Origin of the sequence: uncultured Agrobacterium sp. (assembly GCA_913777615.1) — a bacterium.
Classification (GTDB): domain Bacteria; phylum Pseudomonadota; class Alphaproteobacteria; order Rhizobiales; family Rhizobiaceae; genus Agrobacterium.
This window is the reverse complement of the sequence record CAJYTK010000017.1, coordinates 1-56,662: the sequence shown is the minus strand read 5'-3', so window position 1 is coordinate 56,662 and position 56,662 is coordinate 1. Positions and strand designations below refer to the sequence as shown.

General features: G+C 57.3%; 57 protein-coding genes and 1 pseudogene (1 of these 58 cut by a window edge). 32 read left to right on the top strand and 26 right to left on the bottom strand.

Features of this window, described 5'->3' with window-relative positions; genetic code table 11:
- The 3 genes from smc to QZ862_RS14810 all read right to left on the bottom strand — a co-directional run.
- A protein-coding gene (gene smc, locus QZ862_RS14820; RefSeq protein ID WP_296100745.1) for a chromosome segregation protein SMC crosses the window boundary here: on the bottom strand, positions 1–1,134 show its start. 2,331 nt of this gene lie to the left of the window's left edge; only the first 1,134 of its 3,465 coding nucleotides appear in the window; it begins with the start codon at positions 1,132–1,134; the stop codon falls past the left edge of the window.
- Between the two features lie 84 nt (positions 1,135–1,218).
- Positions 1,219–1,893 (bottom strand): DsbA family protein, encoded by a 675-nt coding sequence (locus QZ862_RS14815; RefSeq protein WP_296021208.1) that lies wholly within the window; start codon positions 1,891–1,893, stop codon positions 1,219–1,221.
- Between the two features lie 137 nt (positions 1,894–2,030).
- Complete coding sequence (locus QZ862_RS14810) at positions 2,031–2,540, bottom strand: DUF721 domain-containing protein (protein WP_296100743.1); 510 nt, start codon at positions 2,538–2,540, stop codon at positions 2,031–2,033.
- Positions 2,541–2,650: 110 nt separating this feature from the next.
- Between QZ862_RS14810 and mutY the strand changes: the two genes are divergently transcribed.
- Both mutY and QZ862_RS14800 read left to right on the top strand, forming a co-directional pair.
- Positions 2,651–3,757 carry an A/G-specific adenine glycosylase gene (mutY, locus tag QZ862_RS14805; protein ID WP_296100742.1) on the top strand — a complete coding sequence of 369 codons (1,107 nt, stop codon included), beginning with the start codon at positions 2,651–2,653 and terminating at the stop codon, positions 3,755–3,757.
- A gap of 17 nt (positions 3,758–3,774) precedes the next feature.
- On the top strand, positions 3,775–4,386 hold the full coding sequence (locus tag QZ862_RS14800; RefSeq protein ID WP_296100741.1) for an HAD family phosphatase: 612 nt from the start codon (positions 3,775–3,777) through the stop codon (positions 4,384–4,386).
- A gap of 385 nt (positions 4,387–4,771) precedes the next feature.
- On the opposite strand, the gene QZ862_RS14795 is transcribed toward QZ862_RS14800, so the two are convergent.
- Positions 4,772–5,917 carry a site-specific DNA-methyltransferase gene (locus tag QZ862_RS14795; RefSeq protein WP_296021217.1) on the bottom strand — a complete coding sequence of 382 codons (1,146 nt, stop codon included), beginning with the start codon at positions 5,915–5,917 and terminating at the stop codon, positions 4,772–4,774.
- A gap of 197 nt (positions 5,918–6,114) precedes the next feature.
- On the opposite strand from QZ862_RS14795, the gene QZ862_RS14790 reads away from it, so the two are divergent.
- The gene (locus QZ862_RS14790; RefSeq protein WP_296036225.1) at positions 6,115–7,197 is read left to right on the top strand and encodes a hypothetical protein; all 1,083 of its coding nucleotides are present in this window, start codon (positions 6,115–6,117) and stop codon (positions 7,195–7,197) included.
- A gap of 21 nt (positions 7,198–7,218) precedes the next feature.
- Here the strand turns inward: QZ862_RS14790 and QZ862_RS14785 are convergent, their stop codons facing one another.
- Positions 7,219–7,899, bottom strand: coding sequence for a GntR family transcriptional regulator (locus QZ862_RS14785; RefSeq protein WP_296036222.1), 681 nt, complete (start codon positions 7,897–7,899; stop codon positions 7,219–7,221).
- A gap of 146 nt (positions 7,900–8,045) precedes the next feature.
- On the opposite strand from QZ862_RS14785, the gene QZ862_RS14780 reads away from it, so the two are divergent.
- Positions 8,046–8,729 (top strand): HAD family hydrolase, encoded by a 684-nt coding sequence (locus QZ862_RS14780; RefSeq protein ID WP_296021223.1) that lies wholly within the window; start codon positions 8,046–8,048, stop codon positions 8,727–8,729.
- Positions 8,730–8,797: 68 nt separating this feature from the next.
- Here QZ862_RS14780 and QZ862_RS14775 read toward each other — a convergent pair whose 3' ends face one another.
- Complete coding sequence (locus QZ862_RS14775; RefSeq protein WP_296100739.1) at positions 8,798–9,379, bottom strand: PilZ domain-containing protein; 582 nt, start codon at positions 9,377–9,379, stop codon at positions 8,798–8,800.
- Between the two features lie 205 nt (positions 9,380–9,584).
- Between QZ862_RS14775 and thrC the strand changes: the two genes are divergently transcribed.
- From thrC to QZ862_RS14755, 4 genes are read left to right on the top strand one after another with little or no spacing between them, the layout of a single operon-like run.
- Complete coding sequence (gene thrC, locus QZ862_RS14770) at positions 9,585–10,982, top strand: threonine synthase (RefSeq protein ID WP_296074557.1); 1,398 nt, start codon at positions 9,585–9,587, stop codon at positions 10,980–10,982.
- Positions 10,983–11,003: 21 nt separating this feature from the next.
- A complete protein-coding gene (locus QZ862_RS14765; RefSeq protein ID WP_296074553.1) occupies positions 11,004–12,302 on the top strand; it encodes a pitrilysin family protein in 1,299 nt (432 codons plus the stop codon).
- 39 nt (positions 12,303–12,341) lie between these two features.
- Entirely contained in the window at positions 12,342–12,932 is a 591-nt protein-coding gene (locus QZ862_RS14760; protein WP_296074551.1) for a GNAT family protein, read from the top strand.
- A 32-nt stretch (positions 12,933–12,964) separates the two neighbouring features.
- Positions 12,965–15,850: an EAL domain-containing protein gene (locus QZ862_RS14755; protein ID WP_296101011.1), complete on the top strand. Its 2,886-nt coding sequence runs from the start codon at positions 12,965–12,967 to the stop codon at positions 15,848–15,850.
- On the opposite strand, the gene QZ862_RS14750 is transcribed toward QZ862_RS14755, so the two are convergent.
- The 3 genes from QZ862_RS14750 to QZ862_RS14740 form a co-directional block, all read right to left on the bottom strand.
- A complete protein-coding gene (locus QZ862_RS14750; protein WP_296100738.1) occupies positions 15,812–16,981 on the bottom strand; it encodes a putative zinc-binding metallopeptidase in 1,170 nt (389 codons plus the stop codon). The two genes, QZ862_RS14755 and QZ862_RS14750, sit on opposite strands and share 39 nt — an antisense overlap.
- A 145-nt stretch (positions 16,982–17,126) precedes the next feature.
- Positions 17,127–17,318, bottom strand: coding sequence for a CsbD family protein (locus QZ862_RS14745; protein ID WP_296021234.1), 192 nt, complete (start codon positions 17,316–17,318; stop codon positions 17,127–17,129).
- 104 nt (positions 17,319–17,422) lie between these two features.
- The gene (locus QZ862_RS14740) at positions 17,423–18,028 is read right to left on the bottom strand and encodes a YqgE/AlgH family protein (protein ID WP_296021236.1); all 606 of its coding nucleotides are present in this window, start codon (positions 18,026–18,028) and stop codon (positions 17,423–17,425) included.
- 153 nt (positions 18,029–18,181) lie between these two features.
- On the opposite strand from QZ862_RS14740, the gene QZ862_RS14735 reads away from it, so the two are divergent.
- The 5 genes from QZ862_RS14735 to QZ862_RS14715 all read left to right on the top strand — a co-directional run bounded on the left by QZ862_RS14735 (position 18,182) and on the right by QZ862_RS14715 (position 22,401).
- The gene (locus QZ862_RS14735; protein WP_296083264.1) at positions 18,182–19,027 is read left to right on the top strand and encodes a protein-disulfide reductase DsbD domain-containing protein; all 846 of its coding nucleotides are present in this window, start codon (positions 18,182–18,184) and stop codon (positions 19,025–19,027) included.
- A gap of 84 nt (positions 19,028–19,111) precedes the next feature.
- A complete protein-coding gene (locus tag QZ862_RS14730; RefSeq protein ID WP_296036205.1) occupies positions 19,112–19,597 on the top strand; it encodes a peroxiredoxin in 486 nt (161 codons plus the stop codon).
- A 278-nt stretch (positions 19,598–19,875) separates the two neighbouring features.
- Entirely contained in the window at positions 19,876–20,619 is a 744-nt protein-coding gene (locus tag QZ862_RS14725) for an ABC transporter ATP-binding protein (RefSeq protein WP_296100736.1), read from the top strand.
- Positions 20,616–21,488 carry a metal ABC transporter permease gene (locus QZ862_RS14720; protein WP_296083258.1) on the top strand — a complete coding sequence of 291 codons (873 nt, stop codon included), beginning with the start codon at positions 20,616–20,618 and terminating at the stop codon, positions 21,486–21,488. Before QZ862_RS14725 ends, QZ862_RS14720 begins: the two co-directional genes overlap by 4 nt.
- Positions 21,489–21,504: 16 nt before the next feature.
- Positions 21,505–22,401 carry a metal ABC transporter substrate-binding protein gene (locus tag QZ862_RS14715; protein WP_296100734.1) on the top strand — a complete coding sequence of 299 codons (897 nt, stop codon included), beginning with the start codon at positions 21,505–21,507 and terminating at the stop codon, positions 22,399–22,401.
- A gap of 80 nt (positions 22,402–22,481) precedes the next feature.
- On the opposite strand, the gene QZ862_RS14710 is transcribed toward QZ862_RS14715, so the two are convergent.
- The 12 genes from QZ862_RS14710 to coxB all read right to left on the bottom strand — a co-directional run bounded on the left by QZ862_RS14710 (position 22,482) and on the right by coxB (position 32,107).
- Positions 22,482–22,793, bottom strand: coding sequence for a Dabb family protein (locus QZ862_RS14710; protein ID WP_296100733.1), 312 nt, complete (start codon positions 22,791–22,793; stop codon positions 22,482–22,484).
- A 52-nt stretch (positions 22,794–22,845) separates the two neighbouring features.
- Positions 22,846–23,289: a ribonuclease HI gene (gene rnhA, locus QZ862_RS14705; protein WP_296021253.1), complete on the bottom strand. Its 444-nt coding sequence runs from the start codon at positions 23,287–23,289 to the stop codon at positions 22,846–22,848.
- Positions 23,289–24,254 carry a homoserine kinase gene (locus QZ862_RS14700; RefSeq protein WP_296100731.1) on the bottom strand — a complete coding sequence of 322 codons (966 nt, stop codon included), beginning with the start codon at positions 24,252–24,254 and terminating at the stop codon, positions 23,289–23,291. Before QZ862_RS14700 ends, rnhA begins: the two co-directional genes overlap by 1 nt.
- 30 nt (positions 24,255–24,284) lie before the next feature.
- Positions 24,285–25,331, bottom strand: a complete 1,047-nt coding sequence (ispH, locus tag QZ862_RS14695; RefSeq protein WP_296100729.1) for a 4-hydroxy-3-methylbut-2-enyl diphosphate reductase — start codon at positions 25,329–25,331, stop codon at positions 24,285–24,287.
- A gap of 74 nt (positions 25,332–25,405) precedes the next feature.
- Entirely contained in the window at positions 25,406–26,158 is a 753-nt protein-coding gene (locus tag QZ862_RS14690; RefSeq protein WP_296100728.1) for an SURF1 family protein, read from the bottom strand.
- Positions 26,151–26,534, bottom strand: a complete 384-nt coding sequence (locus QZ862_RS14685) for a DUF983 domain-containing protein (RefSeq protein WP_296100727.1) — start codon at positions 26,532–26,534, stop codon at positions 26,151–26,153. Before QZ862_RS14685 ends, QZ862_RS14690 begins: the two co-directional genes overlap by 8 nt.
- Before the next feature lie 129 nt (positions 26,535–26,663).
- Entirely contained in the window at positions 26,664–27,548 is an 885-nt protein-coding gene (locus QZ862_RS14680) for a cytochrome c oxidase subunit 3 (RefSeq protein WP_296021264.1), read from the bottom strand.
- Positions 27,549–27,657: 109 nt separating this feature from the next.
- Positions 27,658–28,266 carry a cytochrome c oxidase assembly protein gene (locus QZ862_RS14675; RefSeq protein ID WP_296100726.1) on the bottom strand — a complete coding sequence of 203 codons (609 nt, stop codon included), beginning with the start codon at positions 28,264–28,266 and terminating at the stop codon, positions 27,658–27,660.
- Positions 28,267–28,291: 25 nt separating this feature from the next.
- Complete coding sequence (locus QZ862_RS14670) at positions 28,292–28,426, bottom strand: hypothetical protein (RefSeq protein ID WP_296101041.1); 135 nt, start codon at positions 28,424–28,426, stop codon at positions 28,292–28,294.
- On the bottom strand, positions 28,423–29,376 hold the full coding sequence (locus tag QZ862_RS14665) for a heme o synthase (protein ID WP_296100725.1): 954 nt from the start codon (positions 29,374–29,376) through the stop codon (positions 28,423–28,425). Before QZ862_RS14665 ends, QZ862_RS14670 begins: the two co-directional genes overlap by 4 nt.
- Positions 29,377–29,492: 116 nt before the next feature.
- On the bottom strand, positions 29,493–31,196 hold the full coding sequence (gene ctaD / locus QZ862_RS14660) for a cytochrome c oxidase subunit I (protein WP_296100724.1): 1,704 nt from the start codon (positions 31,194–31,196) through the stop codon (positions 29,493–29,495).
- Between the two features lie 17 nt (positions 31,197–31,213).
- A complete protein-coding gene (gene coxB, locus QZ862_RS14655) occupies positions 31,214–32,107 on the bottom strand; it encodes a cytochrome c oxidase subunit II (RefSeq protein WP_296100722.1) in 894 nt (297 codons plus the stop codon).
- 331 nt (positions 32,108–32,438) lie between these two features.
- Here coxB and QZ862_RS14650 point away from each other — a divergent pair, with 331 nt between their 5' ends.
- The 5 genes from QZ862_RS14650 (at position 32,439) to QZ862_RS14630 (ending at position 36,197) form a co-directional block, all read left to right on the top strand.
- On the top strand, positions 32,439–32,957 hold the full coding sequence (locus QZ862_RS14650) for an invasion associated locus B family protein (protein WP_296021274.1): 519 nt from the start codon (positions 32,439–32,441) through the stop codon (positions 32,955–32,957).
- Positions 32,958–33,091: 134 nt separating this feature from the next.
- Positions 33,092–34,507, top strand: a complete 1,416-nt coding sequence (gene tldD, locus QZ862_RS14645) for a metalloprotease TldD (protein WP_296021276.1) — start codon at positions 33,092–33,094, stop codon at positions 34,505–34,507.
- 9 nt (positions 34,508–34,516) lie between these two features.
- Complete coding sequence (locus tag QZ862_RS14640) at positions 34,517–35,050, top strand: GrpB family protein (protein ID WP_296021278.1); 534 nt, start codon at positions 34,517–34,519, stop codon at positions 35,048–35,050.
- A gap of 25 nt (positions 35,051–35,075) precedes the next feature.
- The gene (locus QZ862_RS14635) at positions 35,076–35,513 is read left to right on the top strand and encodes a VOC family protein (RefSeq protein WP_296100720.1); all 438 of its coding nucleotides are present in this window, start codon (positions 35,076–35,078) and stop codon (positions 35,511–35,513) included.
- Positions 35,514–35,522: 9 nt separating this feature from the next.
- The gene (locus tag QZ862_RS14630; RefSeq protein WP_296100718.1) at positions 35,523–36,197 is read left to right on the top strand and encodes an HAD family phosphatase; all 675 of its coding nucleotides are present in this window, start codon (positions 35,523–35,525) and stop codon (positions 36,195–36,197) included.
- A 239-nt stretch (positions 36,198–36,436) separates the two neighbouring features.
- Here the strand turns inward: QZ862_RS14630 and pdxH are convergent, their stop codons facing one another.
- On the bottom strand, positions 36,437–37,057 hold the full coding sequence (gene pdxH, locus QZ862_RS14625; RefSeq protein WP_296100716.1) for a pyridoxamine 5'-phosphate oxidase: 621 nt from the start codon (positions 37,055–37,057) through the stop codon (positions 36,437–36,439).
- A 57-nt stretch (positions 37,058–37,114) separates the two neighbouring features.
- On the opposite strand from pdxH, the gene QZ862_RS14620 reads away from it, so the two are divergent.
- The 4 genes from QZ862_RS14620 to QZ862_RS14605 all read left to right on the top strand — a co-directional run bounded on the left by QZ862_RS14620 (position 37,115) and on the right by QZ862_RS14605 (position 40,544).
- Positions 37,115–37,564 (top strand): RT0821/Lpp0805 family surface protein, encoded by a 450-nt coding sequence (locus tag QZ862_RS14620; protein WP_296041283.1) that lies wholly within the window; start codon positions 37,115–37,117, stop codon positions 37,562–37,564.
- A gap of 209 nt (positions 37,565–37,773) precedes the next feature.
- Positions 37,774–38,892 carry a DnaJ C-terminal domain-containing protein gene (locus tag QZ862_RS14615; protein ID WP_296100713.1) on the top strand — a complete coding sequence of 373 codons (1,119 nt, stop codon included), beginning with the start codon at positions 37,774–37,776 and terminating at the stop codon, positions 38,890–38,892.
- Positions 38,893–39,023: 131 nt separating this feature from the next.
- On the top strand, positions 39,024–39,842 hold the full coding sequence (fabI, locus tag QZ862_RS14610) for an enoyl-ACP reductase FabI (protein WP_296021295.1): 819 nt from the start codon (positions 39,024–39,026) through the stop codon (positions 39,840–39,842).
- Between the two features lie 93 nt (positions 39,843–39,935).
- Complete coding sequence (locus QZ862_RS14605; protein WP_296100712.1) at positions 39,936–40,544, top strand: histidine phosphatase family protein; 609 nt, start codon at positions 39,936–39,938, stop codon at positions 40,542–40,544.
- Between the two features lie 176 nt (positions 40,545–40,720).
- On the opposite strand, the gene QZ862_RS14600 is transcribed toward QZ862_RS14605, so the two are convergent.
- Positions 40,721–40,981, bottom strand: a complete 261-nt coding sequence (locus tag QZ862_RS14600; protein ID WP_296021354.1) for a DUF1344 domain-containing protein — start codon at positions 40,979–40,981, stop codon at positions 40,721–40,723.
- 320 nt (positions 40,982–41,301) lie between these two features.
- On the opposite strand from QZ862_RS14600, the gene QZ862_RS14595 reads away from it, so the two are divergent.
- The 3 genes from QZ862_RS14595 to ribB all read left to right on the top strand — a co-directional run bounded on the left by QZ862_RS14595 (position 41,302) and on the right by ribB (position 46,002).
- The gene (locus QZ862_RS14595) at positions 41,302–43,659 is read left to right on the top strand and encodes an EAL domain-containing protein (protein ID WP_296100710.1); all 2,358 of its coding nucleotides are present in this window, start codon (positions 41,302–41,304) and stop codon (positions 43,657–43,659) included.
- A 129-nt stretch (positions 43,660–43,788) separates the two neighbouring features.
- Positions 43,789–44,886, top strand: coding sequence for a chorismate synthase (aroC, locus tag QZ862_RS14590; RefSeq protein WP_296077024.1), 1,098 nt, complete (start codon positions 43,789–43,791; stop codon positions 44,884–44,886).
- 15 nt (positions 44,887–44,901) lie between these two features.
- Positions 44,902–46,002, top strand: a complete 1,101-nt coding sequence (gene ribB / locus QZ862_RS14585) for a 3,4-dihydroxy-2-butanone-4-phosphate synthase (protein WP_296041291.1) — start codon at positions 44,902–44,904, stop codon at positions 46,000–46,002.
- 36 nt (positions 46,003–46,038) lie between these two features.
- On the opposite strand, the gene QZ862_RS14580 is transcribed toward ribB, so the two are convergent.
- A complete protein-coding gene (locus tag QZ862_RS14580; protein WP_296100709.1) occupies positions 46,039–47,241 on the bottom strand; it encodes a winged helix-turn-helix domain-containing protein in 1,203 nt (400 codons plus the stop codon).
- Between the two features lie 112 nt (positions 47,242–47,353).
- On the opposite strand from QZ862_RS14580, the gene QZ862_RS14575 reads away from it, so the two are divergent.
- The 7 genes from QZ862_RS14575 to dxs all read left to right on the top strand — a co-directional run bounded on the left by QZ862_RS14575 (position 47,354) and on the right by dxs (position 53,642).
- Positions 47,354–48,034 (top strand): energy-coupling factor ABC transporter ATP-binding protein, encoded by a 681-nt coding sequence (locus tag QZ862_RS14575; RefSeq protein WP_296100707.1) that lies wholly within the window; start codon positions 47,354–47,356, stop codon positions 48,032–48,034.
- Entirely contained in the window at positions 48,031–48,663 is a 633-nt protein-coding gene (locus tag QZ862_RS14570) for an energy-coupling factor transporter transmembrane protein EcfT (protein WP_296100706.1), read from the top strand. Before QZ862_RS14575 ends, QZ862_RS14570 begins: the two co-directional genes overlap by 4 nt.
- Positions 48,660–49,223: a biotin transporter BioY gene (locus tag QZ862_RS14565; protein WP_296041302.1), complete on the top strand. Its 564-nt coding sequence runs from the start codon at positions 48,660–48,662 to the stop codon at positions 49,221–49,223. Before QZ862_RS14570 ends, QZ862_RS14565 begins: the two co-directional genes overlap by 4 nt.
- A 35-nt stretch (positions 49,224–49,258) precedes the next feature.
- Complete coding sequence (locus QZ862_RS14560) at positions 49,259–50,194, top strand: histone deacetylase family protein (protein WP_296100705.1); 936 nt, start codon at positions 49,259–49,261, stop codon at positions 50,192–50,194.
- Between the two features lie 2 nt (positions 50,195–50,196).
- Complete coding sequence (locus QZ862_RS14555) at positions 50,197–50,451, top strand: exodeoxyribonuclease VII small subunit (RefSeq protein ID WP_037171757.1); 255 nt, start codon at positions 50,197–50,199, stop codon at positions 50,449–50,451.
- A gap of 159 nt (positions 50,452–50,610) precedes the next feature.
- Positions 50,611–51,534 carry a pirin family protein gene (locus tag QZ862_RS14550; protein ID WP_296100704.1) on the top strand — a complete coding sequence of 308 codons (924 nt, stop codon included), beginning with the start codon at positions 50,611–50,613 and terminating at the stop codon, positions 51,532–51,534.
- Positions 51,535–51,722: 188 nt separating this feature from the next.
- A complete protein-coding gene (gene dxs, locus QZ862_RS14545; RefSeq protein WP_296041311.1) occupies positions 51,723–53,642 on the top strand; it encodes a 1-deoxy-D-xylulose-5-phosphate synthase in 1,920 nt (639 codons plus the stop codon).
- Positions 53,643–53,680: 38 nt separating this feature from the next.
- Here the strand turns inward: dxs and QZ862_RS14540 are convergent, their stop codons facing one another.
- Both QZ862_RS14540 and QZ862_RS14535 read right to left on the bottom strand, forming a co-directional pair.
- Positions 53,681–55,720, bottom strand: coding sequence for a glycosyl transferase (locus tag QZ862_RS14540; protein ID WP_296100703.1), 2,040 nt, complete (start codon positions 55,718–55,720; stop codon positions 53,681–53,683).
- 418 nt (positions 55,721–56,138) lie between these two features.
- Positions 56,139–56,662, bottom strand: a pseudogene (locus tag QZ862_RS14535) (ice nucleation-like protein); the annotation flags it as partial.

Here is a 56,662-nt window from a genome sequence, read left to right as displayed (position 1 = left end):
TGAAAGCTTGGCAGCGGCCTCCTCGAAAGCCTCGCGTGTTTCTTCGGCGTAGCGCCCAGAATCGGCAAGAATGTCGAGAAGCTCCGCTTCCTCCGTATCGAGGCGGGCGAGAATGTCGGCATTGTCCGAAACAAGCCGCTCTTCACGCTGAATATCCTCGCCAAGCTGCGACAGGCGGCGTGCCAGTTCATCGCGGCGGCGAAGCAAGCGGTTTGCTTCATCGTCCAGCTGCGTGCGGGCGATTTGCAGTCGCTGCAGCGCGGCGGCAACCTTCGCCTCGTTCTCTCGCAGTTCGGGCAGCTTAAAGCTGGCCACGCCCTGCTCTTTTGCGGCTTCCATTTGCCGCTGCGCCTTCTCAGCCACCAGATTGGTGGCAAGGTTCAGGGCGGTGTCCGCTTCGCGCTCGGCCTCAGCGGCATCCACCCAGCGGATGTGCAGCAGTGTGGCTTCACGCGCACGGATATCGGCAGATAGCATCTTGAAGCGGTTGGCCTGGCGGGCCTGGCGTTTCAGACTTTCGATCTGGCTTTCCAGCTGTGCGGTCACATCCTCCAACCGCTCCAGATTGGTTTCGGCAGCGCGCAGGCGCAACTCCGCCTCGTGGCGGCGTGAATGCAGGCCGGAAATACCCGCCGCCTCCTCCAGCAACTGACGGCGTGCCTGTGGCTTGGCGTTGATCAACTCGCCAATTCGGCCCTGCCCCACCATGGAGGGCGACCGCGCGCCGGTAGAGGCGTCGGCAAAGAGAAGCTGCACATCCTTGGCACGGGCTTCCTTGCCATTGATGCGATAGACAGACCCGTTCTCGCGCTCGATACGGCGCGTGACCTGAATCTCATCGGCATCATTGAAGGCGGCAGGAGCTGTACGGTCGGAATTGTCGAGATAAAGGCCGACTTCTGCGGTATTGCGCGCAGGACGGTTGCCGGATCCGGAAAAGATCACGTCATCCATGCCGGAGGCTCGCATGTTCTTGTAGGAGTTTTCGCCCATCACCCAGCGAAGCGCTTCGACAAGATTGGACTTGCCGCAGCCATTCGGACCGACAACACCCGTCAGGCCAGGCTCGATGATGAATTCAGAGGGCTCGACAAAGGACTTGAAACCCAGGAGGCGCAGCTTGTTGAACTTCATGCCGCGGCCTCGCCCCATCGCGCCCGAGACACGAAAACGGGCGCACGGACATATCCGGCGCCCGTCAAAATGCGGTAGCGTCGATTACAGAAGGCTGTCGATAAGGGCCGACATGGATTCAACCGACATGTCTCCAGAATACTTCTTGCCGTTGATGATGAAGGTCGGCGTGGAATTGACGCCGAATTCCGTTGCGCCGCGCTGCATCGTCGCGTTCACATCATTCAGAAGTTGCTGGTTCGTCAAGCAGGCCTCGAAGCTCTCCTGTGAAAAACCGGCCATTTTCGACATTTGCAACAGAGCTCCGCGCGCATCCTGGGCAGCGGCCCAATTCTGCTGCTGCTTGAACAGCATGGAGATGAAGGGGAAATACTGCTGTTCCGGCGCACAACGAGCCAGCATGAAGGCGGCGGCGGCGCGTGGATCGAAGGGGAATTCGCGAATGACGAAATAGACCTTGCCGGGATCGATGTACTTCTTCTTGATCTCTTCAAATGTCGTGTTGTGGAAGTGTGCGCAGTGCGGGCAGGTCATCGACATGTATTCGACGATCTTCACAGGAGCGTTCTTGTCCCCCAACGCACGATCCGGCAGGGCACCGGGCTTCAGGACCTCAGCCATGTCGACGTTACCGGAAGATTCCGGCAGATCCTGTGCAAAGGCATTGCCAGCAACAACCGGCAGTGCAGCTGCGACAGAGGCCATGGCGACAGTGCCGAGAAGACCGCGGCGGGTGAGGTTCAGTTCTGGGACATGCATGGAAGCACCTGTTTGTGAAAGACGCAAATGTCTATGATTGCGATATAGCCACACATCGTTTCCAACAAGCGGCGAGTGGTGTTGTTCTTGTCAAAGAATTGTGACCAGTCAAGGACTGTTCGAAAACATAGCCTGGTTCAGAGTGTCCTGCCCTTGGGTCGCTTTTGCATGACCGCGGTGCCGAGGCGCTCCACCGCCTTGCGCAGCGCCTCGCTTTCTATGCCCTGCATCATATCGTCCAGCTTCTTTGCTGCCTCACCCCGCAAAGGCTGCGGCTTGCGGCGGCGCGTCGATGCCGCCGAAACCGGCTTTTGCACGATCCGGATTTGACGTACGGCAGGAAAGCCGAAGAAACCGTTGATGCGGGCAATCAACTCGCCCTGCGCGTGGGTCAGGAAAAGAGCGCGCGCGCCTTCGCACGCAATGGTCAAAACGCCCGGCTGATAACCGCCGCGATCCGGCCCCTCGTCGCGGCGGGGCCAGGTGATCTTCTCAGGGCGGGTGCAATCGGCAAAATCAATGCCAGCGATCTCATCCCATGAACCAAGCAGCGCGGTGCTTATTCCTGCACGCTTTGCCAGAACGGGATCGATGATACCATTTGCCACTTCGGCAATCTGAAGGACACCTTTACGGGGTGGTCGCATAGTCACAACTCTATACTCGTGGCTTGATCGGGCGAAGCGTATGGACCAAGTATAGGACGTTTCCGTCTCAATTGGAAACGCCCTCAGCCAAATTGGAACAGACCTTACATATGCTGCATAAAATTGAAGGGTCGGCTTATGCCCAGCTGCTGCTGGCATGGTATGACCGCCACCACCGCGACCTGCCGTGGAGAACCTCGCCTTCCATGGGGGCCAAGGGGTTGCGGGCCGATCCCTACCATGTGTGGCTTTCCGAAGTGATGTTGCAGCAGACGACCGTGCAAGCCGTGAAGCCTTACTTCACAAAGTTTCTTGCCGCATGGCCGACCGTTGACGATCTTGCAGCAGCGCCGACAGAGGACGTCATGGCCGCCTGGGCAGGGCTTGGCTACTATGCGCGTGCGCGAAACCTGAAGAAATGCGCCGAAGCGGTCGCCTTTCAGCATGGCGGCAGGTTTCCCGATACCGAGGACGGTTTGAAGGCTCTTCCTGGGATTGGCGATTATACCTCGGCGGCTGTGGCTGCCATTGCCTTTAACCGGAAGGCTGCGGTGATGGATGGCAATGTGGAGCGGGTGATCTCACGCCTGTTCCTGATCGATTCGCCGTTGCCCGCCTCAAAACCACTGATGAAAGCAAGAGTTGCAGAGATTACACCTGGCGACCGCCCCGGCGATTTTGCCCAGGCGATGATGGATCTCGGCGCCACTATCTGTACGCCGAAGCGCCCCGCCTGCGCGCTCTGTCCGTTTAATGGCCGATGTCTTGCCCTGGCGCAGGATGAGCCGGAGCGCTTTCCGGTCAAGGCCAAGAAGAAGGACAAACCCGTCCGCGTTGGAGCGGCCTTCGTTGCCGTCAATGACAGGGGTGAGCTCCTTCTGCGACGGCGCGTCGAAAGTGGTCTTCTCGGTGGCATGACGGAAGTGCCGACCACAGCCTGGACCGCCCGCCTGGATGGCGGCACCGATACGTCGCATGCGCCTTTTGACGCCGACTGGGAAGCGGCAGGCACGATCGTGCATGTCTTCACGCATTTCGAGCTCAGGCTGTCGATCTATCGGGCCAAAGTCGAAAGTGACCTTCGGCACGATGACGGATGGTGGGAGCCGGTCACAAATCTTGATGCCCAGGCACTGCCGACGGTGATGAAAAAGGCAATCTCACAGGCTATTCCATTGGCATTTGCGGCATCAAGCCGCAAATCTCGGGCGATTTGAAGCAACAGGACAATTTCATGAAAAAGATCAATCATATCGTTTTCGATATCGGCAAGGTTCTCATTCATTACGATCCGCACATTCCCTATAGCCGCCTGATCCCCGACGATGCGGAACGCGCCTGGTTCTTCGAAAACGTCTGCACCCATGACTGGAATACAGAACAGGACCGCGGTCGCACGTGGGAAGACGCCGAGGCGTTGCTATTGGACAGCCATCCCGATCGAGAAGAGCAGATTCGCGCTTTTCGCAAGCACTGGCACGAGATGGTGTCCCACTCCTATGACGATTCCGTCGCCATTCTCAAAGGTCTGATCGACAGCGGCCATGACGTGACGATGCTGACGAATTTCGCGTCCGACACGTTTCGCGAAGCGCAGAAGATGTATCCATTCCTGACACTATCGCGCGGCGTGACCGTGTCAGGCGATGTCGGTTTGATCAAGCCGGATGTAGCAATCTACACTCTCCATGCGGAGACGTTCGGGCTCGATCCAGAAACCAGCATCTTTATCGACGATACGATTGCCAATGTGGAAGGCGCGAAGGAGGCCGGCTGGCAGGCCGTGCATTTTACGAGTGCTGAAAAGCTGAAGGCGGATCTTGCCGACTACGGCATCAAGGCTTGAGAATCCCTGGCGCAGGCGGGAATGGCGGTCCCCGTCCTGCGCCAGTCCAGCCGCAAGCGGCCAGATCGAAGAATCGTCAATGTGGGGGAGCATTCCGTTTTCTTGGCTTTCCACATCAGTCACCAGCGGCGCTTCTAAAAGCCCGTGGATGGATGCGGCGGCGGTTAGCTGTCGTTCCCTTGGCGTGACTGATTAAAGAGGCTTACTTGCTCGAAGCTGTCCATGCGATTGAAATATTTCATGAAAATTCGGTATTTCTAACATGATAAAACCAGGGCCCGGCGTCTGGTAAACGCCGAGCCCTGGTTGCTCTTCATCCGGGACTGAAGGTACTAAAACCGGATGAAGTATCTGGCTAAAGCAGCACGAGGCGGTGGATCGCAGACTACTCGGCTTTGGCCAATTCCATACGGATAACGCTTCTGAGATCATCGATGGGCTTGAGGACGTCGCCCTCGTGATAATGCCAGAAGGTCCAGCCGTTGCATGCATCGAGACCCTGAACCTTGGCGCCAAGACGATGGATCGAACCTGCATCGCCGCCAGACGAGACGGTACCGTCGGCACGAATGATTGCGGTGTAGCGACGTTTGGCATCCGTAAGCACCTGACCCGGGCGCACCAGACCGCTTTCAAGCAGAACGTTGAAGGCCACGCGTGGCTCTGCCTTCTTGCCGGTCATGACCGTCAGTTCAGCCTTGCCGAGCGGTTCGACCGCGGCAATGCGGGCAGAGGCTGCGTCGATGTAATCCTGCTCGCGCTCGATGCCGACGAAATGACGGCCAAGGCGTTTTGCCACCGCACCCGTGGTGCCGGAGCCGAAAAAAGGATCGAGCACGACGTCGCCAGGCTTGGTCGAGGCCATGATGACGCGGGCGAGTAGCGCTTCCGGCTTCTGAGTCGGATGGATCTTCTTGCCGTCATCGCCCTTCAGCCGCTCCGAGCCGCTGCAGATCGGGAACAGCCAATCGGAGCGCATCTGCACGTCGTCGTTGGACGCTTTCAGCGCTTCGTAATTGAAGGTGTAGCTTTTGGCTTTCGCATCGCGGCTGGCCCAGATCATCGTTTCATGGGCGTTCTGGAAACGGCGACCCTTGAAATTAGGCATGGGGTTGGTCTTGCGCCAGACGATGTCATTCAGGATCCAGAAGTTCATGTCCTGAAGGATGGAGCCGACACGGAAAATGTTGTGATAGGAACCAATGACCCAGATGGTGCCATTGGGCTTCAGCACGCGGCGGCAGGCCAGAAGCCAGGCGCGGGTGAAGGCATCATAGGCATCGAAAGAGGCGAACTGGTCCCACTCGTCATCAACCGCATCCACGAGCGACTGATCGGGGCGATGCAGCGCGCCGCCAAGCTGGAGGTTGTAGGGCGGATCGGCGAAAATCGCATCGACTGACTGGCTCGGCAGCGCTTCGAGCGCGGCGACGCAGTCACCCTTGATGATGCTGTCCTTCCAGGCATCGCTTTCGCCTGCAAGATCAAAACCGGCGCGCCGAAAATCGGCCAGTGGAAACACTGATGCCATGGGTACTCGCTCCATACGCTTACTCAACTGAACTGGCCTTATGGTTACCGAAGATGGTTATCAAAGGCTGAACAAACCCCTGAAAAATCCCAAAAAGATGGGAATGGAACCGGATATTATTTTTAACGTTTTGATTTAGGAATTTTCCACGCTGGCGGTATTATGGTGCCAGTGACGGGTGCAGGGGTAAGTTGAAAATGCGCATAGCCTTGATGATCGCCGCGACGCTCTATGCCAGCGCCGCCTTTTCCCAGCAGGCTGCGCCGCAGGCGCCGAAGCCGCAAGTGAATGTACGCACGAATGCCGTGATGTTCAGCGGCGGCCCGTCGCTTGGCGATAGCGACAAGGTTCGCTGGGATTTCTACAAGGCAGACAGCATGGGTGGCCGCAGTGACGAGAATGTCGGCGGTGCGTACGATGCGACCTTCGAGGAAAAGATTCCGCCCGGACGCTACGTTGCCGTTGCCTCTCTCGGCAGTATCAGTCGTGAAATCGCATTCGAAGTGAAGGACGGCGGCGTGACGGACCTTGCGGTCGATTTCGAGGCCGCGCAGCTGACGATCGTTCCCAAGCGCAGCCCGGAAAGCAAGGAGGCAGAGCCTCTTGCGCGCGTGACAGTCACGCAGGACGATTTCAACGATAGTGTCTACGGATCAAAGGAAATTTTCGTTCCCGCTGGCGAGTTGAAGCTTCAGGGCCGTATCGGTCCAGCTGAGGCAGAAGAAACGATTACCGTCAAAGCGGGCGATACGCTGACACACGACGTTATCATTCCAAGCGGCGTGGTCGTGGCCAATGCTGTCTACAAGGAAGGCGGCCGCAAGGTGGAGACGGACGGCATCCGCTTCGAGGCACTTGCCGAAACCGACACGCTGGACGGTACTCGTAAGACAATTACCGGAACTTATGGCCCTGGCAAGATCATGCAGATGCCGGCCGGAAACTTCATCATGAGGGCGCGCCTCGGCAAGGTCAGCGTTGAAAAGCCGTTCACTGTGACAGCCGGCCAGCGCACGGATCTTACTGTCGATCTCGATGCTGGCGTCCTTGCCGTTTCAGCCCCGAAAGCGGAGCGAATCGACATCGTCGAAACCACCAAGGACTTACAGGGGACGCAGAAGGAAATTTCCGGGCGCTACGGAACGACGCATCAGGAAACGCTTCACCCCGGGACATATTCGGTAAAAGTGACCTACGACAAGAAGACCAATCGCGAGCCGAAGGAAGTCAATGCTACGGTGACAGCGTCCGAACGCACCGAGATCAACGTCGCAGACTGACTTCCACTGCAAAGACGGTCACTATCCCACGATTGAAAAGGCATCGCGCGTCGAGCCGGTCGGCGTTCGAACCGCCGTGCGGCCGATCCATTGCACGTGACCATGCAATATCCGAATCGCTTCTTCACCACGTCCATCGCGAAGCGCATCGATTATGGCGCGGTGATCGGTATCTGTGCGTCGCTCCCATCCAGCTCGCCAGGCGGAAAACAGGAAGCGGGCGCTTGCAGCATGAAGCCCGTCTATGGCTTCCATCAACCTTGGCATGTTGCACGGTGCGATAATCAGCCTGTGGAAGCGACGGTTCGCCGCTTCCCAATGGCGAACATCCTGCGCGTCGTCGCCTTCATGGGTCGCAGCCTCGGCTTCGGTAAGAATGGCATCCGTCAGGTTCGGTATCGCATTGCGAAGTGCCAGAACCTCGAGTGCGGCGCGCATTTCCGCCACCTCGCGCACATCGGCCAGACCGAAATCAGCAACGCGAACGCCCCGGCGCGGAATGCTGACTGCAAGCCCCTGGGCCTCCAGACGGCGAAATGCCTCCCGCACCGGCACATGAGAGGCGCCAAATTCTTCAGCGATGTGGTCCTGTCTCAGTCTTTCGCCGGGCGCGAGCTCGCCGCGCACGATACGCTCGGCAAGCGTGCGGCTGATCTTGGCGGCAATCGTATCGTCTGGCTTGGGCTTTGGAATCTTGACCATGACCTGACATAGGGCGAGGTCAGGGGATTGTCGAGCGACAGTGTAGCCGCAAAGCTCCATTGCATTCCAGCTGGTTGAGCTTCTCCAGTACTTGGTCTAAAAGCCAGCCACTCCATCAATTCCTCTACCGACATCAAGGAGCGCATATGAGCGGCTTCGACCTTATCATTTTCGACTGCGACGGCGTTCTGGTCGATTCAGAGATCATCGCGGCACAAGTCGAATCCCGCCTGTTGACAGAGGCCGGCTATCCGATTTCTGTCGAGGAGATGGGCGAACGCTTTTCCGGCATGACATGGAAAAACATCCTGCTGGAGGTCGAGCGGGAGGCGAGCATTCCGCTCTCTGCCACGCTGCTTGATAAGTCGGAAAAGCTGTTGGATGCGCGCCTGGCACGCGACGTCAAAGTCATTGACGGCGTGAAATTTGCCCTGTCGCGCCTGACGACACAGCGCTGCATCTGCTCGAATTCTTCCAGCGCCCGGCTCGACATGATGCTGACGAAGGTCGGCTTGAAGCCCTATTTCGAGGGCCATGTCTATTCCGCCAAGGATCTTGGAGCGGATCGCGTCAAGCCGAAGCCCGACATTTTCCTCCACGGCGCCAAGCAGTTCGGCGTCTCGCCTGACAAGGTCGTTGTGATCGAAGATTCGGTTCATGGCATCACCGGCGCGCGCGCGGCTGGCATGCGCGTCATCGGCTTCACCGGAGCATCGCACAGCTATCCGAGCCATGCGGACAAGCTGACCGACGCTGGTGCCGAGACAGTGATCTCCCGCATGCAGGATCTGCCCGCGACGATCGCCGCCCTTTCCGAATGGGCGATCTGAGCCCATGAAAAAAGCCGGGCCGCTTGACGCGATCCGGCTTTCGAAAACGTCGACAAAGACCTCTGGTCTCAGCCCCTGCGACCGCTCTTCTTGCCGCCTGCCTTAGCGCCGCCTGCATCGAAGGAGATGAAGACATTGGTCTGCTTGGACGCACCGCCCGGAGCATTCGGAATAGCAACATTTGGGTTGTTGAAGATAAACTGCGTACCTGCGTCACCGGCAGGAACGTCCACGCCGAGGCTGGTGACCTGCGAGAAGATTTCACCGTCGCCATCTTTCACAGTGACGCGGATCGGCAGATTGACGCGGCCAGGCTTCGAAAGAGGCCCAGGAACAACACGTCCCTGTGCAAAGACGTTTACCGTCAAGGTCGATTCGTTCATGCTGCAAGAGCGCGTCGTATCGGATATGGATGCCTGGTAGACGAGCTTGCTCGGATCACCTTTTGCGCCGCCTGCATAGACCTGATGCACTGCGTTGCTGTCGAGCACGGTGATGGGCGGGCAAGTCGCCTGCACGACGGGCGCCCCATTGACCTGTTGTGCCGGAGGATTGACCGCCAGCGAGTCGGACGGATTGGAAGAATTGCAACCCGCAAGCACGGCAAGCAGCGATGCTGCGGCGGATAAACGCAAAATAGTCCCTGTCACTCTGTTCCACCCTCTAAAACAATTCCGCAACAGGCCGCAGATGCTGTTTATTGGCCTTTCTTGCCTGTCGGCGATGGTCTATAGCAGCGGCGCTGGGAAAAATCGATGGTTGCGTTGGGATTTGTGCCATTTTTGCGAAATGGGCGAGAAACCCCGCAGACACGGTTTGTCAGCCATGAACTGATGACGACGAAGGACGATTTCCGTGAAATATGTTTCGACCAGGGGCAGCGCCCCATCGCTTGGTTTTTCCGATGCGCTGCTTGCAGGCCTTGCGCGTGATGGCGGCCTTTATGTGCCGAGCGAATGGCCGAAGATGAAAAAGAAGGAAATTCGCGCCCTTCGCGGCAAGACTTATCAGGAAATCGCCTTTGAGGTTCTCTACCGCTTCACCGGCGGGGAAATTCCTGAAAAGGATTTTCGTTCGATGATCGATGACGCCTACGCAACATTCCGTCATCCAGCTGTCGCCCCTCTGGTCCAGACCGGACCGAACAGCTTCATTCTCGAGCTTTTCCATGGCACGACACTGGCGTTCAAGGACGTCGCCATGCAGCTTCTGGCTCGGCTGATGGACTACACCCTGGCCGAGCGCGGCCAGCGTGCAACGATCGTTGGCGCCACGTCCGGCGACACCGGCGGTGCCGCCATCGATGCGTTTGCCGGTCGCGATCGCACCGACATCTTCATCCTGTTCCCACATGGCAAAGTTTCGCCTGTCCAGCAGCGTCAGATGACGAGTTCGACTGCTTCCAACGTGCATGCGCTTGCCATCAATGGTAATTTCGATGATTGCCAGAACCTCGTCAAAGAGATGTTCAACGACGCGAAATTTCGCGATGGCGTGAAGCTTTCCGGCGTGAACTCCATCAACTGGGCGCGCATCATGGCGCAGGTGGTCTATTACTTCACCACCGCGATTTCGCTCGGGGCGCCCGATCGCAAGGTTTCCTTCACTGTGCCGACCGGCAACTTCGGCGATATATTTGCGGGTTATGTGGCCAAGCAGATGGGCCTGCCAATCGACAAGCTGGTGATCGCCACCAATGACAACGACATTCTGGCCCGCACCCTAAAGACCGGTCGTTACGAGATGCGCGGCGTTCACGCCACCACCTCGCCTTCGATGGATATCCAAATTTCTTCGAACTTCGAGCGCCTTCTGTTCGAAGCCTATGATCGCGACTCGGACGAGATCAAGCGCTCGATGGATGGCCTGAAGCAATCCGGCGCCTTCCAGATTTCCGAAGCGGCGATGAAGGTGATCAAGCGAGACTTCCGCGCGGGTCGCGCAACCGAAAAGCAGGTCGCGGCAACCATTCGCGACACACTGAGCGAGACCGGCTACCTGCTCGATCCCCATACCGCTACAGCGGTGTATGTGGCGAAAAAGCACGAAAAAACAAACAGCCCAATGGTGGTTCTTTCGACCGCGCATCCGGCGAAATTCCCTGATGCTGTAAAATCCGCTTGCGCAATCGATCCTGCCCTACCAGTATGGCTTGCTGATCTTATGAACCGGGAGGAGCGTTTCGACGTCCTGGAAGCAGAGCTTGAGGCGGTGGAGACTTTCATCGGCAAGCATGCTCGCGCCAAGGACTGACCGACGCGGAAAGACGTGGAAATGAATGTAAACGTAACCCGGCTTTCGTCCGGGTTGACAGTCGTGACCGAGAGAATGCCTCACCTCGAAAGCGTTGCTCTCGGTGTGTGGATAAAATCGGGTTCGCGCAACGAGACGGATGACGAGCACGGCATCGCTCATCTGCTCGAGCATATGGCATTTAAGGGCACGGCGCGCCGCACCGCCCGGCAGATCGCGGAAGAGATCGAGAATGTCGGCGGCGAAGTCAACGCTGCCACGTCCACCGAAACCACATCCTATTATGCCCGTGTGCTGAAGGATCACGTTCCCCTGGCAGTCGATATTCTTGCCGATATCCTGACCGAGTCCGCCTTCGACGAGGCGGAACTGGAGCGCGAGAAGAACGTCATCCTACAGGAAATCGGTGCTGCTACGGACACGCCCGACGACGTCGTTTTCGACAATTTTTCCGGTGTCGCCTATCGCGACCAAACGATCGGTCGTCCGATTCTCGGCACACCGGAAACGGTACAGTCTTTCAGCACAGCCCAGATCCGCCATTATCTCGGTCGGAATTACACCACCGACCGGATCTTTGTTGTCGCGGCCGGTGCCGTCGATCATGAAACCTTTGTTAAACAAGTGGAGCAGCGTTTCTCCAGCCTCCCGCAGAAGCCTGAAACGACTCCGATCATCGAGAAAGCCATCTATACGGGCGGCGAAATTCGCGAGACGCGCGATTTGATGGATGCGCAGATCCTTCTCGGGTTCGAAGGCAAGGCTTATCACGCACGTGATTTCTATTGCTCGCAGATTCTCGCCAATATTCTCGGCGGCGGCATGTCGTCGCGGCTTTTCCAGGAAGTGCGTGAATATCGTGGCCTTTGCTATTCGGTCTACGCCTTCCATTGGGGCTTTTCAGACACCGGCATTTTCGGCATTCATGCCGCAACCGGCAGCAGCGATCTGGCGGAACTGGTTCCCGTTATCACCGAGGAACTGCGCAAGGCCTCCGACGTCATCCATCAGGAAGAAATCGACCGTGCTCGCGCGCAAATCCGCGCACAGTTGTTGATGGGGCAGGAAAGCCCGGCTGCACGTGCAGGTCAGATTGCGCGCCAGATGATGCTTTACGGTCGTCCTATTCCCAATGACGAGATGATGACGCGCCTTGGCGACATCACCCGTGAGCGGCTGACCGATCTTGCAGGGCGTCTGTTTTTCGATAAAGTTCCGACACTGTCAGCCATCGGTCCGCTGGAAAACCTGGCGCCGCTGTCCGACATCACGGCGGGCCTTTCAGTCGCGCCTTCGATGAAGATAACCGCAAACGGCTGACGGAACAGACTGCCCCGCAGCATGGTGTTGGACGACTAAATGCTGCGCTTTCTCTCCCGCAATAGCGATACGCCGGAACTTCGCAGCGCAAACTACCTGCTGAGACTGCCGCGTTATTCCGATTTCAAGCAGTGGCACAAGCTACGCTCGGAAAGCCGCGGCTTTCTTCAGCCATGGGAGCCGACCTGGCGCAGCGACGAACTGACCGAAAGTTCGTTTCGCGTGCGCGTCACCCGCAACAACCAGGAATTCTCGTCCGGCACGGCCGTATCTCTGCTGCTCTTCTTATCGGACGATACGCTGATCGGAGGCATCACCATCGGCTACATCCGCAGGGGTGCGGCGCAAAGCTGTATGATCGGGTATTGGATGGGTGAGCCATATGCTCGAAATGGCCATATGTCTGCCGCATTAAAACTGGTAATACCCTACATCTTCAATGGACTTCAGTTGCACCGTATTGAGGCAGCCTGTATTCCAGACAACTTCAAAAGCATCCGGCTGCTCGAAAATGCCGGGTTTCAGCGGGAAGGCCTCTTGCGCGAATATCTGAAAATAAACGGCGAATGGCGGGACCATGCCATGTTTTCGCTGATTGCCGACAAACGCGTTTCCGGCGGGACTCAGTGAGAGTGATGACATATATGAGCCTCGTGTCGCGTATGTTGAAACGCATACCGGCGAAAGCATGTGCGACGGCGCTTCTGTTTTTCTTTGCGCTGCTGTCAAGCCACGCGTCGGCTTTCGAGCCGGTGAAGATTTCTCGCGATGACACTGCGCTCGATCTGACGGCCACTACCGATATCTACGCCAATCAGGGCGAGGCGTTTCAGGTTTCGACGGCGCCTGGGCCGGACGGCATTCGTCGACGCATTGAAGTGCGGGCAAGCTCTCCCGCCCACCAGGGCGATTGGGCGGTGTTTGCGCTTGCCAACGTCTCGGAAGAACAGCTTGAGCGCGTCATCGTCGCGCCGCACTTTCGTCTCGTCAATTCCAAGCTCTTCTGGCCCGATCTCGGCTCGCAGCGCATCATCGCCATTACGCCAAGCGAAGGCTTCGCGCTGGATCGTCAACCGAGCCCCGATGCCGACGTCTTCCGCATCACCCTGAATCCGGGCGCTGTCATCACCTTCGTGGCCGAGCTTTCCACGCCGCAACTGCCGCAGCTCTATCTTTGGGAGCCGGAAGCCTACAAGGACACGATCAACGCCTTCACGCTCTATCGCGGCATCGTGCTTGGTATCGCCGGTCTGCTCGCTGTTCTCTTGACCATTCTTTTCGTGGTCAAAGGAACGTCCGTACTGCCCGCATCCGCAGCTCTCGCCTGGGCCGTACTTGCCTATATCTGCGTCGATTTCGGCTTTCTGGAAAAACTGATTACCGTAACGTCGAGCGACGAGCGAATGTGGAGGGCGGGCGCCGAAGTGGCGCTCGCCTCCAGCTTCGTGGTCTTCCTGTTCACCTATCTCAATCTGAACAGATGGCACGCGCATCTGGGCTACGCCACATTCGCATGGATCATCGGTCTCGGCGCGCTTTTCGGCGTCGCGATTTACGATCCATCCATTGCATCCGGCATCGCGCGCGTTTCCTTTGCGCTGACGGCGTCCGTCGGCATCGTGCTGATCATTTATCTCGGCTTCAACCGCTACGACCGCGCCATTCTGCTGGTGCCATCCTGGGCGCTGATCCTGGTCTGGCTCTTCGGCGGGTGGCTGACAGTGACCGGGCAACTGGACAATGACATCGTGCAGCCAGCACTCGGCGGCGGCCTGGTCCTGATCGTGCTTTTGATCGGCTTTACCGTCATTCAGCACGCCTTTGCAGGAAGTGCCTATCAGCAGGGTTTGTTCTCCGATCTCGAGCGTCAATCCCTGGCATTGACCGGGAGTGGCGATACTGTCTGGGACTGGGATGTCACGCGCGACCGTATCGTTACGACGCCAGACGTCTCGATCAAGCTTGGCCTTCATCCGGGCACCATGCATGGCGCTGCGCGCAACTGGCTGCCGCGCCTCCACCCCGATGACCGCGACCGCTTCAAGGCAACGCTCGACGTATTGCTCGACCATCGCAAGGGCCGACTGAACCACGAGTTTCGCATTCGCGCCGAGGATGGTCATTTCCACTGGCTGCAAATCCGTGCGCGGCCTGTGCTCGGCTCTAACGGTGAAATCATTCGATGTGTCGGCACCATTACCGACATTACCGAACCAAAGAATTCCGTCGAGCGACTGTTGCAGGACGCGCTGAACGACAACCTGACCGGCCTTCCAAACCGCCAGGTTTTCCTCGACCGCCTGCAATCGGTGCTAAACCTTGCGCCGGATGGCGATACGGTTCGCCCCACGGTCATGGCGATCGATATCGACCGCTACAAGCTCGTCAACGACACGCTTGGCATCGCTGCCGGCGACAATATTCTGATTGCCTTGACGCGCCGCCTACGCCGTCTCCTCAAACCGCAGGATACGCTGGCACGTCTGGGCGGAGACGAGTTCGGCCTGATCCTGGTGTCAGAGCGCGACCCGCAACGCGTGGCAGATTTTGCCGACGCGGTGAACAAGGCCATCATGGTACCCATCAATTTCGCCAACCGCGAAATCGTGCTGACCGCCTCCATCGGTCTGGTCTCCTGGATCGACCAGCAGGAAAATGCTCCGGGACTGTTGAGCGACGCTGAGCTTGCCATGTATCGCGCCAAGCGCGCGGGCGGCAACCGGGTCGAGCCTTTCCGTCCAGCCTTCCGAACGTCTGGAACCGATCGTCTGCAAATGGAAAGCGATCTGCGCCGCGCACTTGAGCGCAAGGAGCTTTCGCTCGCCTACCAGCCTATCGTCAAACTAGACAATGGCGATCTCGCGGGCTTCGAAGCCCTGATGCGCTGGGAGCATCCGAAGCGCGGAAACATTCCGCCGAGCGAGTTTATTCCGATTGCCGAAGCGTCGGGCCTTATCGAGCCGCTCGGCATGTTTGCGCTCGAGCGGGCAGCAAACGACCTGATGGACTGGCAGCACGCTATCGACAAGCTTCCAATTTTTATCTCGGTCAATATTTCAAGCTCGCAGCTGTTGAACAACGAACTTTATAACGACGTTCGCAGCATGCTTCAGCGAACACGCTGCAATCCCCAACAGTTGAAGTTGGAATTGACAGAATCCATCGTGATGGAAAATCCTGAACAGGCGCGTCTCGTGCTGGCCAAGCTCAAGGAAACCGGCTTAAGCCTTGCGCTCGACGATTTCGGCACTGGCTATTCTTCGCTTGCCTACCTGACACGTTTCCCCTTCGACACGATCAAGCTGGATAAGGCACTGATCGCCAACACCAGCGACAAGCGGAACGTCCTGCTCCGCTCGATCATCGCCATGGCGCGTGCGCTGGAAATGCAAGTGGTGGCAGAAGGTATCGAAACGCCGGAAGATGCGGCAGAGCTTGCCCGTATGAATTGTCATTACGGGCAAAGCTTCCTTTTCGGTACGCCGGACACGCCGGATGCGGCGCTTAGGCTAGTACGCGAGCGCTTTCAAGTCTTCAAGCGCGCCTGATTGCTGTTCGGCCTGAGGCTGAGCCCCGCCTTGGTGCTGCGCTGCGCTATCGGGCGCATCCGAGTTGGCTGGAATTTTTTCATGCAAGAGATCATGAAGGAATTGCAGCTTCTCCACCACCGCGGGCGTTAGTACGAAGGGGTAGAGGTCGGCCTCTCCCATGCTGCGCTGCATGGAGTTCAGCGCTACGCTCAGCGGTACCCAAGCGTTGACCAACCGTTGTGCGCTTCTGGCACGGTAAGGGTCAAAGGCAACTTCGGTTGCCATTTCCTCATGACCTTCCGGCTCGATGGCGATGCCGAAGGCATGGGCGGTTTCGAGTGTGTCAACGATGTGGAGATAGTGTGCGAAGCACTCGGCGAAGTCTTCCCATGGATGTACTGATGCATAGGAGCTAATATAGGTTTCCTGCCATCCCGGCTGCGGTCCCTGGTCGTAATTGCGTTTCAGGGCCTCACCGTAATCCTCTCGCTCGTCGCCAAAGGCGGCGCGGAAAGCGTCAAGTCTTCCAGCGTCACGCACCATCTTATTCCAGATGAAATGCCCGACCTCATGGCGGAAGTGGCCAAGCATGGTGCGATAAGGTTCGTTCATGTTGGCGCGAACCTGTTCACGCGTGACATCGTCGGCTTCAGCCGCACGGATCGCAATCAGCCCCTCGTCGTGACCTGTCATGGCCGGGATAACCGAACCGTCGGCAGCAATTTCATCCACCAGAAAGTCGAACACCAAGCCACCTTGCGGGTCGGAATCGCGGTTCGGATGAGGCAGTTTCAAGCGCAGCATGGAGTAGAAGAGGTGCCGCTGCGCCTGGCTAAGGCGCCGCCATTGCTCGATTCCTTCCTGGGTCGAGGCATCCGGCACCAGACGGTTATGGCTGCAAGCGGGGCAGAAGGGTGTTTCGCTATCGGCCGGGATAGCCCAGTTGCAGATGTCGTTGACTTCGTTTGCGCAGAAGCGAACCTGATGATCGGGCTTCGATACCAGCGTCCACAACGGATCACCGGCTGGATCCAACGCCTCCATTGAAAGCGTCTGCGGTACGAAGGCGAGCCGATGGCCGCATCGAACACAGGACCGGTTATCAAAGTGGACGGGCTGCCCGCACGCAGCACACGAGAAAAGTTGCATCCCTATCTCCTGGGTATCACGACTGGTTGGGGAAATTGCTCGCAAAAGCGAAAAGCGCATGTGCCGAACTTCAACACATGCGCTCAGGGACCTGCGAAGGTCATCAAGGTTGCGACCGTCTTATCTCTAAGAGGTCGCAGTCGTCCTACATTCTGTCGACGGTGTCCTTGACGGCGTCCTTGGCCTTGCCGGCAGCGACCTGGACCTTGCCCTTGGTTTCCTGCGCAGCACCTTCGGCGCGCATGCTGTCGTTGCCGGTAGCGGAACCAACGCTCTGCTTTACCTTGCCAGCAACTTCGTTTGCCTTACCAGCGATCTTGTCGGACGTGCTACCCATAATCATTCTCCCTAGTTTCATGCCAGGCTCGGTGCTGGCTACCGGGGAGAAAACGTCACGACTATAATTTTGTTCCTGCTGATCTCAAGCTTTCAATCTCAAGGTCAAGCGTGTCCCGCTTCGGCCGAGAGCATGCGCGGATCGACCCCTATCAAAGCAAGGGCTCGCTCATATTTGTCGTCCAAAGAACGATCGAAGATCAGTTCTTCCGATGCCGGGCAATTCAGCCAGCCATTATTGGCGATCTCGTTTTCGAGCTGCCCCGGTGCCCAGCCGGCATAACCGAGCAGCATCGTGGCGCGCTGCGGCATCCGGCCGTTGGAAATTGCCCGCACGATATCGAGCGTCGCCGTCAACGAGATATCGTCACTGACGGGAATGCTGGATTCACTTGAGTAATCATCCGAGTGCAGCACGAAGCCCCTGCCCGCTTCTACCGGTCCGCCGAACTGGATCGGAAAATCGCGGGTGCGATTGGGCAGCATGATCGCGTCGTTGCTATCCATGATCTTCAAATGCAGAAGTACATCGGTGAAGGTAATCTGTTGGCCTCGATTGATGATGAAACCCATGGCGCCGGCCTGAGAGTGCGCGCAGATATAGATGACTGAGCGCTCGAAGGCGCTGTTGTCCAGACCTGGCATGGCGATCAGAAACTGACCATCCAAAAAACCTCGTTCCCTTTTGTCCATGAGGGTCGAAAAAGCCAAGAGCACCTCCCCTTTTCAGCGCCCCGTAGCGACGCCGGTTTGGTTTCACCATTTGGTAAGGATGCTGCATAGCGGCCCATCAATCAACCGAAAATGATAAGTGGGACAAAATCGTAACTGGTGACTTCGAGCCTGTTGCGCTAGACGAAGAGCATGACCCGTTCGATTTACCTCCCCTTTCGCACAATTCTGAGCGCCCTCTTCACCCTCGTTGCGGTGTTTGCCAGCGGGCAAATCGCCAGGGCCGATACGAGCGAATGGGCGACGAGCGAGGGCGGGCGCATGCGTATCGTCAGCCTGCCCGCAGACCCTAGCGGCAAGATCGAAGCGGTTCTTCAAATCGAACTGAAGCCCGGCTGGATCACCTATTGGCGCGAACCAGGAGAAGCGGGCATACCACCACAACTCAAGCCAGATCCGACAAGCGGCGTGACGTTGGCCTCCATGGCATTCCCCGTGCCCAAGCTGATCAAGAACGACGATATAACCGATATCGGCTATGACCAGCCGGTGAACTTTCCCTTCACCCTTCATTCCAGTGCAGGGCACGACGCAGATGTGGTTAAGTTGACGGCCTTTATCGGCGTCTGCCTCAATATCTGTATTCCGTTTGAAGCGGGTTTCGAGATCGATAGAAGGGCACAGGCCACGCAAGAAGAGCTTGCCTTCATCGAGGCAAGGAAGGCAAGCCTTCCAGAGGCACCAACAGACGACTTCAAAGTTGTGAACTTTCACATCACTCCCGACAAGACACTGCTCGGCGTGGAGTTACACCTGCCTGAGGGTGCTCCGAAAGAGGCCGATATCTATGTCGCCGGCCCGTCCGGCTATGCCTATTTTGAACCGCAGAATTTGGTGCGCGACAAGCGCAAGCTTTCCTTTTACATGAACATCAAGGGCTTGCCAAAGAGCTATAACCCGAAAGGCCAGAGCTGGCAGATTCTGGTCAAATCCGGCTCCCGGGCCATGGAAGCGCCGCTAGATTTCCCAGCACAATAACGCCCGTCAGGGATCAAGAAACGACTTCACAGTTTTCTCGATGATGCTCTATAGTCGCGCCGTCATTGCCACAGGAGCGATATTATGACCATCAAGATCGGCGACAAGCTGCCCTCCGCAACCTTCAAGGAAAAAACAGCGGACGGCCCTGTCGAAACCACGACCGACGAGCTTTTCAGCGGCAAGAAGGTTGTCGTCTTCGCCGTTCCCGGAGCATTCACGCCAACTTGCTCGTTGAACCACTTGCCGGGTTATCTGGAAAACCGTGACGCCATCCTCGCGCGCGGTGTGGACGACATCGCCGTCGTCGCCGTCAATGACTGGCACGTCATGGGCGCTTGGGCGCAATCGAGCGGCGGCCAGGGCAAGATCCATTTCCTGGCGGACTGGGACGCCTCCTTCACCAAGGCGCTCGGTCTCGATGCCGATCTTTCCGGCGGTGGCCTTGGCGTACGCTCCAAGCGTTATTCCATGCTTGTCGATGACGGCGTGGTCAAGTCTTTGAACGTCGAAGACAATCCCGGCCAGGCAACGGTGTCTTCGGCTGCCACGATGATCGAACAGCTCTGATCTTCCAGTCTATACGTGAGCTCTAATTGGCCCGGCATCGCGTCGGGCCTTTTTCATGAAAAGGGATATCATCAAGCCTGAAGAAGCGGCCGGTAGCCGCCTTTCTTCCGCCTCAATTGTTACACCATAACAGTAACGGTATAACATTTTTGTGAGCGCGCCATGCGTTTGTCGACCCTACCTCCCCTTCTACGCCAGTCTTCGGCTCAACGCCTTCTTCTGGCTCTCCTGCTTCTCTTGCCCCTCTGGGCCGCGATATATTGGGCAGTTGTGTTGCCATGACGAACGTCCCCATTCTTCAGGTCGAAAACCTCACTGTCGCTTATGAGCGGCACCCGGCGGTTCATCATGTTTCCGGTGCTTTTCATGCGGGAAGCCTGACGGCCATTGCCGGACCAAACGGCGCAGGCAAATCAACGTTGCTGAAATCCATTATCGGTGAGTTGCGGCCATCTGAAGGTCGGATCATCCACGCTTTGAATCGGACTGATTTTGGCTATCTACCGCAGGCTGCGGATATCAACCGGCGTTTTCCGATTTCGGTGCTAGATACGGTTCTGCTCGGTGCATGGAAATCAGCAGGCGCATTTGGGCGCATCACGACCGCGCAACTGGAGGCAGGTCGCCACGCATTGTCGGCCGTGGGTCTTGAGGGCTTCGAGAAGCGACCGATTGGTTCGCTCTCAGCCGGGCAGTTCCAGCGTGTGCTTTTCGCGAGGCTTCTGGTCCAAGATGCCAAGGTCATTTTGCTGGATGAGCCTTTCACTGCTATCGATGCCAGAACGACGCGCGATCTGCTCGACATCGTCGCGCGCTGGCATGGCGAGGGCCGCACCGTGATCGCCGTGCTGCATGATTTCGATCAGGTACGGGCGCACTTTCCTCAGACCTTGCTGATTGCCCGAGAACTGGTTGGCTGGGGTGCGACCGATGACGTCATGTCGTCTGTCAATCTTCTGCGTGCGCGCGCCATGGCCGAGCGCTGGGATGAGAATAACGTCATCTGCGAGCCAGCAGCATGACGGCCTATGATCTCTTCATTGCGCCGTTCCAGGATTACGGCTTCATGCGCCGCGCACTCGTCGCCTGCCTTTGCCTTTCGGTTGGGGCAAGCCCCATCGGCGTTTTACTCGCCCTGCGACGGATGAGCCTGATGGGCGATGCGCTGAGCCACGCCATTCTGCCGGGGGCTGCCATCGGCTATCTTATAGCAGGTTCGCTCTCGCTCACGGCCATGGGCCTTGGCGGTCTCGTTGCGGGGCTATCCGTTGCGCTTCTTTCCGGCATCGTCAGCCGCGTGACACCGCTCCAGGAGGACGCAAGCTTTGCGAGCTTCTACCTGGCATCGCTGGCGCTAGGGGTGTTGATTGTTTCGCTGCATGGCTCGAATGTCGATCTGCTGCATGTGCTTTTCGGCACGATCCTCGCCATCGATGCGCCCGCACTTTTTCAGATTGGCGCGATTACATCGCTGACGCTGGTGGTGATGGCGTTTATCTATCGCCCGCTCGTGACCGAATGTTTCGATCCCGGCTTCCTGCGCGCCGTTGGCGGCCGCGGACCGATCTATCACGTCGCTTTCCTGTTGCTGGTCGTACTCAATCTCGTCGCAAGTTTTCAAGCACTCGGAACGCTGATGGCGGTGGGCCTCATGATGCTTCCGGCGGCGATCGCGCAATTATGGGCGCGCAGTCTGCCTGCGATGCTTGCGATCGCCGGCGGCAGTGCCGCAGTCTCGGGCTATCTCGGCCTCGTTGCCTCCTACCATTTCGAGACGGCGTCCGGCCCCACCATCATCATTGCAGCCACCTGTCTTTATGGGCTCTCCATACTGGTTGCGCCTGCGGGCCTCGGTTCGCGCCTTTTCACCCGCCCTCATCTGAAGGGCTAATTTTAGGAGAATGCCAATGTCACCACGCCTCTTCCTTTTCTCGACAGCTCTTCCAATCGTCATGGCCTTTTCTACCTGCGCGTCTGCTGGGGAAGTAAAAGCCGTGGCTTCGTTCACAGTGCTTGCCGATGTGGTGAAGCAAGTTGGTGGCAAGCATGTTACGGTCAGCAGCCTCGTCAAGCCGGATGGCGATCCGCACGAGTTCGAGCCTTCGCCGACAGATGCAAAAAAGCTTAAGGCTGCCGACGTTGTCTTCGTCAGTGGACTTGGTCTGGAAGGGTGGATGGACCGGCTTATTTCCGCCTCGGGCTACAAGGGCACGCCCGTCAATGTCTCGGAAGGCATCAAGACGCGCGAGATGGACGAGGACGGCAAGACGGTGACCGACCCTCATGTCTGGAACAGCCCGGTCAACGTCAAGGTGTGGGTCCATAACATCGAGACCACGCTTGCCACTGCCGACCCGGCGGATAAAGACGACTTCAAGGCAAATGCTGCAGCCTACATCCAGAAACTCGACGAGTTGGATCGTTACGCTCACCACAAGTTCGATTCCGTCCAACAGGATCGCCGCAAGATCCTGACAAGCCATGATGCGTTCGGCTATTTCGGACGCGAATATGACGTGACGTTCCTGTCGCCGCTCGGCGTTTCCACGGAAACGGAAGCCTCTGCCGGAGATGTGGCAAAGCTGATCGAGCAGATCAAGGCCGAACACGTCAAAACCTATTTCTTCGAAAACTCGAACGATCCACGGCTGGTGAAGCAGGTGGCGAAAGCAACGGGTGCTGCACCGGGCGGAGAACTTTACGTCGAGTCGCTATCAAAAGCGAACGGCCCTGCACCGACTTATGAGAAGATGTTCCGCTACAATGTCGACAAGATTGCAGACGCTATCAACAAGTCCAGTTGATGAAACCAAGTGGCCTTCGTCACCCTGAAGCTGGTGACGAAGGCCGCGTATCGAAGACATTGAGAATTGCGCTGCTGGTGTCAAATAGCCATATCGAAAACGAGGATGCCAGCCAGGCCACCATCGGTCAGACCGGCCAGGCGCTCTCCGACATCGACATGGTCGGGGTGCACGAGATAGTCGTCGCGCGCCTCCGTGCTCTCGAAGGTGACGATGAAGCCATCCAGGAAGCCGCCATTCAACCCTTCGGATGAAACGTTCTGGCCGCACTTAATGTCGGAAATGCCGGGAATAACATCCTTCAGCGCGGTGATCGCCTCATAGATCGCCTGCTTTTCGGACGTAGTGGTTGCGGACTTAAACCGCAGAAATACACAGTGAAGTATCGTCATGTGTCCCTCCTCCTTGATGCTGCAGCACTCGCTTTGAGACTACACCATCGCTTCATGACCGTCGTTTGAACGGCTCCATGCCTTTGCGCGCCAGTTCGTCTGCGCGCTCGTTTTCGGGATGTCCGGCGTGTCCCTTGACCCAGTGCAGCGTCACCTTATGTCGCTCACGGGCTGCTTCCAGCGCCTGCCACAATTCCACGTTCTTGACTGGCTTATTGTCGGCGGTCTTCCAGCCTTTTTTCTTCCAGCCGAAAATCCACTTGGTGATGCCATCCTTGACATAGGCGCTGTCGGTGTAGAGATCGACCTCACAAGGGGCCTTCAGCGCATTCAACGCTTCGATGGCCGCCATCAGTTCCATGCGGTTATTGGTGGTATCGGCCTCGCCGCCGTTCAGTTCCTTCTCAACCTCGCCGTAGCGAAGAACGGCGCCCCACCCGCCGGGTCCAGGATTGCCGGAACAGGCGCCGTCAGTAAAAATATCGACATGCTTCATTATTGCGCCAATCCATACTCGGCCACGTTGCCGATGGAGCGGTGGAAGCGCAGCTTACGCAGATATTCGAGCGGATCCTTCTTCACCACAAGAGCGCCCTCTGGCGTCGTCAGCCAATCATAGAGCCTGGTCAGGAAGAAGCGCAACGCCGAACCACGCGCCAGGATCGGCATGGCATCCAGTTCGGCTTCACTCATCGGGCGTGCCGACTGATAGCCTTCAAGCAGTGCCTTGCCCTTGGTGACATTGTAGGATCCGTCTTTCTCAAAGCACCAGGCGTTGAGGCAGATCGAAACGTCGTAGGCGAGAAGATCGTCGCAGGCGAAATAGAAGTCGATCAGCCCGGACAGCTCGTCGCCCAGGAAGAAGACATTGTCCTGAAACAGATCGGCATGGATGACGCCAGACGGCAGACCGCCCGGCCAATTGGCCGCCAGAAACGCGATCTCCGGATCGATCTCGCCCTTCAAACCATTCTCCACCTCATCGGCGCGGGCTTCAGACTTCTCCCAAAGCACCTTCCAGCCTTCGAGCGAAAGTGCGTTAGGCCGTCTGAGGTCAAAACCTTCACCCGCCAGATGCATCGCCGCCAGAGCTTTGCCAACTTCACGACAATGCTTCGCTTCAGGCTTTCTCAGCCACATGCCTTCGAGGAAGGAGATCAGTGCTGCTGGACGGCCGGACAACTCTCCAAGCAACTCGCCATCCTTGCGCGGCAATGGCAGCGGGCATGACAAGCCGGCATCGGCCAGATGCTGCATCAACCCAAGAAAGAACGGCAGGTCGGACTTTTCCACCCGCTTCTCGTAGAGCGTCAGGATCAGCGGATCTTTGGTGGTGTGCAGCAGAAAATTGGAGTTCTCGACACCCTCGGCTATGCCCTTGTAAGAGGTCAATTCGCCGACCTCATATTGGCCGAGAAACTGTTTCAGCTCATCTTCGGTGATGTCTGTGTAAACTGCCAATGGAATTCTCTTGCAAGAGGATGGATAGGGTCAGACGTTCAGCACGGCCTTTGGCGGAAGCGCATCGCTTGCGCTGCCATTCACGAATGCCATGTCTTGTGTGGTGAGTTCAATATTGCGCAGTTCGCGATTCACCAGAAAATGTTCAGTCTCTTCCACGGTGACGGCCAGATCGAGCGTGGTGTCGAAGCGCTCCTTGAAAGCCTGGATGATCTCGTCGACGATGACTTCGGGTGCGGATGCACCTGCGGAAAGACCGATGGTGCGCACATCACCGATGTCATCCCAGTCGATCTCGGCAGCACGCTGAACCAGAACAGAGCGCTTCGCGCCAGCGCGCAACGCTACTTCCACCAGACGCTTGGAATTCGAGGAGTTGGGCGCGCCCACGACGATGAAAAGATCGCAGCCGGGTGCCGCCTGTTTCACTGCATCCTGACGGTTGGTGGTGGCATAGCAGATACTATCCGCCGCCGGCGCCTGCATGGCCGGAAAGCGCTCCTGCAGCTTGGCAATCACGCCCGCAGTATCGTCGACGGAGAGCGTCGTCTGCGTCACAAAGCCCAGGTTCTCCGGGTCGATAGGCTGATAACGCGCCGCATCTTCGACCGTTTCGATGAGAGATACCGTCCCCTCGGGCAGTTGCCCCATGGTGCCGATGACTTCCGGGTGACCCGCATGGCCGATGAGAACAACGTGGCGGCCAAGGCGCTGGTGGCGCATGGCCTGCTTATGAACCTTGGAGACAAGCGGGCACGTGGCATCGAGATAGAAGAGGTTGCGCGCCTGCGCGTCTTCGGGCACCGATTTTGGCACGCCATGAGCGGAAAACACCACGGGCTGCTGGCGATGTTCGGCCGGAATCTCGTTCAGTTCCTCGACGAAGATTGCACCCTTCGCCTCAAGTCCTTCGACCACATAACGATTGTGAACGATCTCGTGGCGTACATAGACAGGAGCGCCATAAGCTTTGAGCGCCAGCACCACGATCTGGATGGCACGATCGACCCCGGCGCAAAAACCCCGCGGGCCACAGAGCCTGATGGTGAGAGGCGGCTTGGAAACGGCCATATTCATTCCTGCTCCTTTGCCTCCCATTTTACGTAAAACCGCTCGCTTCGACGGAATCGGATGCGCGTGCGCGACGTACCCTACTCCCTTGGGCCTTTCAGGCCCCGCACATAGGCAAAACCGGCCACGAAGACAAGGGCAGCGGCAAGACCATACCAAGTAATCGCATATTGAAGGTGATTGTTGGGCAGATCAATAAGCGTCACGCCGCCTTTGGGCCAGCCGCCCGGATTGGCGGCGCCATTGGCATCGACGAAAAACGGCACCAGCGTGCCGGGAGAGAGACCAACACTTCTCGCCATAGCGCGGATATCTTTCCAATAGAAGATATTCTTGGCGACGTCATTGTCAGGCAGCATGATGGATGGCTTTGCCGCAAGCTGCGCACGCGCCAGCCCCTCGATGGTGACACTCCCCGTGAGCTGCCCCTGCTCGCGTTTTGCCGGGTCCTTCATATCGTAAAGGACGAAGCCGCGATTGATGAATATCTCCCGTCCGTCATCAAGCTTCAACGGCGTATAGACGTAGTATCCGGTCTGTCCCTGATGCGTGGCAAAAAAGTGCCGTTCCTTCGAATGATCGAAAACGCCAGAGAGCCGAACGGTGCGGTATTCGATATCGCCACCGGAGGCGGCAATCCTTTCGATCTCAGCAAGGTCAACAGGTGCGGCGTGAACGCGCAGTTCGATCTCGCTGAGAAGGGCCTCCTTCCAATATAGCCGCTTCACCTGCCATGTGCCGAGCGCCAAAAGAATGACGAGCAAAAGCAGCACCAGAGGACCAGCAAACCACAGTCGCCGGTGGGCAGGCTGTAGGGGACCATGCTCAACCATGATCGATGCTGCCTTCACTGGCGTTGTTGCGATATTGGAGCGCCACCATAATGCCCTTCAGCTTGCGCAAAAGAACCAACGAGAGGATGACTGTCAGGGGTAGCCAGATCAAGGCGTGAAGCCAAACGGGTGGCGCGAAGACGGAATCGAACCAGAGGGCGAGGCCAATGATCAGAAACCCGACGATCAACATAACGAAGACAGCCGGACCATCGCCAGCGTCTGCGAATGCATAATCCAGCCCGCAGGCACTGCAATGTGGCGTCAGTTTAAGAAATCCGTCGAAGAGTTTCCCCCGCCCACAACGGGGGCAGCAGCCTTGCAGACCGACCTTGATTGGATCGACAGGAGGGAACTCGCCTGTATTCTGCATCATGGCTCCTCCGGCCTCCTTAGATCAATAAGCGCAGCAATCCGCCGCGCTTATACCAGTCGCTCAATCAGCGACGCCTGGTCTTCATGATGAAGTGGAGCGGAGCAATGCACCGTTCCACTGCAAGGCCGGTTAGTGACCCGCCTCAGCCAGTGGCGCGCCCCAACCACCCCAGATGTAGATAGCGAAGAAGAGGAAGAGCCAGACGACGTCCACGAAGTGCCAGTACCAGGCAGCAGCCTCGAAGCCGAAATGATGTTTCGGCGTGAAACCGCCTGCGATTGCGCGGAACAGGCAAACCAACAGGAAGATCGTTCCGACGAAGACGTGAAAACCGTGGAAGCCCGTCGCCATGAAGAACGTCGCGCCATAGATCGAATTCTTGAAGTCGAACGGAGCGTGCATGTATTCGTAGATCTGCACGGCAGAGAAAAGAACGCCGAGCGCAACCGTTAGCGACAGACCGGCGATCATACCCTTGCGGTCATTATGCAGCAGAGCGTGGTGTGCCCAAGTGACGCAAGTGCCCGACAGCAGCAGGATCACGGTATTGTATAGCGGCAGATGCCATGGGTCGATGACCTCGATACCCTTTGGCGGCCACTGACCACCAGTATAGGCAAGTCGCGACGCCTGAATGGCTTCGTGCGGATAGAGGCTCGCATCGAAATAGGCCCAGAACCACGCAACGAAGAACATGACCTCCGAGGCGATGAACATGATCATGCCGTAGCGCAGATGCAGCGAGACGACCGGCGTATGGTGACCTTCGTTGCCTTCCTTGATCGTGTCCGCCCACCACGCGTACATCGTGTAGAGCGTGATGGCGAGGCCCGCATAGAACACCCAGGGGTTCGCCATTTCAAGACCGAACAGCTTGAAGGAGCCGCCATTCAGGTAGCGCATATAACAGACGCCGCCGAAGGTTAGCACGAAGGCACCGATGGATGCCAGAAGCGGCCATGGGCTCGGGTTTATGATATGGTAGTCGTGGTTCTTTTGATGCGTGTCTGCCATGTGATCAATCCCCGAAGGCTCTTCCCAATCTCGCTAAACCGTCTCTCTGAACTGAAGCCAGACGACCGGTTCATTCCATGGCGCGATCTTTCGACCACGCCTCCCTCTCTCAAAGTCTCGTCTCGTCACGTTCAGTCTTTGCCGGCAAGGACGCAACCGGTTTTTCCGTTTTCGACGGGTAAAATGTGTAGGACAAGGTCAATGTATGAATGTTCTTCGTTTCCCGAGCCTTGACGATCTCCGGATCGATGAAGAACACCACCGGCATTTCCAACGTTTCGCCCGGCTGGAGCGTCGTCTCGGTAAAGCAGAAGCACTGCACCTTGTTGAAGTATGCACCAGCCTCCATCGGCGTCACATTGAACACGGCGGTGCCCGTGGTTGCGACCGGCGAACGGTTGGTAGCCTTGAAGGTCACCTGGATCGTCTCACCAATCCGAGGCTCGACCATCTTGTTCACCGGACGAAAGTCCCAGTTCAGACCGTTGGACGTGTTGGAATCGAACGTCACATTCATCGTCTTATCGAGGATGACGTCGGAATATTGTTCGACGCGCTGGGTGGTGCCATTATAGCCGGTGACCTGGCAGAACAGGCGATAGAGGGGCACAGAGGCATAGGCCATGCCAACCATGCCGCAGACGAAGACAAGACACAGCACGAGGATCGAGCCATTGCTCGTCTTTCTGCTTCCGGTCATCTTTTGTGCTTCTGTCATATCTCCCCCTCCCTAGCTCGTTCGATCAATGACCGCCGATCTTGATGATGGTAATGACGTAGAACAGGACCACCAGAGCCGCCAGCGTGAGGCCAAGCGCCAAGTTACGCCCACGCCTCGACTTCTTCTGCGCCTCATTGAGCTTTACGGTCTCGATCATGCCGCGCCTCCAACCATCGTGACAAAGGACGGCACGAGATGATCGGCCAGAAGGGCGGAGAAAATCGCAAACAGGTAGAACACCGAATAGGCAAACATCTTCTTTGCCGGCATCATCTTCTCGTCGCCATCCGGCATGCGCCGAACGGAGATGGAACAGTAGACGAAGATAATGCTTAGGATCGCAGCGAAGATGCCATAGCTCAACCCTGCAAGTCCAGAGAAATAGGGGGCCACAGCGACAGCCATGGTCAAAATGGAATAGACGATCATCTGGTTCTTGGTCGAGCGCTCGCCGGCCACATTCGGCATCATCGGAATGCCGACAGAGCCGTAGTCGCGCATCTTGAAGAGCGCCAAGGCCCAGAAATGTGCGGGCGTCCAAAGAAAGATGATCAGAAACAGGATAGTGCTATCCAGCGAAACATTGCCGGTCACGCAAGCCCAGCCGAGCATGGGCGGAAATGCGCCGGCAGCACCGCCGATAACGATGTTCTGCGGCGTCGAGCGCTTGAGCCACATCGTATAGACGACGGCATAGAAGAAGATGGTAAAGGCGAGAAGACCGGCAGCAAACCAATTGACGGCCAGGCCCAGAATGGCAACCGAGAAGACCGAAAGCGTCAGTCCGAAGGCCAAAGCCTCACCCGGCGCAACCCGTCCGGATGGAATAGGACGCTTGGCCGTGCGCGACATGACAGCGTCAATATCGGCATCGTACCACATGTTCAACGCGCCAGAGGCCCCTGCCCCTACCGCGATGCAAAGGATTGCGATCAATCCGAGGACTGGATTGATCGTGCCTGGTGCGAGAATGAGCCCGGCAAAGGCCGTGAACACAACCAGCGACATGACGCGGGGTTTCAACAGCTCAAAGTAATCACGCGCGCCAGCTTCCGAAAGCGAAGCGTATTCGATTGCCAGCGTGTCGCGATTGTCAATAACGGTCATTATTTCCTGCTTTCCCGAAAGACGCCCCATTGCAATGCGGCGTCTTTGCTCATCTCGTCCGGCGTAAAACTGACATTTATCATGTTACGCCGGACAAAACGCTCGGACAAAATGCCTCAGCGGATACGCGGAAGCTGCTCCCACTGATGGTATGGCGGTGGAGACGACAGCTGCCATTCCAGCGTAGTGGCACCCGGACCCCAAGGGTTGTCGCCAGCGATCCGCTTCTTGGCGAAGGCTTCCCATACGCCGAAGAGGAAGATCAGGACGGCGACCGCAGAGATGTAGGAACCATAAGAGGAAACTAGGTTCCAACCCGCATAGGCATCCGGATAGTCGATGTATCGACGCGGCATGCCTGCAAGACCCAGGAAGTGCTGCGGGAAGAAGATCAGGTTGACGCCGACGAACATGACCCAGAAGTGCAGATTGCCGATCTTCTGACTGTACATGTAGCCGGTGATCTTCGGGAACCAGTAGTACCAGCCGGCAAAGATCGCAAAGACTGCGCCGAGCGACAGGACGTAGTGGAAGTGCGCCACCACGTAGTAGGTGTCATGAAGCGAACGGTCGAGACCAGCATTGGCAAGCTGAACGCCCGTGACGCCACCCACTGTGAAGAGGAAGATGAAGCCGATCGCCCAGATCATCGGTGTGGTGAAGGTCAGCGAACCGCCCCACATCGTCGCGATCCAGGAGAAGATCTTGATGCCGGTCGGAACCGCGATCACCATGGTTGCGAAGACAAAGTAGCGCTGCGCTTCGAGCGACAGACCGACAGTATACATGTGGTGCGCCCACACGATGAAGCCGACGGCGCCGATTGCGACCATGGCGTAAGCCATGCCGAGATAACCGAAGATCGGCTTGCGCGAGAAGGTCGATACGATGTGGCTGATGATGCCGAAGCCAGGCAGGATCAGGATGTAGACTTCCGGGTGACCGAAGAACCAGAACAGGTGCTGGTAGAGGATCGGATCGCCGCCGCCTTCAGGAGAGAAGAAGGTCGTGCCAAAGTTGCGGTCGGTCAGAAGCATGGTGATGCCACCTGCCAGAACCGGAAGCGACAGCAGAAGAAGGAAGGCAGTGACAAGCACAGACCACGCAAAGAGCGGCATCTTGTGCAGCGTCATGCCAGGCGCGCGCATGTTGAGGATCGTGGTGATGAAGTTGATCGCACCGAGGATCGAAGAGGCACCGGCTACGTGAAGCGCAAAAATCGCAAGATCGACCGCTGGCCCCGGCATACCGCTCGTTGATAATGGTGGATACATCGTCCAGCCGCCACCGACACCATAGGCACCTGCAGGCCCTTCGACGAAGAGCGAAAGAAGAAGCAGGATAAAGGCAGGAACGATCAACCAGAAGGAGATGTTGTTGAGGCGCGGGAAAGCCATGTCCGGGGCACCGATCATGATCGGAACCATCCAGTTGGCGAAACCGCCGATCATGGCTGGCATGACCATGAAGAAGATCATGATGAGCGCATGCGCGGTGGTGAACACGTTGTACATGTGCTTGCCGCCGTCGATGGCAGCGTCACCCTCGAAGCCGTAGACCATTGTCGCCAGACCGTGGAAGATCTGGATGCCAGGCTCTTGCAGTTCCATACGCATAACGACCGATAGGCCGCCGCCGATGATGCCGGCGATGATCGCAAAAATCAGATAGAGCGTGCCGATGTCCTTGTGGTTGGTCGAAAAGAACCAACGCTGCGCAAAGCTCGGCGTATGATCGTGATGCGCGTGGTCGTCGCCATGAGCGTCGTGGGCGGCACGATCATGAGAGCGATGGTCGTCGTGTGCGGAATGTCCAGCCATTGTCCTCACTCCTTGCCTTAGTTGGTTTCGTTCGCGGCGACGCGAAGGGCGCTTGCGCCATCCACAGAAGCCATCAGCGCCCGGTTGGCACCGCTCAAGTCAGAAGCAGCGGCAGCAGCCCAGGTCTTGTATTGCTCTTCGGAAACCACCCGTATGGCAATCGGCATGAAGGCGTGGTCCTTGCCGCAAAGCTCGGAGCACTGACCGTAGTAAAGTCCTTCTTTTTCAGGCTTGAACCAGGTTTCGTTCAGACGGCCTGGGACGGCATCGATCTTGACGCCGAAAGCCGGCATCGCGAAGGCATGAATAACGTCCGTCGGCGCAGCGGTGACGAGAAGACGCACAGTCTTGTTCACCGGAACGACCATCTCATTGTCCACGGCCAGAAGACGCGGGTAACGAGCGTGATCCTCCTTGCCGGCGGCAGCGCGATCTACATCCTTCAGCATGTAGCTGTCGAACGCCAAAGGCTCGGAGCCTTCTGCCGCCTGATATTCATAATTCCATTGCCACTGCGTGGCGGTCGCCTTCAATGTCAGGTCCGGATTTTCCGGCTGCGTCAGCTGCGCGTTGAGAAGATTGAAGGACGGGAAAGCCAGGAAAAGAAGAATGAGGACCGGCGCTAGCGTCCAGACGATCTCGATTGCCGTATTGTGGCTAGTCTTGGACGGAACCGGATTTGAGGACGCCTTGAACTTCACAACGACGAGAATGAGCAGGACGAGAACGAAAATCGTCACGGGAACGATAAACCACATGGTATATTGTTCAAACCAACGAATTTCGTGCATGATCGGCGTTGCGGCCTCCTGCAATCCCATCTGCCACTCTTTGGGCTGATCGGCGTTTGCGCCGACAGCCGAGAGCAGACAGATCGTGCCCGCCAACGCTGCGTTAATCCTAGTAATCACGGTACCTCTCCCTCACGCACCTGATTATGATCAATCCCAGGCGCAGAATCCATGCTTATAGTTTAGACTCAAATCATAGTTTGCGCGCCGCCGCAATATCGCCCAGCTTTCGTAGAGGGGCATTTTTAGTCCGTTACTTTGTCTCGGCACCCTGCGTCGGCGGCACATGGAAACTGAACGCCAAACATGCGCAGGCTCTCTGGCTGGCGGCAATTTGACCAACAGCAGGTCCTATTTTGGCCGCACTCACTTGGAAATGAGGAGCGCGGCTCTTTCATTTCCAGTATCGGAAGTCAAAATAACCGCACTGATTCGAATTCCAGAGGTATCCATGCGTCTGCCCCCGATTGCGCGCGCCGCTTTTGTCGCCGCCGGCTTCTCTCTTCTCGCGTCCGGCACGAGCGTCGCCCAGCAACCGCCTGGCACGCCGAAATCCACGCATGGCAACTGGTCGGTGATCTGCGACAAGCCCGCTGGCGCATCCGAGGAACAATGCGCATTGATGCAGAACGTGATTGCCGACGATCGCCCCGAAGTCGGGCTGTCGGTCGTCGTACTGAAGACGGCAGATCGCAAGTCGCGCATTCTTCGCATCCTTGCGCCGCTTGGTGTGTTGCTGAAGGATGGGATGGAACTCTATATCGATAACAACAATATCGGCCGTGCTTATTTCACCCGCTGCTTCTCCGAGGGCTGCTATGTGGAAGTGGATATCGACGACGAGCTGATGAAAGTTCTGCGCGCCGGCAAGCACGCCGTTTTTGCCTTGCGCGAGTCGGTCGATCAGGACCGTGTCGGCATTCCGATCGAACTAACCGGCTTTGCCGAAGGTTACGACGCGCTGCCTTGAGCTTGCAGACCGGCAGTCTTCAGGCGCAACTATTTCCGCAATTCTCCGCGAGGCTATGATGTGTGGGTTGCGCCGTTAAACGCCAGCACCTAAATCACATTCACGATGATTGATGCTGACGCCTGGAGTACGCGATGACTGATGACCTTCTGACGCTTTTCGATTGCGATGAGGGCACATTGCGCAGCCGGGTGGCAGACGCTCTCGGCGGCGCCGACGATGGCGAATTGTTCGTCGAACATGCCCAAGCGGAATCGCTCACCTTCGATAATGGCCGCCTCAAGGGCGGCAGCTTCAATACCGACCAGGGCTTCGGACTTCGTGCAGTCGCTGGCGAGACAGTCGGATACGCCCATGCAGGCGAGCTTTCCACCGCAGCGTTGCAGCGCGCGGCAGATGCCGTGGGTGCCGTGACAAAGGGATATTCCGGCTCATATGCGGCAGCGCCCCAGCGCACCAACAAAAAGCTTTATGGCGATGAAAACCCGATCGGCTCGCCCTCTTTCGAGGAGAAGGTGAAGCTTCTGACGCAGATCGACGCTTATCTGCGCGACAAGGACCCCAAGGTCCGCCAAGTTACAGCATCGATTGCCGCCAGCTGGCAGATTGTCGACATCCTTCGTGCCGATGGCCATCGTGTCAGCGATATTCGCCCCATGACGCGCATCAACATTTCCGTTGTGGCTGGCGAAGGCGACCGCCAGGAAACCGGCTCTTATGGCATTGGTGGACGGGTCGGCTTTGGCGACTTCATTTCCACGGAAAGCTGGCAGCGCGGTGCGGACGAAGCATTGCGCCAGGCACTGGTCAACCTCACTGCCATCGACGCGCCGGCCGGTACAATGGATGTGGTGCTGGGCGCAGGCTGGCCCGGCGTGATGTTGCACGAGGCCGTCGGGCATGGTCTGGAGGGCGACTTCAACCGCAAGAAGACATCGGCCTTTGCGGGTCTGCTCGGCGAAATGGTCGCGGCACCCGGCGTTACCGTCGTCGATGATGGCACCATAGACAATCGTCGCGGCTCGCTGACGGTGGACGACGAAGGCACACCTTCCGGCTATAATGTGCTGATCGATAACGGCAGGCTCGTCGGCTATATGCAGGACAGGCAAAACGCGCGACTGATGGGAATGCAGGCGACAGGCAATGGTCGTCGCCAGGGCTACTCGCACGTTCCCATGCCGCGCATGACCAACACTTACATGCTTGGTGGAGACAAGACGGCGGAAGAGATTATCGCGTCAGTCAAGAAGGGCGTCTACGCTGTGTCCTTCGGCGGTGGCCAGGTGGACATAACCTCCGGCAAATTCGTTTTCGGCTGCACGGAAGCATACCTCATCGAGAATGGTAAGATTGGCGCGCCGGTAAAGGGCGCTATGCTGATCGGCAACGGACCGGACGCAATGAAGCGTGTCACCATGATCGGCAACGACATGAAACTCGACACCGGCATCGGCAATTGCGGCAAGGCTGGTCAGTGGGTTCCGGTCGGCGTCGGGCAACCGCATTTGCGGATGGACCAGATCACTGTCGGCGGCACCAAGGCTTGAGGTTTACCAATGGGAACGCTCGTTAAGATCGTTCCCTACGATTCCGGCTGGCCGAGCGTTTATTCCGCTGCCCAGCACCGCCTCGAAATTATATTAAAAGGCATGTTCGACAACATCGAGCATGTCGGTAGTACGGCGGTCCATAATCTTTCTGCCAAGCCCTACGTCGATATCGATGTCGTCGTGAAGCACCTCGATTTCATGCAAGACAGCAGGGCACGCATGGAAGCTGCAGGGTTCGAGCCACGCGGATCTCGGCATGGCGATGGAGTATTCGCTTTTATGGTCGGGGCCGTCACGGCTCCGGATCCGTTGCCCGGTCTGCGCGTTTATCTTTGCCCGCCAGATAGCGCAACTCACCACGACAGAGTGCGTTTCCGTAATATTCTTCGTCAAAACCCCGCTCTTGCCAATGACTATGCCACACTTAAAATGACGCTCGCGAAGCAATACGAAGATAATGGCGATGCCTACACAGCCGCCAAGTCGGACTTCATCCGCAAGGCGCTGCATTCCACAACCTCTCCGGTATCCGCACAATAATTGCCCTCCCATTGATCAGGAAAAGATGACCTTTGTTTCCAATGCACTCGTTCCCGAACTGGCCGTCAGCGACTGGCACAAGAGCCGCTCATTTTATTGTGACCTGATCGGCTTTCATGTCGTCTACGAGCGGCCCGAAGAGGGCTTCACGTACCTCGCGCTCGGCGACGCGCAGTTGATGATCGACCAGCTTGGCGCGGGACGCACCTTTGAGCAGGAAAATGCGCCGATCAGCTACCCGTTTGGACGGGGCATGAACCTGCAACTCGCGGTCCCATCCCTTCAGCCTATTCTCGACAGGTTGGAAATGGCCCGCGTGCCGCTGTTTCTCCCAGTCGAAGAGAAATGGTATCGCAAGGCAGAGACGGAGGTGGGCAACCGGCAATTCGTGATCGCCGATCCGGATGGTTATCTCATTCGCCCGTTCGAGAGTCTTGGCGAGCGCGTCTTTCGTTTTGGGTGAGGCACACATATGACGTTACCCCGCATGCCGAAAGCGGTCATCTTCGATATGGACGGCCTCCTGATCGACAGTGAGACGCTCTACCGCGACTCCTTTCTTGCTGCCTCTCAAGAGGGTGGTCACGATTTGCCGGTCGAGCTCTACCAGCGCGTCTGCGGAAGTCCGTGGGATGTCATCAGCGGCACGATCATTGCCGAACATGGTGCCGATTTTCCAATGGCCGCGTTTCGCGACGCTTGGCTTCGCCATCTGGCCATCAGCATGGCCGGCGGCGTGGCATTGAAGCCAGGCGTTGTCGCGATGTTAGATCTGCTGGACGATCTCAAACTGCCGCGTGCCATCGCCACATCCTCGCGGCACGAATCTGTCAATCGGCACCTCGGACCGTATAATCTCCTGGCTCGTTTCGATCACATCGTGGCGCGGGAGGATTACAAGGAACCGAAGCCCGCTCCCATGCCCTACCTCACCGCAGCGAAACGTCTTGGCGTTGCACCGGAAGACTGCATGGCTCTGGAAGATTCTTACCACGGCGTTCAGTCCGCATCCTCCGCCGGGACAATGGCTGTGATGGTCCCCGACGTGGCGCCAGCGACCGAGAGGGTGCGGGAGAAATGTGTTGCGATCTGCTCCGGTCTTTCGGATGTCGCCGCTCTGCTTCTTGCTGCCAGTATGCGCAGCTAATTGCCAGCACAATCGAAGCGCCACTCGCGCTCGAATGAATTTCTGAGATCGAGCTGGGTGTGATAGCAAGAAGAAGAACGTGGCCGTGCAGGTCTGCGACTTCGCCCGAGAGGTCTTGCCTCATCTCATCAATGGTCTTTTTTCTTCGCACGGTCGCGGGTGGTCAGCGGTCCCACGCCTGTGTCATCTTGCCGTGAGACTGAGTACTCTTCGGCCGCCGCTGTCGACGGCCGTTTCGCTTATGGATACATGCGAACTTTCGTCCAAGGGGCGTCAGTGGTTTCACGGCGGAACTCAACCCGGTCATGCAGGCGGAATTTCCGGTCATGCCAAAATTCGATGGTCAGTGGATTGATACGAAAGCCGGACCAGTATGGCGGGCGCGGAATGTCTCCCAAAGCGTATTTCGCTGTGTACTCGGCTACTGCCTTTTCCAGCGCAAAGCGGCTTTCGAGTGGCCGGGATTGCTTTGAGGCCCAGGCTCCGATGCGGCTGCCACGTGGGCGCGAGGCGTAATACTCGTCCGCTTCTTCGTCCGATACGACTTCCACAAGTCCGCGAATGCGAACCTGTCGCCGCAAGCTTTTCCAATGGAAGCAGAGACCGGCTTTCTGTTGCCCCAGAAGCTCGCGCCCCTTGCGGCTCTCGAAATTGGTGTAGATCACAAAGCCACGCTCATCTGCCGCCTTGAGCAGCACCATGCGCACGCTTGGCATGCCGTCCTCGTCCACCGAAGCAAGCGCTACCGCATTTGGATCGTTTATTTCGGACGCGGTTGCATCGCGCAACCATTCGGCGAAAAGCACGAATGGTTCATTTTCTTCTGTGAAGTCACTAGATGTTAACCCCGTTTCCGACATATTGACTAAAATGCTCCAGAGCTGATTTGCACACCAGAAATGATATCTGGGTAAGAGATGGTGATCGTCATAGCAAAGTCGAACAGTCGCACAAAGAGCTTCCTGTCATCGGTTGTCAATGTCTTTGCCGCCGGCTTTATTGCCGTTGCATTGACCGGCTGTGTCAGTCTTGATCTTTTCGGTGGCGAGAAAGTCGACCGCTCGCTCTCGACCGCGTCTGTCCCGAACCAGCCGACCGCGCCGGTTCTGTCGGACGATGCGACGATCCGCAACGCGGTCACGTCCGCCGATCTGGTGAAAGTCGCCGGGTCGCCCGTTCCATGGGCCAATACGGCAACCGGCAGCGCCGGCGTCTTGACAGGCATTACGGAAGACCGAAGCACAGGCTTCGTCTGCCGCAACTTCAACACCACGCGCCATTCCTTCGAAGGCGTTGCGAGCTATACGGGTCAGGCATGTCTTTCCGAGACAGGCGAATGGCTGATGACCCGCTTCGATCAGAAGTAAAGCATTTACCCTATCTCAAGAGATCAGATCTGCAATCCGCCTGCTAACCGGCGCGTAAAGGTCTGATTAGCAAGTTCTTGCCACACTCCCTTCCAGTTCAAGACACTGATCGTGCAACATTTTCGCATGTTGGCACGTTCAGGTCTGGGTTTGTTCTGTTTCATGCCGCTTAGGCGCGGCTGGAGTTTCGGGCGTAACTGGTGGTTCGGATGCGTGATCCCTATTCTATTCTCGGCGTCAAGCGCGATGCCGGTTCGGACGAGATAAAGGCAGCCTGGCGGTCCAAGGCAAAGACCGTTCATCCTGATCAAAATCGGGATGATCCAGATGCGAACGCACGCTTCGCTGAGATCGGCCAGGCTTACGATCTGCTGAAGGATCCGCAAAAGCGTGGTCTCTACGATCAGGCGCGTCGCGCCGCGGACGGCAAGCAGCGTGAACAAACAATTATGCAGAAGCGTGAGGCCGCGCGTGCCGCCGCCCGCGAGGCGGCGGAACGGGCAAAAGCAGCTGAAAGGCTGATGGAAGAACTTGCCAGGGCGCAGGCACGCAATGCAAAAGCCGCCAGCGAAACCGAGGCAAACGCCGCTGATCCTGTTAACTCCGCAAGCGCCAAGCCAGAATCGCCCGAGGATATGCTGGAGCGAATTTTCGGTGCGGAGGCAAAGGTAAAAGGCGGCGCGGATCCCATAAAATCGACAGCGGCGGAGGTTTCTGACGAAGCGCCCAATCAAGAAAAAACGGATGCGAGTAACTCGCTTGCAATCGGCTTCTTCAACGCGCTCATCCGCCGTTTCCGCGGCGCGCCACCGGCAATCGAAAAAGTACCCGACATGACGGCGGAAGCCATCGTGACCGTCAATGACATCATCGCCCAGAGACATGTGACGATCCGCATGCCGGATGAGCGCGACGTTCGCTTGCCACTGGCAGCGGGCACCACGGATGGACATGTGGTGCGGCTCAAGGGCCAAGGATTGAAGTTGCCGGAAGCTGCGCGTGGCGATCTCGTCGTGACCGTTCTCGTTGCCCGCGACGACGATTTTATCGTGAAGGGATACGATATCCACACAACTCTGCCACTTGCCCTTGCCGATGCGGTTCTGGGTTGTGAATCAAAAGTTCTTACGCCTCGCGGTGAACAGCCGGTGACGGTGCCTGCCTGGTCGGGTTCGGACAAGGCCATTCGCGTAGAAGGTAAAGGCTTGGAGAAGGAAGACGGCACATTTGGCGATCTCGTCGTCGAATTGCGCATCGTCCTCCTCGAAACGCCGGATGCAAAAGTAACAGATTTGATGCGCCATATGCGCGAAGGTCTTTATCTGTGACACTGCCGTGAAAGCGGTGAACAACGCACCCTTTGTTACGTTCCCTTACATGAGATGATCTGAGGCCTTCTTGAACAGTGGTTCTGCCTATGCCATAGGCAGGATCAATCTGGAATATGAGGGAGCACCAAATGGCTCAGACATCCGGCCTGATGGCTGGCAAGCGCGGCCTTATCATGGGCGTCGCAAACAATCGTTCGATTGCCTGGGGAATTGCCAAGGCATGCGCCGATGCCGGTGCCGAACTCGCCTTTACCTGGCAGGGCGACGCATTGAAGAAGCGTGTCGAGCCGCTGGCTCAGGAACTTGGCGCGTTCATGGCCGGCCACTGCGATGTCACCGATCTCGAAACAATCGATACCGTGTTCTCCAATCTCGAAGCGCATTGGGGCAAGATCGATTTCGTTGTGCATGCGATCGCGTTTTCCGATAAGGACGAATTGACGGGTCGCTACCTCGACACGAGCCGCGACAACTTCAACCGCACCATGGACATCTCCGTCTACTCGCTGACAGCCGTTGCAAAGCGCGCCGAACCGATCATGAACGACGGTGGCTCGATGGTGACGCTCACCTATTATGGCGCCGAAAAGGTCATGCCGAACTACAACGTCATGGGCGTTGCCAAGGCAGCACTGGAAGCCAGCGTTCGCTATCTGGCGGTCGATCTCGGCAGCCGTGGCATCCGCGTCAACGCGGTGTCCGCCGGCCCGATCAAGACTCTCGCGGCCGCCGGCATCGGCGACTTCCGCTATATTCTGAAGTGGAACGAGTACAACGCTCCGCTGAAGCGCACTGTCTCCATCGAAGAAGTCGGCAAGTCGGCGCTCTACCTGCTCTCCGACCTTTCCACCGGCGTGACGGGCGAAGTCCACCATGTGGATTCGGGCTATCACACGATCGGTATGAAATCCGTAGACGCACCTGATATCTCTGTCGTAAAGGACTAAAACCGTTCAGGATCTGTGCTGTGCCGCCTCATTTTTGACGTGTGGCACAGTCAAGCCTTGGAAGGACAGAGTTGAAGAAGCAGGGGTGTTGCAGTGCTGGTCTATGTTATCCGCCACGGACAGACAGACTGGAACGCGATCAGACGGCTCCAAGGCCAAAAGGATATCCCGCTCAACGACTTCGGCCGCTCTCAGGCTGTTGGAAATGGTAAAGCGCTCTCTCGCGTTCTAGGACCAACATGTACAGAATTCGATTACGTGGCAAGTCCTCTTGGCCGTACCCGCGAAACGATGGAACTGGTGCGCGGTGCCATGGGTCTCGACCCCACCGATTATCGGACAGACGATCGGCTCGTAGAAGTTTCCTTCGGTGACTGGGAAGGCTACACCCTCCCCGAACTTAAGCTCGCCTTTCCTGATCGTGTCAAAGCCCGCAAGGCAGCGAAGTGGGATTTTATTCCTCCTGGACAGGATGCAGAAAGCTACGAAATCCTCTCATGGCGCATCGGTGCCTGGCTGTCGTCCGTCCAGCGGAAAACCGTGTGCGTGTGCCACGGCGGCGTGATCCGCAGCATCTTCAGGCTGGTGTCTGGCATGGAAAAAGATGAGGCGGCAGAAATTCCCATTCCGCAGGACAGGATTTTGAAGGTGGAGACTGAGAAGAATCTGGCTGAGTGGATCAATGCCGCAGAGCCGATCTGATCGCCGCTCCAGCGTGAATATGGATGCATCGGTCGTCGGTTTTATTCACGCAAGGCGTTAGGTAATCCTGAAAAGAGGCCGCAAGCTAAGGTACCAGCCGCCCTGCCCTGTTGAAGACCGATCGTCGCGACGTCGGCCTCAGGGCGCTCTGAACGGACGCGATACGAAATCGTATTTTATTGAACGACCTCAAGATCGTCGACCACGCGCTTGCCGTCGACTTCCGTATAGAAGACCAGAACCTTCACACCGGGCTGAAGACCGTCGAAGTTGAACTCTTCCGGAACCTTGTAATTCTTGCCATCGGCAAGCGTAATGCTCAGGCCCTTCACATCCACTCTGCTGATGGTGGATTCCAAGTCCACGCTTTGCGAATAGGCGTTCAGAGGTGCAAACAGGTTGGCAGTGGCTAAAAGTGCGGCAATCATCAGGCGCATGTTTCTAGCCTCCTTCAGGCTGTTCTTTAGTTTTCCATGCATCGAGATTTCTCTCCGGAATGTGGCGGAATTTGCCCAGAACAATGTCATTTTCGGTATAATTGATGAATGGATTTTAACCAATAACAAACCTTTGAAGTTTTTTCGTTCCGGTTCCAGCGGTCACCTGCAGATCGTAACTCCGACTATACTATTTGTTTTAGATTATGTTTTAGGGTTGCACTCGAATATCATTATTGACCTTGGTTCAGAGGCTGTTTGAATTGCAACTAAGATCGTCGTCGTCGAGTGGCGTAGATAAGAAAAGCCGAAGAAAAAAAATGCTTTTCGGTGCTTCAGCGGGAGTATCGCTCACTCTTCTTTATTTAATCGACGTGGCGTCGTTCTGGATTGCCTTACCGCTTACCGCAATCCTTCTTCTTGTTGCCGAGCGTAATCATCACCTCACAATGAATCATGTCCGCGAAAGCAAGGTTCTGGAGCTATCGCAGCGCCTGAAACTTGCAATGGATGCTTCACAGATCGGTATATGGCGGCTCAAGGCAGGCGAGACCTGCTACCTCGACGGGCGTGCGGCGGCCCTGCACGGCTTTTCGTTGACCGAGAGCGAGATTTCGCTGTCGGAATGGCTGGACACGGTCTTTCTGGAGGACCGGAGGCTTATCACTGATTTTCTGACACGGTGCGCCGAGGGAGCAGAGACGCAATCCGAGGTCTACCGGGTGCAATGCGGACTGCAAGAAATCCGCCATCTGCGAGCCGCTGGAGCGAGTTATCAGACACCGGATGGCGTCAGCCATATGAGCGGGATCATCTGGGATGTCACCTCGGATATGAAGGTGGCTGAAAATCTGAAGAGCACCGTCTACAGCAGCCATGTAAAAAACGCTGAGCTTGAACTCGCCCTCCAGGAGCTATCCTCGCGCGAGCACGACTTGATGGAGCTGTCCAGGCGTCTGGATTTTGCGCTTCAGTCCTATAATTGCGGCATATGGGAAGCAAACCTTTCCAACAACACCGCCTACTGGGACCGGCGCATGCACCAGTTGTATGGCCTCACTTATACGACAGGCTATACGGAGCGAAATCAATGGCTGGATTGCCTTCATCCCGACGACCGAGAGAAGGTGGCGGCCGAAGCAGATCACTCAGCAGCGAATAACCTTCCCTTTTCCAGTGTCCAGCGCGTGCTCCTTCCCGACGGGGAAATGCGCCATGTTCGATCCGTGGGCAGCATCCATACCGATCGCGATGGAGATCGAAAAGTTATCGGCATCGCCTTCGACATCACCGCCGACGTGCGGCTGGCAGAGGAGCTGAAGGCTGCCAAGGAAGAGGCTGAGGCGCGCAATGCCGAGTTGGTCGAAGCCAAGTCACGCATCGAGCACAATGCGTTGCATGATCCACTCACGGGGCTTGCCAACCGCCGCAAGCTCGATCTCGAACTCGACAGGCTGGCCTCCCTGAAAGCCAAAACCAGGCGCTTTGCCATATTGCACCTGGACCTCGATCGCTTCAAACAGATCAACGATACTCTGGGGCATGCAGCGGGAGATGCGACACTGGTGCGAGCCTCGCAGATTCTCAGTCTCAACGTCAGCGACGAAGGCATCATTGCGCGTATAGGCGGAGACGAGTTCGTCATTCTCATTCCTCACGCTGATGACTGTCACGTCGTGACCTCCATCGCATCCAATATCATCGCCGCTTTTCGGCAGCCTTTCGACTTTCAGGGTTTTACCTATCGCTGCGGTGTTTCGATCGGCATCGCATTCGGGGAAAATCACTATAGCGACGCCCGCAAAATTCTCATCAATGCCGACCTTGCGCTTTACCGGGCAAAAGCCATGGGCCGGAACCGGTACGAATTCTTCACGCAAAATCTCCAGGCCGACATCGTCAACCACAAGCGGACCGCCGATGAAATTCTGGCCGGATTGGAGCGCGGTGAGTTTGAGACCTGGTACCAACCTCAGCTTTGCGCCAGAACAGGCGAAATCGCCGGTATGGAGGCACTCGTGCGTTGGCGCCATCCGACGCGCGGTCTGCTGACGCCGGAGAAATTTCTCGATATCGCAGAAGAGTTGAACGTCGTTCAGAAACTCGATCGCCTCACGCTGCACACCGCACTGCAGGATCGACGTGTGTGGAGTATGAAAGGGCTGAATATCCCGCGCGTTTCGGTCAATGTTTCAATCCGTCGACTGCATGACGAACACCTGCTGGAGAGCTTGAAGGAACTTCAGATCGTCCCAGGTGAGGTTGCGTTCGAACTGGTCGAATCCATCTTTCTGGACGATAGCGAAGCAGCGGCCGTCCAAAATCTGGACAAGGTGAAGGAGCTCGGCATCGATATAGAGATCGACGACTTCGGCACCGGCCACACCTCTCTCATCAGCCTTCTGCGCCTGAAGCCGAAGCGGCTGAAGATCGACCGTCAGTTGGTCATGCCCATCCTCGATTCGCCGCAGGAACGCGCGCTGGTTCGTTCCATCATCGAAATTGCGCGCTCGCTCGGCGTCGAGACAGTTGCAGAAGGTGTGGAAACGCCAGAACATGCGGCCATGCTGCACGATATGGGATGCGACATTCTACAGGGATTTGCCTTTGCAGAGCCGCTTCCCGCGCAGGATTTTTCCAGTTTCGCAATGAAGCGGGGATTACGCCGTGTCTCCTGACAAGTCAGGTCCGGCCTGCCTGAAGAAAGGCTTTTGCCTTCCAGGCTTTTTCCACTATGGAGATGACCGCGCATTATTCTGAAATCGCGTCTCTTTATGTGAAACGCCGCTTGATCTGGTTCTATTGTCATGTCGCATAACACGTTCGGTCATCTCTTCCGCGTTTCCACGTGGGGCGAAAGCCATGGTCCAGCGCTTGGCTGCGTGGTGGATGGCTGCCCGCCCGGCATTCGCTTCACGCTTGCGGAGGTGCAGTCGTGGATGGACAAGCGAAAGCCAGGCCAAAGCCGTTTCGTCACACAAAGACGCGAGGACGATATCGTGAAGGTTCTTTCCGGCGTGATGCTGGATGAGGACGGTGAAACGATGATTACCACCGGCACGCCGGTGTCGATGCTGATCGAAAATACCGACCAGCGCTCCAAGGATTACGGCGAGATCGCCAAGCGCTATCGCCCAGGCCATGCGGATTTCACCTACGATCTGAAATATGGCATCCGTGATTATCGCGGCGGTGGCCGTTCCTCTGCCCGGGAAACGGCAGCACGTGTGGCCGCAGGCGCGTTGGCACGGAAAGTCGTCCCTGGCATGAGCGTTCGCGCTGCCCTGGTACAGATCGGCAAGCACAAGATTGACCGCAACAATTGGGACTGGGATCAGGTCAACGAAAACCCGTTTTTCTGCCCGGATGCGGCGACGGTGCCCGTCTGGGAGGAGTATCTGGACACGATCCGCAAGGCTGGCTCCTCCATCGGTGCAGTTGTCGAAGTGGTGGCGGAAGGTGTTCCGGCTGGGATCGGTGCGCCGATCTATGCCAAGCTCGATCAGGACATCGCCTCGAATCTCATGTCGATCAATGCCGTCAAGGGTGTGGAGATCGGCGACGGTTTTGCTTCCGCCGAGCTGTCCGGTGAGGAGAATGCTGACGAGATGCGCATGGGGAATGACGGCCAGCCATTCTTCCTGTCGAACCATGCGGGCGGCATTCTCGGCGGTATCGCCACGGGTCAACCGATCATCGCCCGCTTTGCCATCAAGCCCACATCTTCGATTCTGACAGAGCGTCAGTCGATCGATGCCGACGGCAACAATGTCGATGTTCGCACCAAGGGCCGTCACGATCCGTGTGTTGGCATCCGTGCGGTTCCGATCGGTGAGGCCATGGTCGCCTGCACGATAGCGGATCATTATCTGCGCGATCGCGGCCAGACCGGCAGACTGAAATAAACAGGGAGATATAGCATGGCATACGATCAGAAACGTGTCGTGGAAGCGATCCGGGCCTTTGAGGCAGGCGAGATCGTGGTGGTTATGGACGACGATGGACGCGAGAATGAAGGCGACCTGATCGTTGCAGCCGTGCATTGCACCGGCGATAAGATGGCCTTCATCGTGCGCCACACATCCGGCATCGTCTGTGCGCCTATGCCGCGCGAGGAGGCCAAGCGCCTGAACCTCAATGCCATGGTGGCAGAAAACGACAGTGCACACACGACGGCTTTCACCGTTTCGGTTGATTTCAAGCATGGCACGACGACGGGCATTTCAGCCGACGACCGTACGCTGACGGTGCGCAATCTGGCGAACCCGAATGTCGGTCCTGCCGATTTTACGCGTCCTGGCCACATCTTCCCGCTGGTTTCCCGCGAGGGCGGCGTGCTGATGCGCTCCGGTCATACGGAAGCTGCCGTGGACCTTTGCAAACTGGCAGGCCTACCGCCAATCGGCGTTATCTGCGAACTTGTCAATGATGACGGAAGCGTGATGCGCGGCCCGCAGGTCTCGGGTTTTGCCGAAACCCATGGTCTGAAGCAGGTTTCCGTGGCCGATCTGATCGCCTACCGCCAGCGTAAGGAAACGCTGGTAGAGATGGAAAGCGAATTTATGATTGAAACGCCTTTCGGACCGGCAAAGGCGCAGACCTATTCCCTGCCCTGGGATCCGATGCAGCACATGGCGGTGATCTTCGGCGATATCCGCGATGGCGTCGATATCCCCGTCCGCCTGCATCCGGAAAACGTTGCCGACGACATTTTCGGCAGCAAACAGCCGGTGCGGCATTACATGCAGAAGATTGCCGAGGAAGGCCGCGGCGTCATCGTTTATCTTCGCGAGGGATCCGTGGGCGTCGGCAAGGTCGAAGGCCGTCGCAAGTCGCGCGATGCGGACGAATCTCATGAGCAGGCACGTTCGCGCGAAGAAGAATGGCTGGAGATCGGGCTCGGCGCGCAGATCCTGAAGGAACTCGGCATCAGCTCTATCAAGCTGCTCACCACCCGCGAGCGCCACTATGTCGGCCTTGAAGGCTTTGGCATAAAGATCAGCTCGACGGATCTCTGCTGACATAAGATGAAGGAGCGGATCGTACCGCTCCTTCCGCTACATATCGGCCATCCAACCGTCCAGATAGCGCACGGTTTCGACGCCGGTGAATTTGGCCAGCCGGTTCAATTCCGCATCGAGCTTTTCCAACCGGCCTGCCGATGGCCGAACGTCCTTCTCCAGCCATAGCCTCCTCACGTCCAAAGAACCGTTTTTTCGGTCTGCCTTCATATCTATGCGCCCGACCAAGCGGTCTCCCTCCAACAGGGGGAAAACGTAATAGCCATATTGACGCTTCGGCTCCGGTACGAAGACCTCGATGCGATAGAAGAAGCCGAAGAGGCGCTCTGTTCTCGCGCGATTGCGCAGCAGCGGGTCGAAGGGGCTCAGAACCCGAATGCGCTGCGGCGGCGTGACGGACGCCTCCGCTTCCATCTCATCGGAAAAGCGGGCGAATGCATAGGACGCACGCTCTTTTTCGCCGTTGGCAGAGACCAGGGAAACCTCAATCAGTTCACTGCGATGCGTCGCCACCCATTCCCTTGCCTCATGCGGCGTCACGAGATCGAAGAAAGCGGAGAGTTCTCCCGATGTCGCGAAACCGAGACGAGACAACGCTTCGCGGCAGGCCCAGTCGATGAACGCCTCGTGGCTCACCTCACGCTCGAAATGCTCCTTCGAGATCACCCGCTCTGAGAGGTCGTATACTTTCTGGAAATTGACACGGCCGGATATAGCGAGCTTGCCTGTGTGCCACATATATTCCAGTGCCGTCTTGGACGGATGCCAGTTCCACCAACCACCGGACTGATGGTCCTCAGCCTTCATGTCACGCGACATGACGGCCCCGTTTTCAGCTATGTGCCGGTAGGTCTGTTCGAAAGCCGCATCAAAACCATCGCCATGCCATTTGCGCCAGCGGTCCTGCATGATCGGCTCTCGGCGGCGAAACCGGTGTTTCCAATAGGGATAGAAGGCTGTGGGCAAGATCGAGGCATCATGGGTCCAGTGCTCAAACAGCGTTCTGTCTTTTTCCAGTAGAGCGGACAGATGCTCCCGCTTGTAGGTCTGGTTTCTGGAAAAGATGATCTGGTGATGCGCCCGCTCGACCGTGGCAATGCTGTCCACCTGAACGAAGCCGAGAGCCGTGATGAGTTGCAGCAGACCATCCTTCGACAATGCTCTATTGGGAGCAGAAGCGAGACCCTGCCGCACCAGGAATATACGTCGTGCCGCTTCGTTCGAAACCAGAATCGCCATGCCAAACAGTCTAGGATTGCGTTGCTGCAAAATCAATGTTCTTTTTTTGTTCCTGATTTCGTCAACGCCTCTTTGCGTTTATAGGAACGCGTGAACAGATAAGGACAACGGCGTGGACATTCATTTCCAGAATGCGAGTGTGACTTTCGAAGGGCGGATGGCGCTTGCGCCGCTCGATGTTTCGCTTCACGAAAGACGCATCGGCATCGTCGGTCTGAATGGTTCGGGTAAGACGACCTTCGCGCGGATGATTAACGGCTTGACCAAACCGATAAGCGGCAGGGTCATCGTCAACGGGCTCGATACGGTCAAGGATGCCGATGCCGTTTTGAAAAAAGTAGGCTTCGTCTTTCAGAATCCACAGAACCAGATCATCCTGCCGATTATCCGCGACGACATTGCCTTTGGATTGAAAAACCGTGGCCTGCACAAGACTATCGTCGATGAGGCGGTACGGGCGACGTTACAGCGCTTTAGCATCGACCACCTCGCAGATCGCCGCGCCCATGAACTGTCTGGCGGCGAGTTGCAACTCGCAGCACTTGCGGCCCTTTCCATCACCGGTCCGAAAATCCTCATACTCGACGAGCCTACGAACCAACTCGATTTAAAAAACCGGGCGCTGGTAGAGCGGACTATTCTGGGACTTGAGCAGGATGTGATCGTGATCACCCACGATCTTCCGCTTGTCGAGGCGTTCGACCGCGTCCTGCTGTTTCATCAGGGTAGGCTTGCGGCGGATGGCAAGCCGCAGGATGTCATTGCCCGGTACCGGGAGATTGCCCTGCAATGAAAAGCCTTTACGCCGAAGGAACGGGCTGGCTTTATCGACTTTCGCCACGCATGAAGCTCGTTACGCTTGCGGTTTTCAGCGTCGGGCTTTTTCTCACCCGCGACCCTGCCCTGTTGAGCATAGCCGTCATCCTGGCAGTCCTCATCCTCTGGCAAGCGCATCTTGGTCTGCGCGGTACTTTCTCAAGGCTTCGTCCCGTCTTTCTCACCATAGCCTCTATTGCAGCCTTTAGCTTCCTTCTCGTCCCGCCGATGGATGCTTTGGTGACGCTGCTGAGATTGAGCGCGCTGACATTGCTGGCAACTGCGGTGACAGCGAGCGTCAGCATTTCGCAGTTCATGGATGAAATCACATACGCGCTGCGCCCCTTGGAAAAGCTTGGTCTGGCGAAGGCGTCAGACGTCGGGCTTGCGGTCGGTCTCGTCGTTCGGTTCGTACCGGATATTATCAGCCGGTATCACACATTGAGCGACGCGCATCGCGCCCGCGGCAGCCGAGTCAAACTGACAAGCATTCTCGTACCGCTCATCATTATGACGTTGAAGGATGCCGACACGATCGCCGACGCCATTGACGCGCGCGGCTTCAGAGGTCAAACCTCACTCAGACAAAAGGGAGACGCCTCATGAAAACCCGTGACCTCGTTCTGATCTCGCTGTTTTCAGCCATCATCATCGCGCTCGGCTTGTTGCCGCCCATTACACTCGGCTTCATTCCCGTTCCGATCACGGCTCAATCGCTGGGTGTCATGCTTGCAGGCGTCGTGCTAGGCGCCAAGCGCGGCGCGCTTGCCGTGTTGCTGACGATCCTGATTGCAGCCATCGGCCTGCCTGTTCTGTCGGGCGGCAGAGGTGGGCTCTCCATTTTCACCACGCCGACGACGGGTTTCCTGATCGGCTGGATCGCTGCGGCTTTCGTGACCGGCACTCTTTCGGAGCACCTTGTAAAAGCAAGCCAGCCTGCATTGACCCAGGGCCTCGGCTTCTTCTTGGCAAGCGTCGCCGGTGGCGTGATCGTGCTTTACGCCTTTGGGATTACCTATCTTGCCGTTGCAACCGGTATCGGCTTCAGCAAGGCCTTCCTCGGTTCCATGGCCTTCATTCCGGGCGATCTGATCAAGGCCGTGGTGGCAGCGCTTGCCGGTCGTGCCGTGATGGCTGGCTATCCACTGCTACCGCAGCGGGCCTAACTCAAAGTTTCACGCGTTTCAGGAGTAAGCCAATCATGGCCACCCGGCTTTACGAGCATCCGATCTTCCTGGAGCACATCACGCCTGACGGGCATCCCGAAAGGCCCGACCGGCTGCGCTCGCTCAACATCGCGCTCGAGCACCCCAATTTCGAGCGGTTGAACCGCAAGCAGGCGCCTCAGGCGAATGAAGATGCCGTGCTTCTCGCCCATCCCGAAAGCCACCTTCTATCGATGATGCGCCAGATCCCGGAAGAAGAAGGCGAGATCAACCGGGTCGAGGCCGATACCTATGCCTCACAGAAAAGCCTGCAAGCGGCTCTGACCGGCATTGGCGCAGCTATGGCTGCCGTGGACGACGTCTTTACCGGCGAGGCTGACAACGTCTTCGTTGCAAGCCGTCCGCCGGGCCATCATGCCGAAACCGAAAAGGCCATGGGCTTCTGTCTCTTCAACAACGCCGCGATCGCCGCGCGTCATGCGCAGAAGGTGCATGGCGCGGAGCGTGTGGCGATCGTCGATTGGGACGTCCACCACGGCAACGGTACGCAGGACATCTTCTGGAACGATACCTCGGTACTCTTTTGCTCCACCCACCAGATGCCACTTTATCCGTGGAGCGGCGAGAAGAACGAAACAGGTGTGAAAAACAACGTCGTCAACGCACCGCTATCCCCCAACACAGGAAGCGACCATTTCCGTGAGGCGTTCAAGTCAAGGGTTCTTCCAGCAATCGCAGATTTTTCGCCAGACCTGATCATTATCTCGGCAGGTTTCGATGCCCACCACCGCGACCCGCTGGCGCATATCAATCTGGTGGGTGAGGACTTCGACTGGGCAACCGGGCGAATTCTGGAGATGGCGGATAAATATGCCGGTAACCGGGTCGTCAGTCTCCTGGAAGGTGGTTATGATCTGGAAGGGCTGGCGGAATCGGCGGCCATGCATATCTTGAGAATGATGAAGGGTTGAACATGACGGAAAATGCCAACACAGCCGATGTCAGCGGTTATTCTTTTGAAAAGGCCGTCGCTGAGCTGGAAAGCATTGTTGCCCGCTTGGAACGCGGCGATGTAGCCCTGGATGAATCCATCGCCATCTATGAGCGGGGAGAAGCCCTGAAGAAACATTGCGAAGCGTTGCTGACGACCGCAGAAAAGCGCATCGAGAAGATTCGCCTGGATCGCGCAGGCAAGCCGCAGGGCGTTGAGCCGCTCGACGGCGAATAAGGCTCTAACTGATCCTAGCTCGCCGGCGGCATTTTGGCGGCCTTGCGATGACGAGCGCGGCAACACCGAATGCCCAGCCCGAGCGTTCTTGAGAGAACGCTCACGCACTGCATCAAATCGTGGTAGTCTGCGGGTGACCCATGATTGAGGAGAAATCCCATGTCATTTTTCCCAGGCAACGATCCCGCCGCTGGTGATGCCTTCGCGTGCGATGCGATTGAAAACCTGATCGTTCCGCGCTCAAGCGACATCGGCGGATTTTCTGTCCGTCGTGCTTTGCCAACCCGCGATCGTCGCCTTGTCGGCCCATTCATCTTCTTCGACAGAATGGGGCCCGCTATTCTGAAAGCCGGGGAAGCGCTCGATGTGAAGCCTCATCCCCATATCGGGCTTTCCACCGTCACCTATCTCTTCGATGGCGAGATCAAGCATCGCGACAGTCTGGGTACTGAAATTGTGGTACGTCCTGGCGATATCAATCTCATGACGGCGGGCCGAGGCATCGTTCACTCCGAGCGGACACCGGAGAATCTGCGCGGACACCCCTTCTCCATGTCCGGTCTTCAGACGTGGCTTGCGCTTCCCGACGATAGAGAAGAAATCGCACCGGAGTTCTCCCATACCGAGCGGGGTGCCATGCCGCTTATCGATGCCACCGGCGCAACGGGGCGCGTCGTCATCGGAGACTTCGCGGGGCTACGCTCGCCGGTCAAAACCTTTACCGACACGCTCTATGCCGATCTTTCGCTCGAAGCCGGTGCGAAGTTCCCGTTTCCAGCCGATCACGAGGAGCGCGCGATTTATATTCTGTCCGGTTCGCTGGAAGTCGCCGGCGACATCTTTGCCTGCGACCAGTTGCTCGCCTTTCGCGCTGGCGACGATATTACGCTGAAGGGCGGCGCCGATGGTTGTCATATCATGCTCTTTGGGGGTGCCGCTTTGAACTCGCGGCGTTACATCTGGTGGAATTTCGTATCGTCATCAAAAGAACGCATAGAGCAGGCCAAGGAAGAGTGGAGAACCGGACGTTTCGATATCGTGCCGGGCGATGAAGACGAGTTTGTGCCTTTGCCCAAAGGCTGAAATTCGATAAAGCGCCGTCCCTACGGATGCGCAATGGACGCTCTGGACTGCTTGAATTGACCCATCGGGCTCTCCCGAAAATCGATTTCGATTTTCGGGCCGATGCTGTAGAACGAAGAACTGCTTGCCGAAGGCTGCACTCTCCCCCATCTAAAGGGTGCATTTAAAGAACACGAAGGCCAAACGATTTGACCGGAATGCCAGACACACCATTGCTTGACCGGGTGAAATTCCCGTCCGATCTCAAAGCAATCGAGGATCGCGACCTGCCGCAGCTTGCACGGGAACTGCGCGACGAGATGATCGACGCCGTTTCCAAGACAGGCGGACATTTGGGTGCTGGCCTCGGCGTTGTGGAACTGACAATCGCGATCCACAAGGTTTTCAATACGCCTGACGACCGCCTTATCTTCGATGTCGGCCATCAATGTTATCCACACAAGATCCTGACCGGACGGCGCGATCGCATTCGCACGCTGCGCCAGGAAGGGGGGCTTTCCGGCTTCACACGGCGCGCCGAAAGCGAATATGACGATTTCGGCGCTGGGCATTCTTCCACATCGATTTCCGCCGGTCTTGGCATGGCCGTCGCGGCGGAGCTGGATGGCAGCGACCGCAAGGTGATTGCGATCATCGGCGATGGCTCCATGTCGGCTGGCATGGCCTTCGAAGCACTGAACAATGCCGGTGCGCTGGACGCGCGGTTGATCGTCATCCTCAACGACAACGACATGTCGATCGCACCGCCGACCGGCGCCATGAGCGCTTATCTGGCGCGTCTGGCATCGGGCCGCACCTATATGGGCTTTCGCGATTTCGGCAAGAAGCTGACCGCCTATCTCGGCAAGACGATCGACCGCGCCATTACCCGCGCCGTAACCCATGCACGCGGTTATGTGACCGGAGGCACGTTGTTCGAAGAGCTCGGCTTCTACCATATCGGCCCGATCGATGGCCATTCCTTCGACCATCTTCTGCCTGTGCTGCGCAATGTGCGCGACAATCAGAAGGGTCCGGTGCTGATCCATGTCGTGACACAGAAGGGCAAGGGTTACGCGCCTGCCGAAGCCGCTGCCGACAAGTATCATGGCGTCAACAAGTTTGATGTCATTACCGGCACGCAGGCCAAGGCAAAGCCGAACGCGCCGAGCTATACCTCTGTATTCGCAGAAGCGCTGGTGCAGGAAGCAAAACTGGACGACAAGATCGTCGGCGTTACCGCCGCGATGCCGAACGGCACGGGTCTCGATAAGCTCGCCGAGCTCTTTCCCAAACGCACCTTCGACGTCGGTATCGCCGAGCAGCATGCCGTAACCTTTGCCGCAGGTCTTGCCGCAGAAGGCTACAAGCCATTCTGCGCGCTCTACTCCACCTTTCTGCAACGCGGTTACGACCAGTTGGTCCACGATGTCGCGCTTCAGGGCTTGCCGGTGCGTTTTCCGATCGATCGCGCCGGTTTTGTCGGTGCGGACGGACCCACCCATGCCGGTTCGTTCGACACCACCTTCCTTGCTACCCTACCCGGTATGGTGGTGATGGCCGCCTCAGACGAGGCGGAATTGAAGCATATGGTCCGTACTGCTGCTGCCTATGACGATGGCCCGATCTCCTTCCGCTATCCGCGCGGCGAAGGTGTTGGCATAGACATGCCAGTGCGCGGCGAACTCCTGGAAATTGGTAAAGGCCGCGTCATCAAAGAGGGATCGAAGATCGCGCTTCTTTCTTTCGGCACGCGCCTGGCCGAGTGTTTGGCGGCAGCCGAGGACCTCGATGCCGCCGGGCTGTTCACGACGGTTGCGGACGCACGCTTTGCCAAGCCACTCGACCTCGAGCTTATCCGCCAGTTGACGAGCCATCACGAAGTTCTCGTCACAATCGAAGAAGGCTCTTCCGGTGGCTTTGGAGCGCAAGTTCTGCACTTTATGGCCGGGGCCGGTTTGCTTGACACCGGCATCAAGGTCCGCACGCTGACGTTGCCCGATCAATGGGTCGAACAGGCAAAGCCCGAAACCATGTATGCGGAAGCGGGCCTAGACCGCGCCGGCATCATCAAGACGGTGTTTCAGGCTCTTGGCCAGAAGCAGGTTGGCATCGGCTACGCCGGGTAATCTCATCACATTGAACGGGAGGTCCCGGCGATCCTGCCTCAGGGCTTCTGCCAAAGGCGTTTATCATAGGGAATAGGCGAATAGTCGTGCCGGTGCGCGAGCTTCTTGCGGTAACGATTGCGATAACTTTGCTCGTCCTCGAATTCGATATTCTCCAGTACGGATTCGACGCCCAGTTCATAGTAGAGATCGAGATTGGTCAGGTCCGGGACCGGGGTCTCGCCGCGTTCGCATTCACCCTGCATCTGCCAGAATAGCTCCTCCAGACGCCGCGCCAGGGCGTGAATGTCACGCAATACGCTGGTTTCGCGTTGCCGTGCAATCGATTCTCTAACCGCGAGGAGGCTTTTTCGATCCCGCTCAAAACCGATGGCGCGAGCGACATAATCGTCCGGCGAGCTGCAAATCATTTCCGGAACACCTGCGGCGGTGACGATGCTGCCGCAGAAGCGGGCGGCAAATGTCTTGCCCGACATCGTGAGGACCGGCAGACCCGATGTGATCGCGTCTGCCGCGGTCGAATGAGCGCCATAGGGAAATGTATCGAGAAACAGATCCGCGACGCCGATGCGAGCGATGTGGTGGGGATTGGGAACTTTTGAGGCAAACACCAGCCTGTCGGCAGACACGCCGCAGTTTTGCGCAAACTCTCTCAGTCGCTGATTGACGTCCTCCCCACCTCCCAGCAGCCAAAGCAGGCTGCCAGATGTGTTTGAAAGGATCGTCATCCAGCGCGTGAAGCATTCCTCGGTAATCTTTTGCATGCCATTAAAGCTGGCATAGACGAACGCATCCTCCGGCAGACCGACGTCGGCGCGGGTTGGTCGAGCAGCAATGGGACGCTTGCGGTCGAGCGGCTGATCGCAGGCGATGCGCAGAACTTTCTCAGAGTAATAGATTTCGTTTTCCGGCGGTATCATGTAGCCGTCTGAAATCAGATACTGGTGGAAAGGACTACCCACCGACCCGGGATAACCGCAGAAACTGACGATGATCGGCGCAGGACGATACGCAAATATCCTTGCCCTTGCGTCCTTGGTATACCCGTTCACGTCGATCAGGATATCGATTTCATCGGCGATGATCAGAGATGCAGCCGCGGCGTCATCCAAAGAGTGGATATCCTGCCAGGTATGAACGGCTGCTTTTATGCGATATTGCGTCGCGTCGCCGGTCCGTGCTGGCCCGCAGTAGTAAGCGAAAACCTCGAGATTGTTTTTGTCGTGCAGCTCCAGAACCTCGCACAGAGCGAAACCCACAGCATGGTCGCGCAGATCCGATGAAAGATAGCCGACCCGCAGCTTTTCGCCCGTTCCGGATTTTTGTTTTGGCGACCGACGCGGGAAGCAACCGGGATCGGGCGGCGTACCGACCAACATCTTGCTGTAGCGATATGCCTTTGCAAGCTGGAACATTGGATCATCGGCATAACAGCTTAGCGTCAGCGAAGACATGGCGTCCATCATCTTGCGCGGCGGGATGTGGCTGGAAGGAACAAGCAGCGGCCATTTGCACTGGCGCTGACGTAAAGACAGCCAGTGCTGGCCGGATTCCGGCGATTCCGGACGAAGCTCGAATGCGCCCAGCAAGGCGCTTTCCGCCTCCTCCATCCTTTCCGTACCCTCAAGAACACGACCGATGTTCTGTAATGCCATATATCGGTGTTGCACCGCATCGGCATCGACACTTTTGGTCGCTTCGGCAAATTTCGACCATTGCTCCACCGCATCGCCGATCAAACTTGCGTCCTCGAGCACTCGCCCGAGGTTGATGTGACCCGGCGCAAAATTTGGCTCAGCCTTGATGCACGCACGGAAAGCCTGGACGGCACCGGCTCGATCTCCGAGCTTGTTCAGCGTCACGGCGTAATTGAAGTAGGCCATATGGATCGCAGGGTTGCTGTCGTTGAAGGCAACCCAGGTCTTATAGAGCTCCGCTGCCGCAGCCGACTGACCTGCAGCGTTCAGCGCCTCGGTTACAGTCAACAATTCCATCACGCCCAGTCGTTGGCTCCTCGCGAGATCGAGAGCGGATGGAGTGGAGACGTCATGCGGAGGTGAAACGGGGCTGGCTGTCATGACATCCTGCAACAGGGCTAAAAAGCTAATGAACGGCGTGGAGATGCACGGTTCTTTATTATCGCTAATAACTTGCCTGTGGCTGGATGTGTTTTACTTCACAAAACTGCCGGACTTAAAGCCATCTTCTGTCGGGAAAAGGTTTCTCTAGCGGCGAGTTTCTTGAGCGATAAAAGATATCACCTTCAGACTGAAGAGAGAAGCGGCTGCGATCCGGATCGCGCCGTCGAGATTGGCTTCCCCGAAGACGCTTATCAACGTGCAGCAGGGCCGCGAACATCTCAAGCGTCACGGACCTCCATAACGCACGATGCCTCGGAGCGTTTTGCAAAGAAATGGACGACGCGGCTTGCCGCCGCGCCGTTGGTCAATCTGCTACCCGTAAGTCGATACGATTTACGGACATGGATCGTTTGTCTTAGACCCCATTGTAGGCTGCGATGACAGCCTCGACCTGCGCATTGCTCATTGCCTGCAGCTGCTGTGCCGTCAGACCACGCGCCTGGTCCGTGCTCAAGCCACCGATGGCGGCCGTAGAAAGACCGGCGATGGCACTGGCACTGAATGCAGTGACCTCGCTCGTCGTGAACAGGCCGAGTTCGGCACTGTCGAGTGTGCCGACCTGAGCTGCTGTGAGGCCAGCAACCTGCGCGGAGGTGAGCGCCTCGATCTGGTCGGTCGACAGAGCTGCAAACTGCGCCGAGGAAAGCGAGCCAACCTGAGCCTTGGTCAGAGCGGCGATGTTGTCGGTGCTGAGGTTGGAGACATTCAGCCCAGACAGTGCCTTGGCACTGATTGCCTTGATCTCATCGGAGGAGAAGGTTGCCAGAGCGTCCGACGACAGAGCGTTCAGCTGTCCAGAAGACATAGCCGCTACCTGCGTCTTGGTCAGCGCTGCAGCATTATCCGTGCTGAGGTTCTCCAGGGCCGCTGCGGTGAGGC

Bases quoted from the DNA above. Each gene is read 5' to 3' on its own strand.
- QZ862_RS14675 (WP_296100726.1), bottom strand. From the start codon at position 28,266: ATGACAGAAGCACAAAAGATGACCGGAAGCAGAAAGACGAGCAATGGC.
- QZ862_RS14720 (WP_296083258.1), top strand. From the start codon at position 20,616: ATGACGGCCTATGATCTCTTCATTGCGCCGTTCCAGGATTACGGCTTC.
- QZ862_RS14685 (WP_296100727.1), bottom strand. From the start codon at position 26,534: ATGATGCAGAATACAGGCGAGTTCCCTCCTGTCGATCCAATCAAGGTC.
- QZ862_RS14755 (WP_296101011.1), top strand. From the start codon at position 12,965: ATGTTGAAACGCATACCGGCGAAAGCATGTGCGACGGCGCTTCTGTTT.
- QZ862_RS14760 (WP_296074551.1), top strand. From the start codon at position 12,342: ATGCTGCGCTTTCTCTCCCGCAATAGCGATACGCCGGAACTTCGCAGC.
- QZ862_RS14560 (WP_296100705.1), top strand. From the start codon at position 49,259: ATGGCCACCCGGCTTTACGAGCATCCGATCTTCCTGGAGCACATCACG.
- QZ862_RS14595 (WP_296100710.1), top strand. From the start codon at position 41,302: ATGCTTTTCGGTGCTTCAGCGGGAGTATCGCTCACTCTTCTTTATTTA.
- QZ862_RS14650 (WP_296021274.1), top strand. From the start codon at position 32,439: ATGCGTCTGCCCCCGATTGCGCGCGCCGCTTTTGTCGCCGCCGGCTTC.
- QZ862_RS14750 (WP_296100738.1), bottom strand. From the start codon at position 16,981: ATGCAACTTTTCTCGTGTGCTGCGTGCGGGCAGCCCGTCCACTTTGAT.
- QZ862_RS14690 (WP_296100728.1), bottom strand. From the start codon at position 26,158: ATGGTTGAGCATGGTCCCCTACAGCCTGCCCACCGGCGACTGTGGTTT.
- QZ862_RS14570 (WP_296100706.1), top strand. From the start codon at position 48,031: ATGAAAAGCCTTTACGCCGAAGGAACGGGCTGGCTTTATCGACTTTCG.
- ribB (WP_296041291.1), top strand. From the start codon at position 44,902: ATGGCATACGATCAGAAACGTGTCGTGGAAGCGATCCGGGCCTTTGAG.
- QZ862_RS14640 (WP_296021278.1), top strand. From the start codon at position 34,517: ATGGGAACGCTCGTTAAGATCGTTCCCTACGATTCCGGCTGGCCGAGC.
- QZ862_RS14550 (WP_296100704.1), top strand. From the start codon at position 50,611: ATGTCATTTTTCCCAGGCAACGATCCCGCCGCTGGTGATGCCTTCGCG.
- QZ862_RS14795 (WP_296021217.1), bottom strand. From the start codon at position 5,917: ATGGCATCAGTGTTTCCACTGGCCGATTTTCGGCGCGCCGGTTTTGAT.
- QZ862_RS14800 (WP_296100741.1), top strand. From the start codon at position 3,775: ATGAAAAAGATCAATCATATCGTTTTCGATATCGGCAAGGTTCTCATT.
- QZ862_RS14790 (WP_296036225.1), top strand. From the start codon at position 6,115: ATGCGCATAGCCTTGATGATCGCCGCGACGCTCTATGCCAGCGCCGCC.
- QZ862_RS14600 (WP_296021354.1), bottom strand. From the start codon at position 40,981: ATGCGCCTGATGATTGCCGCACTTTTAGCCACTGCCAACCTGTTTGCA.
- QZ862_RS14735 (WP_296083264.1), top strand. From the start codon at position 18,182: ATGACCCGTTCGATTTACCTCCCCTTTCGCACAATTCTGAGCGCCCTC.
- QZ862_RS14580 (WP_296100709.1), bottom strand. From the start codon at position 47,241: ATGGCGATTCTGGTTTCGAACGAAGCGGCACGACGTATATTCCTGGTG.
- QZ862_RS14665 (WP_296100725.1), bottom strand. From the start codon at position 29,376: ATGACCGTTATTGACAATCGCGACACGCTGGCAATCGAATACGCTTCG.
- fabI (WP_296021295.1), top strand. From the start codon at position 39,024: ATGGCTCAGACATCCGGCCTGATGGCTGGCAAGCGCGGCCTTATCATG.
- QZ862_RS14810 (WP_296100743.1), bottom strand. From the start codon at position 2,540: ATGCGACCACCCCGTAAAGGTGTCCTTCAGATTGCCGAAGTGGCAAAT.
- QZ862_RS14680 (WP_296021264.1), bottom strand. From the start codon at position 27,548: ATGGCAGACACGCATCAAAAGAACCACGACTACCATATCATAAACCCG.
- QZ862_RS14745 (WP_296021234.1), bottom strand. From the start codon at position 17,318: ATGGGTAGCACGTCCGACAAGATCGCTGGTAAGGCAAACGAAGTTGCT.
- aroC (WP_296077024.1), top strand. From the start codon at position 43,789: ATGTCGCATAACACGTTCGGTCATCTCTTCCGCGTTTCCACGTGGGGC.
- ispH (WP_296100729.1), bottom strand. From the start codon at position 25,331: ATGAATATGGCCGTTTCCAAGCCGCCTCTCACCATCAGGCTCTGTGGC.
- QZ862_RS14815 (WP_296021208.1), bottom strand. From the start codon at position 1,893: ATGCATGTCCCAGAACTGAACCTCACCCGCCGCGGTCTTCTCGGCACT.
- QZ862_RS14715 (WP_296100734.1), top strand. From the start codon at position 21,505: ATGTCACCACGCCTCTTCCTTTTCTCGACAGCTCTTCCAATCGTCATG.
- QZ862_RS14780 (WP_296021223.1), top strand. From the start codon at position 8,046: ATGAGCGGCTTCGACCTTATCATTTTCGACTGCGACGGCGTTCTGGTC.
- QZ862_RS14615 (WP_296100713.1), top strand. From the start codon at position 37,774: ATGCGTGATCCCTATTCTATTCTCGGCGTCAAGCGCGATGCCGGTTCG.
- QZ862_RS14730 (WP_296036205.1), top strand. From the start codon at position 19,112: ATGACCATCAAGATCGGCGACAAGCTGCCCTCCGCAACCTTCAAGGAA.
- QZ862_RS14670 (WP_296101041.1), bottom strand. From the start codon at position 28,426: ATGATCGAGACCGTAAAGCTCAATGAGGCGCAGAAGAAGTCGAGGCGT.
- QZ862_RS14765 (WP_296074553.1), top strand. From the start codon at position 11,004: ATGAATGTAAACGTAACCCGGCTTTCGTCCGGGTTGACAGTCGTGACC.
- ctaD (WP_296100724.1), bottom strand. From the start codon at position 31,196: ATGGCTGGACATTCCGCACACGACGACCATCGCTCTCATGATCGTGCC.
- QZ862_RS14785 (WP_296036222.1), bottom strand. From the start codon at position 7,899: ATGGTCAAGATTCCAAAGCCCAAGCCAGACGATACGATTGCCGCCAAG.
- pdxH (WP_296100716.1), bottom strand. From the start codon at position 37,057: ATGTCGGAAACGGGGTTAACATCTAGTGACTTCACAGAAGAAAATGAA.
- QZ862_RS14565 (WP_296041302.1), top strand. From the start codon at position 48,660: ATGAAAACCCGTGACCTCGTTCTGATCTCGCTGTTTTCAGCCATCATC.
- QZ862_RS14630 (WP_296100718.1), top strand. From the start codon at position 35,523: ATGACGTTACCCCGCATGCCGAAAGCGGTCATCTTCGATATGGACGGC.
- QZ862_RS14620 (WP_296041283.1), top strand. From the start codon at position 37,115: ATGGTGATCGTCATAGCAAAGTCGAACAGTCGCACAAAGAGCTTCCTG.
- QZ862_RS14540 (WP_296100703.1), bottom strand. From the start codon at position 55,720: ATGACAGCCAGCCCCGTTTCACCTCCGCATGACGTCTCCACTCCATCC.
- rnhA (WP_296021253.1), bottom strand. From the start codon at position 23,289: ATGAAGCATGTCGATATTTTTACTGACGGCGCCTGTTCCGGCAATCCT.
- QZ862_RS14635 (WP_296100720.1), top strand. From the start codon at position 35,076: ATGACCTTTGTTTCCAATGCACTCGTTCCCGAACTGGCCGTCAGCGAC.
- QZ862_RS14555 (WP_037171757.1), top strand. From the start codon at position 50,197: ATGACGGAAAATGCCAACACAGCCGATGTCAGCGGTTATTCTTTTGAA.
- QZ862_RS14710 (WP_296100733.1), bottom strand. From the start codon at position 22,793: ATGACGATACTTCACTGTGTATTTCTGCGGTTTAAGTCCGCAACCACT.
- QZ862_RS14725 (WP_296100736.1), top strand. From the start codon at position 19,876: ATGACGAACGTCCCCATTCTTCAGGTCGAAAACCTCACTGTCGCTTAT.
- tldD (WP_296021276.1), top strand. From the start codon at position 33,092: ATGACTGATGACCTTCTGACGCTTTTCGATTGCGATGAGGGCACATTG.
- mutY (WP_296100742.1), top strand. From the start codon at position 2,651: ATGCTGCATAAAATTGAAGGGTCGGCTTATGCCCAGCTGCTGCTGGCA.